Below are 45,633 nucleotides of genomic sequence, written 5' to 3' on the forward strand. Positions count from 1 at the left end.
GGGTCTGGGCGGGCGCCGGCTCGGGGCGAAGCGCCGCGGCCGGACGGGCTGCGACCGGCGCCGCGGCCGGGCGGCTCTCGGCCCGCGTCTGGACCGGGCGGCCCAGCGCCACGCTGTCGACGAAGCGGTCGCATTCCGCCTGGAACAGCGGGTCGATGCGGCGGGCGGGGCCGATGGCGATCACCCGCTTGCCGTGGCGGCGCAGGCTGCGGACCAGCGGCAGCAGCGCGGCATTGCCGGTCACCAGCACCACGGTGTCGATGCCGCGATCGAGCAGCGCCATCTCCATGGCGTCGACCACGAGGCGCAGCGAGGCGGCAACTCGGCCCGGCTCGGTCTCGGTGGTCTGCACCTGGTCGAAGCCGTGGCGGTGGGCGACGCCGCGCAGATCGGACAGCTCCGCCCAATCGGCATAGGCGATGCGGCGGGCCGGGCGGCAGACGGTGCCGAGCGCGCCGAGGATGCGGGCAAGGTCCTCCGGCTCGTCGCCGGGCAGCGACGCGACGTCGAGGAAGACCGCAGCCACCGGCAACGCCGAGGTGTCCTGGGCAGGCAGAGTCTCGTCGGTCATGGCGGCTTCTTACTCCCGACCGCGGGTCGACGCCAAGAGGGGCAAGGACAAGTTTTAGCCAAGTTTTAGGATGGTGGGGCGTTCAAGCCACACGGCCGGAGAGCCGGGCCAGCGACCGCTCCCGGCCGATCCGCGGCAAGAGGCCGCGCAGCTCCGGGCCGTGGTCGCGGCCGGTCAGGGCCAGACGCAGGGTCAGGAACAGGGGCTTGCCCTTGACCCCGGTGCGCTCGCGCACCGCCGCGGTCCACTCGCCCCAGGTGGCATCGCCCCAAGGCTCTGGCGGCAGCAGCTCGGCCGCGGCGGACAGCAGCGCCGCATCGGCAACGACCGGCGTGACCGGCCCGGTGACGACCCGCCACCAATCGACCGCGTCCTCCAACCGCTGCAGGTTCGGGCGCAGCACCGCCCAGGCAGACTCGTCGACGGCGCCGAGGCCGAGCGCCGCCAGCCGGTCGCGCACCGCGGCATAGGGCATCTCGTGCAGGATCCGGCCGTTGAGCCGCTCGAGCTCGGCCGGATCGAAGCGCGGGATGGTGCGGGAGAACTTGGCGAAGTCGAACTCGGCGACGAGTTGGTCGAGCGAGAGCCGCGGCTCGACCGGGTCGGAGGTGCCGAGCTTGGCCAGCAGGCTGGTCACTGCCATCGGCTCGATCCCCTGCTCCCGCAGGCTCCGCAGCGATAGGCTGCCCAGCCGTTTGGACAGGCCGTGGCCCTCGGCATCGGCGATCAGCGAGGTGTGGGCATAGGCCGGCGGCGCGGCCCCCAGCGCCTCGGCGAGCTGAATGTGCATGGCGGTGTTGGCGACATGATCCTCGCCGCGCACCACCAGGGTGATGCCCATGTCGATGTCGTCGACCACCGAGCCGATATGATAGAGCGCCCGCCCGTCCTCGCGCACCAGCACCGGGTCGGAAATGTCGCGGCCGTTGAAATGGACCCGGCCGCGGACCTTGTCGTCCCATTCGATCGGCGCATCCGCCATCTTGAAGCGCCAGTGCGGCCGATGCCCCTCGGCTTCGAGCCGGGCGCGGTCGGCGTCGGTCAGGGCCAGCGCGGCGCGGTCGTAGAGCGGCGGCAGGCCGCGGGCCAGCAGGCTCTTGCGCTTGAGCTCCAGCTCCTCCGCCGTCTCGTAGCAGGGATAGAGCCGGCCGGCCGCCTTCAGCCGATCCTGCGCCGCCCGGTAGCGGTCGGTGCGGTCGGACTGGCGGGCGAAGCCGTCCCAGTCGAGGCCGAGCCAGCGCAGATCCTGCTCGATCGCCGCGGCGAATTCGGGACTGCCCCGCTCGGTATCGGTGTCGTCGAGCCGCAGCAGGAAGCGGCCGCCCGAGGCGCGGGCGGCGAGCCAGCAGACCAGCGCGGTGCGGACATTGCCGACATGCAGCAGGCCGGTCGGGCTAGGGGCGAAGCGGGTGACGATCGGGTCGGTCATGGGCGGGGACATAGCACGATCCGCCCGGCAACGGAAAAGGCCCGGAAACCCGGGCCTTTCCATTGCGGACGGAGGGTCAGGACGGAGGACAGCAGCGTCACTCGTCGCCGTCGCCGCCATCCTCCGTCCCGCCAGCGGTCATCATGCGGTCGGAGACGAGGCCGGCATTGGCCCGGATCTTGGCCTCGATCGCCTTCGCCGTCTCAGGGTTGTCGCGCAGGAACAGCTTGGCGTTTTCGCGGCCCTGGCCGATACGCTGGCCGTCATAGGAGAACCAGGCGCCAGACTTCTCCACCACCCCGGCCTGGACGCCGAGGTCGAGCAGCTCGCCGGTCTTCGACACGCCCTCGCCATACATGATGTCGAATTCGACGGCGCGGAACGGCGGCGCCATCTTGTTCTTCACCACCTTCACCCGGGTCTGGTTGCCGGTGACGGTCTCGCGGTCCTTGATCGCGCCGATGCGGCGGATGTCGAGCCGGATCGAGGAGTAGAACTTCAGCGCGTTGCCGCCCGTCGTCGTCTCTGGGTTGCCGAACATCACGCCGATCTTCAGACGGATCTGGTTGATGAAGATGACAAGGCAGTTGGACCGCGCGATCGAGCCGGTGAGCTTGCGCATCGCCTGGCTCATCAGCCGGGCCTGCAGGCCGGGCTGATTGTCACCCATCTCGCCCTCGAGCTCGGCCCGAGGCACCAGCGCCGCCACCGAATCGACCACCACCACGTCGATCGCGCCGGAGCGGACCAGCGTGTCGGTGATTTCAAGCGCCTGCTCGCCGGCATCGGGCTGCGAGATCAGCAGCTCGTCGATGTTGACGCCGAGCTTGCGGGCATAGGTCGGGTCGAGCGCATGCTCCGCGTCGACATAGGCACAGGTGCCGCCGGCCTTCTGCGCCTCGGCCACTGCATGCAGCGCCAGCGTGGTCTTGCCGGAGCTCTCCGGCCCGTAGATCTCGACGATCCGGCCCTTCGGCAGGCCGCCGATGCCGAGCGCGATGTCGAGGCCGAGCGACCCGGTCGAGATCACTTCCGCCTCGATCTGGGGCCGCGCTCCGAGCTTCATCACCGAGCCCTTGCCGAAGGCCCGTTCGATCTGGGTCAGGGCGGCTTCCAGCGCCTTGGTCTTGTCCATCGGGGCTTTATCCACAACACGGAGAGTCGGGATCGACATCACCTGTCCTTTCCAGTTGCATGGCGCCATACGCCGCGTCAATGCAGCTCTTGTACACGTTTTGTTCACATCAAGCAAGAGCGGCTGTTCCACGGCCCTTCCGCGGTCGCACTTGGCAAGCAGGATCAATCCGCTTCGGGCTAACACCAGGGCCGGGAGAACGAATCGATGCCGAAGGACGCCACGCTCGACCGCCACCTCGCCCGCATCCAGCGAGTGATCGACCACATCGCCGCCCATCTCGACGATCCGATCGACCTGGAGCGGTTGGCGGATGTGGCCTGCTTCTCGCCCTACCACTTCCACCGGGCCTACCGGTACCTGCTGGGCGAGACGGTGGCCGAGACGGTGCGCCGGCTGCGCCTGCACCGCGCCGCCGGGACGCTGCTGGACAGCGAGACGGCGGTGGCGCGCATCGCCCGCCAGGCGGGCTACGGCAGCGCCGCCGCCTTCAGCCGCGCCTTCGCCGCGCGCTACGGCCGTCCACCGGGCGCCTATCGCGGCACGCGCCGATCGTTCCCCTTCGACTCACCCGAAGGAGAAGCCATCATGCCCGACGTGACCTACCGCACCCTGGCGCCGATCCGAGTCGCCGCCATCCGCCATACCGGCCCCTACATGGAGATCGGCCGCGCGTTCGACCGCCTTATGGCCTGGGCCCGCGCCCGCCAGCTGCTGCGCCCCGGCGCGCGCAGCCTAGGCGTCTATTACGACGACCCGGCCGCGGTGCCGCCCGACGCGCTGCGCTCCGATGCCTGCCTGGAGGTGCCGGAGGGCATCGCGGGAGAAGGCGACGTCGCCATCCTGACCGTCGCCGGCGGGCCGCATGCGGTGCTGCGGCACACCGGCCCGTATGCCGAGCTGGAGCGGTCCTACGCCTGGCTGTACCGCACCTGGCTGCCGACCAGCGGCGCCGAACCGGCCGAGGCGCCGATCTTCGAGGAATACCTCAACGACCCGCGCAGCACCCCGGCCGCGGAGCTGGTCACCGACATCCACCTGCCGATCCGGGCGATCCCGTGAGGGCAAAGCTGAGCGCATAGGGCCGGACCGAGGAAGGGATCCGGCCCTGGACAATGCGGATCCGCTACAGGACGAAATCCGATGCCGAAAGGGTCCTTGCGCTGGTTTCGACGGCGATGGTGAAGTCGGCCACCCGGTCACCATTGACATCACCGGCAACGATCAGCGCGCCCCCCTCAGCGAAGTATCGCAGTTGCCCGGCCGCACCGGAGAAGCCGGCGGTGCCGACGAACCGGAAGGCTTGGTCGCCCCCTGCAGCGGTATTGGCATCGATCTCCGACAGGTCGATCTGATCGCGCTCCCAGAGGAAATCCACGATCCGGTCGCGTGCGGCCGCGCTGACACCGCTGTCGGCAACGTCCAGATACAGGAAAGTATCCGCACCGGATCCCCCGGCCAACACGTCGGCGCCCGTTCCCCCTTCCAGCAGATCATTCCCGCTGCCGCCGGAGAGCAGATCGCTGCCGGCGCCACCGGAGAGCCAGTTGCCGCTTCCGTCCCCGGTCAGGAAATCGTTGAAATCCGATCCGATCAGACCGGTGATCTGATACAGCCTGTCACCCTGCGCGTCGCCTGCGCCCAGGACGCCGGTCGCGAGATTGATCGACACCGCGGCTGCCGATCCGGAATAGGACGCCGCATTGAACCCGGCCCCGCCAAAAAGCGAATCCGCGCCGGCCCCTCCTTCCAGCACATCATTCCCGGCGCCGCCGGCGATATAGTCCGAGCCGGCGCCACCGGAAAGCCAGTTGTCACCGGCATTCCCGACAAGGGAGTCGTTGAAGCCCGACCCGAACAGATCGGTGATCTGGTACAGCTTGTCACCCTTCGCGTCACCACCACCCAAGACGCCGGTGGCGATGTTGATCGATACCGCTGATGCCGATTCGGCATAGGACGCCGCGTTGGATCCGGCCCCGCCGTAAAGCAGGTCCGCGCCGGCGCCTCCTTCCAGCACATCATTCCCATCGCCCCCGGCCAGCAGGTCGCTGCCGGCACCGCCCGAGAGCCAATTGCTGCCCGCGTCTCCGGTGAGAAAGTCGTTGAAGTCCGACCCGATCAGATCCGTGATCTGGTACAGCTTGTCGCCTTCGGCATCGCCCGCTCCCAAGACACCGGTTGCGAGATTGACCGCGACCGCGGACGCCGACCCGGCATAGGACGCCGTGTTGAATCCGGCTCCGCCATAAAGCGTGTCCGCGCCGGCGCCGCCCTCGAGCACATCGTTTCCGGCCTCGCCCAACAACGTGTCGACGCCTGCCCCCCCCTCTAACAGGTCATTTCCGTTGCCGCCGGCGAGCAAATCATTGCCGGCGCCGCCGAAGAGCCAGTTGTTGCCAGCGTTGCCGGTCAGGAAGTCGTTGAAATTCGATCCGATCAGATCCGTGATGTCGTACAGCTTATCGCCCTGGGCATCGCCAGCGCCCAGGATCCGGGTCGCAAGGTTGATCGCGACCGCAGACGACGATTCGCTATAAGACGCCACATTGAACCCGCCCCCGCCATAGAGGGTGTCCGCGCCCGCGCCACCATTGAGCACATCATCTCCGCTCTCGCCCAACAGCGTGTCGGCCCCCGCACCCCCTCTCAGCACATCGTCCCCGTTGCCGCCGGCGAGCAGATCGGCGCCCGCGCCGCCGCCGAGCCAGTTGTTGCCGGCATCTCCGGTCAGGAAGTCGTTGAAATCCGATCCGATCAGATCCGAGATCTGATACAATCTATCACCCTGCGCGTCGCCGGCGCCCAAGACGCCGGTCGCGAGGTTGACTGCGACCGCGGACGACGATCGGCTATACGATGCCGCATTGACCCCGGCCCCGCCATAAAGCGCGTCCGCACCGGAGCCTCCGCTCAAAAGGTCATCGCCCGCATTTCCCATGAGGATGTCGTCGCCGGCTTCCCCGTAGAGATAATTGTCGGCTTGGTTTCCGATCAGCGTGTCGGCGAAATCGGATCCGACCACATCGGTGATCCGGCTCAGCGAATCACCATCCGCATCGCCATAGGCACCCCGGCCCTGGACGAGATCAACGGAGACGCCACGGGCCGATCCGACATAAGAGGCGATATTGTTTCCGCCGCCGCCGTCGAGGATGTCAGCCCCCGCGCCGCCGTTCAGCAGATCGTCGCCGTCACCGCCCGAAAGCCGGTCGTTGCCGTCCAGGCCATACAGCCAGTTCTCACCGCCACCGCCGGTCAGCGTGTCGTTCCAGTCGCTGCCTTCGAGATCCTCGATCCCGGTCAGCGTGTCGCCCTGCGCCTCGCCCCCGGCAGCCGTGCGGCTGGCGAGGTTGACGGTCACGCCTGCGGCAGAAGTGTAATAGGAGGCGAGGTCAAAACCATCGCCGCCATCCAGGACGTCGGCGCCGGCGCCGCCGATCAGCAGGTCATTGCCACCGAGCCCGGACAGACGGTCGTCGCCGTCCAGGCCATCCAGCCGATTGTCGCCCGCATCACCGGTCAGCACATCGTTGAGTTTTGTTCCCGCCACCATGCGGCACCCCTCTATGGATAGAAGATAAATAATTTTCGGAAAATTATCGGGAACTGGACAGATTCTGTCGTGACGGCCCCTCCGGAATAGGACAGGAAGCTTGAGGTAAAAGGAAGATTAGCGCAAGAGCGCGCTGCGCAGTGCCTGCCGGGCGGCGTTTTCCCGGCAGGCGACGACAGAGAGCGCAGGCAGCTGATCAGAACGGATAGACGTCGCCGGTCGGCAGCCGATCCACGGCCAGGGGCAGCGTGGCGTTGGGCTTGCAGGTCACCGCCCGCTGCCAGCTCGGCGCTGCGGCGGTCGCGTAGGAGCCTTCGGGCTGCGGGCCCGGGACTTCCGCCGAGACCGGATTCGGGCCGGTCGGAACGCCGATCACCTCGAAGGACGGCACGCGCTGCGGCTGCTCGCCGGCCGCCACCGGAGCGGCGGCAAAGGGGATGTAGGTGTCGTCCGACTGCGCCTCGACGGACGGCCCTTCTGCCGTGCGCCGTGCGGCGCGGCGGTCGCGCGCCGAGGACACCGGGGCCATTGCCACGATCGGGCCCGGCAGCCGGGCTGCCGCGGCGGGCGGAACAGTGTAGGGCTGCCCCGGCCCGGCCGCGACGGGCAGCGCAGCGCCCTGGGCCGCCGGCGTCAGCGGAACCGGCTGCCCCGGCGCTGCCGCTTCGGCCGGATAGCAGTTCGGCACCGGCAGGCACTGGAAGGTCGCGCCCTTGCGGCCGTCGACCACGTCCTCGGCCTTAAACACGGCCAGCCGGTTGAGCTGGGCGCATTGCGCGTTGGCGTAGATGGCGGCCTGATCCGCACTGTTGATGAAGCCCGCATAGTCGACGCGGGTCTCCTTCGGAGTCACCGGATCGATCCCGCAGCCCGAGACGGCGAGAAGAGCGGCGAAAAGCGCAGCGCCACGAAGCATCGAATATCCTCGATCTAAAAGCCCCTCGACGCCACCCTAGCACGAGCAGTGGGGCGGAGACGAGAACGGCGCCTTTCGGCGCCGCATCGGTCAATCGTCGCGGTGGGTCCGCTCCAGCCGCTCGTGGCGCTCCTGCGCCTCGAGGCTCAGCGTCGCGGTCGGCCGAGCCTCGAGCCGCTTGACGCCGATCGGCTCGCCCGTCTCCTCGCAGAGCCCGTAGGTGCCGTCCTCGATCCGGCGCATCGCCGCGTCGATCTTGGAGAGGAGCTTGCGCTCACGGTCGCGGGTCCTGAGCTCGAGCGAGCGGTCGGTCTCGGCGGAGGCCCGGTCGGTCAGATCCGGCTCCTGGATGCCGCCGTCCTGCAGGCTGTTCAGGGTCGCATTGGATTCGGCGAGGAGGTCGGCCCGCCACTTCAGAAGCTTGCGCCGGAAATATTCCAGCATCATCGGATTCATGAAATCCTCATCATCCGACGGCCGATAATCCGGGGGCAGAAGCATCGCTGTCATCGCAACAACCACTCACTGTCTGACGTGCCGGCCTTCTTCCGAGCCTGAGCGGCGCGGAGTATAGGGAGACGCAAGAACGGAAACAATCGAAACGATGCACGGATCGAGTTTTGCAACTCACTGATTTTGTTGGCTTTAACGACCACGCAACACCCATTGTTCCCGAACGCCGCTTCGTTTCGCGGCATCGGGGTGTCGCAGCGCGCCTCGGCATGGGCCGATCGGCACAATGCGGCATGCGGCGCCCTGATAGCGCCGAACGGGGCGGGAACGCAAGGGGATCAGAGTGTGGCGAGGCTCGGACCGGCCATGCACGGAGCGAAGAGCAGCGGCATGGGTAGAGGGACGCTATCGCGCCAGACGGATGGACCGACACGGGAAGATCACCAGGGCGCAGCCGACCGGGAACAGCACCTCATCGACGCCGACGCCGATGATCCGCGTCGCATATCAGCACGGCATCCGCTTACGACAACCGCCGCCCTCCGCCTGTAACGCGGGAACGCTGGTTTTGACGAAGCACAGCGTCCGCTATCTTGGAAAAACCTGTTCTCCCGCGTGATTCCGGGCCGAGAGCCAACCGCCAGGAGCTGATCATGAACACCTCCCCCGCCGTCGTCCTTCCGATCGTGCTGGCCGCCCTTCTCCCCCCGGCCGGCGCGGCCCGCGCCAATGATTCGACGGCGGAGCTGGCGGCCGGCGGCCTCGTGCTGACGAAGACCGACGATATCGAGATGCGGTCCGAGGATCTCTACGTCTCGGCCAAAGAGATCCGAGTCACCTACCGCTTCTTCAACCGGTCGGCGCAGGACAGGACCGTGACGGTCGCCTTCCCGATGCCGGACGTCACTCTCGATTTCATCGACGGCCTGACCGCCGTCCCGCACCCCGGCACGGAGAACTTCCTCGACTTCTCGACCAAGGCCGACGGCAAGCCGGTGAGGACCGACGTCGAGGTCAAGGCCTTCGGCAACGGGGTCGACCAGACGGCGCTGCTGCGCAGGCTGGGCGTGCCGCTGTATCCGGACGCCGACTATGACGGGCTGACCGCACTGCCGAGGGCGCAACGGGACGAGCTGATCAAGCTCGGCCTCGCCGCCGTCAACGAGTTCGACGCCGGCAAGGGCTGGGAGCAGCACGTGGTCCCGAGCTGGACGCTCAAGACCACCTATCACTTCCAGCAGACCTTCCCCGCCGGCCGCGAGGTGTTGATCGAGCACCGCTACACGCCCGGCACCGGCGAGAGCGTCGGATCTGTCATCGGCTCCTCCTATGCCGCCGGCAGCACTGAATACGCGGACGACCTGCGGACCTACTGCATCGACCAGAGCTTCCTCGCCGCGGTCAGGCGGGCACAGGCCAAAGCCGGCAAGGACGGCATGCCGTTCAGCGAGCAGCGCATCTCCTATATCCTGACGACCGGGGCCAACTGGGCGGCACCGATCGGGGACTTCCGGCTGGTGGTCGACAAGGGCGAGGCCCGGAACCTCGTCAGCTTCTGCGCCGAGGGGGTGAAGAAGATCTCGCCGACACAGTTCGAGGTGCGGAAGACCAACTTCACGCCCGGCCAGGACATCGACGTCCTGATCCTGCGGCCGATCGAGACCCGGTAAGGGCCGACGGTCCTAGAGCCGCCACAGCGCGTCCCGGCGTTCGAGCAGCTTCCGCCGCTGTTCGGCCGGCAGCCTGGGCATGATCTCGAGCACCGTCGACTGGACCACCCCGCGCAGCTCGTTCGATTTTTCGCGCAGCGCCGCGAATGCCGCCGCCGCCCGGTCCGGATCGTAAGGCTGGGCCGACAGCGCCTCGTTCGCCGCGGCGCGCAGCTGGCGCAGCTCGTCCCAGATCGCCTTGCCTTCGGCCCGGCGCCGATCGAGCAACTGCCCCAGCGCGGCACGGTCGGGCTCCGGCAGCGTCGCGACGGCTTCGGCCAGCGCCGACTGGCCGGACCGCGAATCCCAGCGCCACCACGTGGTGCCGATCACGCCCAGCAACAGGAGGTTGAGCGCCAGCGAGGCGACGAAGGCCCAGCGCCAGGAACGTGCGGTCACGGCGTTCCTCCGAAGGGCGACACGTCGTCGGCCATGGCGAAGCCCACGATCGACCAGTCATCCTCGCCGGTCTGCGCCGTCGGAACCATGGCGCCGAGCCAGACGCCCACCACCAGCGCCGCGGCGAAGGCCACCGCCGGCCGCCAGGACAGGATCTCCGCGATCCAGCGGCGCGGCCGCGGCGCGGCATCGAGGATGCGGCCGAGCAACGCCGCCGAAGGCGGGGCCACCCGCAGGTCGTTCAGGGCCACGACCAGCGCCCGGGCGTCGGCCATGGCGGATCGCGCCTCCGCCGACGCCGCCAGCAGCGCCTCCGCCCCGTCCCGCTCCGGCGCCGGCCAGCGGTCGATCACCGGACCGTGCCGGTCGAGCAGATCGAGGAACCGATCGAGCGTCATCTCGGCCATGTCACACATCTCCCATCAGATCGGCCCGCTCCGCCGCCAGCGCCTGGCGGAGGGCGCGCCGGCCGCGCGCCAGGAGCGATTCCACCGCTTCGACCCCGACCCCGAGCGCCTCGCCGATCTCGCGATTGCCCTGGCCCTCATAGTGGCTGAGCAGGATGGCCGCGCGCTGCCGCTCGGGCAGCTGGGCCAGCGCCTCGGCCACCCGGCGCGAGACCCGGGCGCGCTGCAACCCGGCCTCGGCGCCGGCGGCGGGGTCCGGCGGCTCCGGCACCGCGTCGAGCGCGACCGAAGGCTGCCGCCGCAGCCTATCGATCGCCCGGTTGTAGGTGACGCGGGTGAGCCAGGTCGAGACCGTCGCGCTGCCGTCGGGCCGCCAGCGCCCGGCCTCCTTCCACAGGGCCAGGAACGCGTCCTGGGCCACGTCCTCGGCATCGGCGCGGCTGCCCAGCATGCGCTGGGCGAAGGCGAGCAGGCGCCCGAGATGCCGGTCGACCAGGCGGCGGCAGGCGGCGGCGTCTCCCGCCGCCACCGCCGCCACCAGGGCATCGTCGCTCTCGGCCACGCGTCAGTTGCGGTGGGACTTGAGGTCATCGATCGACAGAACACCCGTCTTGCCGGTGTCGCGGCGGTCGAAGCGGGCCAGAGCCGGCGCCTCGTACTCGGCCGCAGTCACCTTGCCGTCCTTGTCGGCGTCGAGCTTGTCGAAACGCTGTTCCAGGCGGGGACGGATCTTCGCGATCATGGCGTCGACATACTGCGCCTTGGTCAGCGCCCCGTCACCTGCCGTGTCGAGTTCCTTGAACCGCGCCTCGGACCAGGCCTGGACCTCCGCCCGCTCGATCTTGCCGTCCTTGTTGGTGTCGAGCTGGCGGAAGAAGCCGCCGCGCCAACCACCATCGGGCGTGCCCTGGGTGGCTGCCATCGCTGTCCCGGCGACAAGGGCGACCAGCGCGGAACCGACAATCCACTTCGTCTTCATGATGCTCTCGACATTGCGCACCGCCGTGGGTGCCCTATGTCCCCTTCACGCCGCAGGGCGCAGCTTCCGTCGCCGGCCACGTTCGCGGATGCTTGCGCCGCCGCCGGTCTTGGCCCACCTCTTGCTGAGATGCCTGCAACACGAGCAGATCCGCAACCGGGCGAAGCCATGGCCGAATTCACCTTCCTGGAACGCGACGTCCTGCGCCTGACCGGCGAGGACCGTGCTGCCTTCCTGCAGGGGCTGGTCTCCAACGACATGCGGAAGGTGGCGCCCGAGCGCGCCGTCTTCGCCGCCTTCCTGACGCCGCAAGGCAAGTATCTGCACGACTTCCACGTGGTCGCGCTGGGTGACGCCTGGCTGATCGACTGCGAGGCCGGGCGCGGCGCCGATCTGCTGCGGCGGCTGCGCCTATATAAGCTGCGCTCCAAGGTCGAGCTGGCCGAGGCGACCGCCGACTGGGCGGTGGCCGCGATTCCGGGCGAGGCCGGGCGGGCCGCGCTCGCCCTGCCGGACGAACCTGGAGCCGCGGGGCCCCTGGCCGACGGCGTGGCCCATGTCGATGCCCGGCTGGCGGCGCTGGGCGCCCGGGCGCTGCTGCCGAAGGCGACCGCCAAGACCACCCTGGAGGGCCTTGGCCTGGCCGAAGCCGGCCCGGAGGCCTGGGACCGGCTGCGCCTGTCCTTGGGCGTGCCGGACGGCAGCCGCGACCTGGTGCCGGAGAAGACGGTGCTGCTGGAGGCGAATTACGATTCGCTGAACGCCATCTCCTGGGACAAGGGCTGCTACATGGGCCAGGAGCTGACAGCGCGCACCCGCTATCGCGGCCTGGTGAAGAAACGCTTGGCGCCGGTGGTTCTGGACGGCCCGGCGCCCGAGCCCGGCACGCCGATCCTGCGCGACGGCCGCGAGGCCGGAGAGCTGCGGTCGAGCCGCGACGGCATCGGCCTGGCGCTGCTGCGGCTGGAGGCGCTGGAGGGCGATTCGGGGCAGCTGCTGGCCGGGGACACGCCGGTCAGGCCGGCGACGCCGGCCGGGAAGGCGGCCTGACCGTCCGGCGGGCTGGCGACTTATCCGGCGGCATGGTTTCCTACTCCTGAAGCGCGGCGCATTCTCGCCGCGAGGGGGAGGCTTCCATGCGCATCTTCGCTGTCATCGGCCTGCTGCTGTGGGCCGCCACCGCCGGCGCTGCTGAGCCGGCGCTCGACCTGACCATCGGCGGCGACAGCCGTCATTTCACCCGCGACCAGCTTCTGGCCCGGCCCGACGCCGCCACGATCGAGGTCAAGAAGGACGCCATCTACGGCCGCGCGATGACCTATCGCGCGGTGCCGCTGGCGGCGCTGATCGAGGGGCTGACGCCGCCGCCTGACACCGTCATCGAGGCGGTGGCGACGGACGGCTACGCCGCGCAGCTGCCGGTCGACCTGGTCGTCAACACCGACCCGAAGGCCGTCATCGCCTGGGTGGCGGTCGAGCCGGCGGATGCCTCCTGGCCCGCCCTGCCGGGGAAGACGGTGAGCGCGGGCCCGTTCTACCTGGTCTGGACCGGCGATCAGGCCGCCACGGTGCGCAGCGAGCAATGGCCCTACCAGATGGCCCGGCTGACGACCCAGCCCTCGCCCGCCACGCGCTGGCCCGAGCTCGCGGTCGACCCGGCCCTGCCAGCCGCCGACCCGATCCGCAGTGGCCAGACGCTGTTCGTCACCCAGTGCCTGGTCTGCCACAAGCTGAACGGCGCCGGATCGGCCGAGGTGGGTCCTGATCTGAACCGGCCGATGAATCCGACCGAGTACCTGTCGCCTGCGGCGCTGCACGCGCTGATCCGCGACCCGGCCTCGGTGCGCGACTGGCCGGACCGCAAGATGCAGGGCTTCACGCCGGAGCAGATGAGCGACCGCGAGATCGAGCAGGTCATCGCCTATCTCCGGCACATGGCAGGGCGGAAGGCGCTGTAGGCATGCCCCTTCCCCGGTTCCGCCGGGACCGGATCTGCTCTAGGGTCGCTCCAGCCCCCGATTCCAGAGGACATTTTTCCCGTGAGCACGCTCGATCAGGTCCTGTCGGCCGTCGATGCCGGCCTCGACTCCAGCCTCGACCGGCTGATGGCATTCCTGCGCCAGCCCAGCATCTCGACCGACCCCGCCTATATGGACCAGTGCCGCGCCGCCGCTGAATGGCTGGCCGCCAGCCTGGGCGAGATCGGCTTCGCGGCCGAGGTGCGGCCGACGCCCGGCCACCCGATGGTGGTCGGCCATGCCCCCGGAGGGGCCGGGCCGTCAGTGCTGTTCTATGGCCACTATGATGTACAGCCGGTCGATCCGCTGGAGCTGTGGGACCACCCGCCCTTCGAGCCGCGGATCGAGACCGGCGCCGACGGCGTGACTCGCATCCGTGCCCGCGGCGCCTCGGACGACAAGGGCCAGCTCCTGACCTTCCTCGAGGCGTGTCGCGCCTGGAAGGCGGTCACCGGCGCGCTGCCCCTGCCGATCACCGTGTTCTGCGAGGGCGAGGAGGAATCCGGCAGCCCCAGTCTGATCCCGTTCCTGGAGGCGAACCGGCAGGAGCTGTCGAAGGATCTCGCGCTGGTCTGCGACACCGGCATGTGGGACCCGAAGACCCCGGCGATCACCACCAGCCTGCGCGGCATGGTCTATGAGCAGGTGACGGTCACCGCAGCCAATCGCGACCTGCATTCCGGCATGTTCGGCGGTTCGGCCCGCAACCCGATCCATGTCCTGACGAAGATCCTGGCGGCGCTGCACGACGAGGATGGCCGCATCGCCATTCCCGGCTTCTACGACGGCGTGCCCGAGACCCCGACCCAGCTGAAGGCGCAGTGGCAGGTGATGGGCTTCGACGAGGCCGCGTTCCTGGGCCAGATCGGGCTGTCGGTCCCGGCCGGGGAGCGCGACCGCACGGCGCTGGAGCGGCTGTGGGCGCGGCCGACCTGCGACGTCAACGGCGTCTGGGGCGGCTATACCGGCGAGGGCAGCAAGACGGTGATCCCCTCCAAGGCCCATGCGAAGGTGTCGTTCCGCCTCGTCGGCGAGCAGGATCCGATCAAGATCCGCGATGCCTTCTACGCCTTCGTGCGGGCGCGGCTGCCGGCGGACTGCACGGCGGAGTTCCATTCGGAGAAGGGCAGCCCGGCGTTGGCGCTGCCGATCGACAGCCCGGCCCTGACCCGCGCCCGGGCCGCGCTGCAGGACGAATGGAGTCGGCCGGCCGCTTTGGCCGGCTGCGGCGGGTCGATCCCGGTGGTCGGCGCCTTCAAGCGCCTGCTGGGCATGGATTCGCTGCTGGTCGGCTTCGCGCTGGACGACGACCGGGTGCACAGCCCGAACGAGAAATACGACCTGACCAGCTTCCACAAGGGCATCCGCTCCTGGGCACGGATCCTGGCAGCGCTGGCGGAGAAGTGAACCCGCTGCATCACCCGAGGTGGAAACTGGCCATGACGGCGATGCGCCCACGGTCGCTCGGGTGACGGTCGCCGCCACGGCGCATGTGGCGCAGCCGGCGCAGCTCGGGCACGCCGCGGCTGCGCAGGTGATCGAGCATGGCGGCGTGGCTGGAGGGCACGGTGATCGTCATCGGCCCCGCCGGCGCGAGAGCTGAGAGCGCCGCGACCAGGGCCGCCGCGGTCTCCTGATTCTCGGCCAGGACCGGGCCGATCCGGTCCGGATGGCGCAGCCCGTAGCCGACCACCCGCCCGTCGCGGCGGCAGACCACGCCGTCGGGATGCTCGCGGAACAGCTCGGTGAGCCCGGTCGCGCGGTCGGCGCCGAACACCGCGGCGTCATAGGCGACGACAGCGGGGAGGTCGCCCGCCGCTATTGATGCGAGGCCGGGCACTGGCGGAGCCTCCACCGGCCCCGGCGCCTCCAGCACCACCGAGGCGTCGACGTCGACGAAGCCGAGCTTCTCGTAGAGCGGCGCGCCGGAGGGCGAGGCGTCGAGCAGGATCACGCGGTCGGCCGGCACCGGGGCCAGCGCCGCCTCGACGATGCGGCGGCCGAAGCCGCGCCCCTGCGCCGCCGGATCGGTGCCGACGATGCCGAGATAGGCCACCCGGCCGTAATCGACCACCGCCGCCCCGGCGCACAATGCGCCGTCGGCCTCCAGCACATGGATCGCGGCATTGGGCATGCGGGAGAGCCGCGCCACGACCGGCCCGAAGCGCGGGTTTCCGAAGGCCGCGCCGAGAAGCGCCGCGAGCTCCCCCGCCTCCTCCGGCCGCATCCGCCGGCAGATCGGGCCGTCCGTCATGCGACAGCCACCAATACGGCGCCGGCGCCGATCAGCGCCACGCCGAGCCAGCCCAGTCCGGACAGGTTTTCGCCCAGGAAGATCGCTCCGAACACCGCCACCAGCACGACGCTGAGCTTGTCGATCGGCGCCACCTGCCCCGCCTGGCCGAGCTTCAGCGCCCGGAAGTAGCAGAGCCAGGAGGCCCCGGTGGCTAGGCCGGACAGCACCAGGAAGGCCCAGGTGCGGCTGGAGATCGACGACGCCGGCTGGAACTGCCCGGTGGCGGCGACGATGCCGCCGATCGCCAGCAGGATGACGACGGTGCGGATGAAGGTGGCGAGGTCGGAGTTGATCGCCTCGACCCCGACCTTGGCGAAGATCGCGGTCAGCGCGGCGAAGGCGGCGGAGAGCAAGGCCCAGAGCTGCCAGGACGAAAGGAGGCCGGATTTCATGCGGGTCGACTCGCTGAAGGAGCACGATGCCAGCTTGGCCCCGATTTCGAGCGGAGCGGAAGGGGCCGCGATGACGCCCTGCCATGTGGCGTCCCGCGCGATGCTTGCGGTCCCGGTCTCCACCGTCTACTTTTCAAAGCATGGACTTTGACAATAATCCTTCCCGGGAGCCGGCGACGGCAGCCGAGCGGTTGCTCCTGCTGCTGAAGACACGCGGCAGCCAGAGCGCGGCAGCGCTCGGGGCCGCGCTCGGCACCACCGGGGAGGCGGCACGGCAACAACTGGTCAAGCTGGCCGAGGCCGGGCTGGTGGAATCGGCGCCGCAGCGCGCCGGGGTCGGCCGTCCGGTCCAGCTCTGGTCCCTCACCGCCGCCGGCCACGCCCGGTTCCCCGACGGCCATGCCGAGATGGTGGCCGGACTGATCGCCGGCATCCGGCGCGAGCTGGGCGAGGCGGCACTCGACCGGCTGATCGCCGCGCGCGAGGCCGAGACCACCGCCCGCTACGGCGATGCCGTGGCCGGTGCGGCGACGCTGCGCGACCGGGTCGCGACCCTGGCTGGCCTTCGCACGCGCGAGGGCTACATGGCTGGGTGGGAGGAAGACGAAAACGGCTTCCTTCTAGTCGAGAATCATTGTCCGATCTGCGCCGCGGCGGCGGCCTGCCAGGGCTTCTGCCGCTCCGAGCTCGACTTGTTCCGCCGCGTGCTCGGGCCCGAGGCCCGGGTGGAGCGGACGGAGCACATCCAGGCGGGGGCGCGCCGTTGCGCCTACCGTATCCTTCCGCAACCAAGCCGATCAGAAAGTGAGCACGACCATGGCGTTTGAACTCCCTTCGCTGCCCTATTCGCACAACGCTCTCGCCGAGCGCGGGATGTGCCAGGAGACGCTGGAGCTGCATCACGGCAAGCACCACCAGGCCTATGTCACGGCGCTGAACGGCTTCGTCGAGAAGGACGATTCGCTGAAGGGCAAGTCGCTCGACGAGATCGTCACCTTCGCCTACGGCAAGGACAACCTGGCGCCGGTGTTCAACAATGCCGGCCAGCACTGGAACCATATCCTGTTCTGGCAGAACCTGTCGCCAAACGGCGGTGGCATCCCCGGCGCGCTGGAGAAGAAGCTGACCGAGGATCTCGGCGGCGTGCAGGCCTTCAAGGACGCGTTCAAGGCGGCCGCCATCGGCCAGTTCGGCTCCGGCTGGGCTTGGCTGGTGCTGGCCAAGGACGGCAAGCTGAAGATCACCAAGACCCCGAACGGCTCGAACCCGCTCGCTACCGGTGAGGGCAAGGTGCTGCTCGGCCTCGACGTGTGGGAACACAGTTATTATCTGGACTTCCGCAACCGCCGTCCGGACTACGCCCAGAACTTCCTCGACAAGCTCGCCAATTACGAGTTCGCCGAGGCCCAGCTGAAGGCCGCCTGACGCCGAACCCGCCCGCCGGTCCGGCCGACCGGCGGGCGGCTCCTACCGATGGCCGTCAGGAACCGACCTTGGTCGCGCGCACCTCGCTTCGTCTAAACCCGGACCCGCAGCACCCGCCGGCAGTCTCCCGCACCCGCTTCGCCGAGGCGCTGTCGCGCCTGACCGCGACCGTCTGCGTGGTCGGGGCCACCGATGAGCAGGGCATCCGGCACGGGCGTACGGCCACGGCGGTGATGTCGCTGTCGGCCGAGCCGCCGACCATGCTGGTCTCGATCGACCGCACCAGCGCCATGGCCGGGGTGATCGAAGCGACCGAGGGCTTCTCCGTCGCCATGCTGGCCGAGGACCAGTCCGAGGTCGCCGACGCCTTCGCCGGCAAGCTGCCGATCCCCCGCTCGGAACGCTTCTCCCGCGGCACCTGGTCCGCCTGGCCGTCCGGCCGGCCGAAGCTGGAGGGCGCGGTCGCCGTGGTCGACTGTCACCTGATCGGCCTGACCGAGGTGACGACCCATACCCTGTTCGTCGGCCTCGTCACCGAGGTCGAAACCCGCGACGCCTCCCCCCTGCTCTGGAGTCTGCGCCGCTACGCCGGCGTCGCGGCACGCCGGGCCGCCGGGCCCGACGAGGACTGAGCAGACTTCGGCCCAGCCCGTTCTCTCAGTGCTCGTGCCCGTGGTCGCCATCCCCCGGCAGGTCGAGCTTGAACGCCTCCTTCAGTTCCGCGATCTGCCCCGGTGACAGTAGCCGCGGATTGAGCCCGCGCAGGAGCAGGTGCAGCTTCGCCGTCTCCTCCAGCTCCTCGGTGGCGTAGACAGCGGCCTCCAGGCTCTCGCCCGCCACCACCGGGCCGTGATTGGCCAGCAGCACCGAGGAGTAGCGACCGGCGAGGCCGCGGATGGCGTCGGCCACGGCCGGGTCGCCCGGCCGATAGTACGGCACCAGCGCCGTCGCCCCGACCCGCATCAGGTAATAGGCGGTCAGCGGCGGCAGCACCGCCTTGGGATCGATGCCCGGCAGCATCGACACCGCGACCGAATGGGTCGAGTGCAGATGCACGATGGCGCGGGCCGAGCCGCGCGTCTCGTAGAGGGCGCCGTGCAGCGGGATCTCCTTGGTCGGCTTGTCGCCGAACAGGAGTTGGCCCTCGGCGTCGAGCCGGGACAGCCGCGCCGGGTCGAGGAAGCCGAGCGAGGCGTTGGTGGGCGTCACCAGCCAGCCGCCGTCATCCAGCCGCACGCTGATGTTGCCGGAGGAGCCGGGCGTCAGCCCGCGCTCGAACAGCGAGCGGCCGAAGCGGCAGATGTCCTCGCGCAGCTTGGTCTCGTCCATGTGTCCTTCCTTCATTGTCCTGCCTGATCAGGCCGTGGCGCCGGCGATGAGCTCGAAGCCGAGATCGACGACGGTTGGCGGCTCACGGCCGCAGACCAGCCGCGCCCCGACCTCCCCCATCTGCACCCGCGGCGAGCGGATGGTGGAGAGCGGCTGCGGCAGCGCCTGGGCCAGATCGAGCCCGTTGAAGCCGAACAGCGCCACCTGATCCGGGACGGCGATGCCGCGGGCAAGGCACAGGAAACAGCCGCCCATCGCCATGTCGTCGTTGGAGAAATAGACCGCGTCGAACCGCTCGCCACGGTCGAGGATTCGGGCCAGCCCCTCCCGCCCCGAGGCGGCGGAAGAGCGGCCTGGGAGCAGCTCAGTCGCGACCAGGGCCGCCGGGCTCTCCGACAGCGCCTCGCGGAAGCCCTCGAACCGCTTCGCGGCACGCCGGTCGTGGCCGAGATCGTGGCCGACATAGGCGAGGCGGCGATAGCCGCGCTCAACCAGATGGCGGGCGCTGGCCCGGCCGACGGCGCGGTTCGACAGGCCGACGACGATGTCAAGCCCAGTGCCGTCGAGATCCATCAGTTCCGCCACCCGGATCCCGGCATTGGCAAGCATGGCCCGGCCGCGGTCGGTGTGCTCCAGCCCGGTGACGATCAGCCCGGCCGGGCGCCAGGCCAGCATCGCCTCGATCAGCCCCTCCTCCCGCTCCGGGTCGTAATCCGTGACGCCGACGACCGGCCGGAACCCGGCCGCGTCGAGCACGCCTTCCACCCCGCGCAGCACGTCGGGAAAGACGATGTTCGCGAGCGACGGGATGATTACCCCGACCAGATTCGAACCGGCGGAGGACAGTGTGCCGGCCAGGCGGTTCGGCACGTAGCCGAGGCGCCTCACGATCTCCAGCACACGGTCGCGTGTCTCGGAGGCCACCGGCCCGCCGCGCAGCACCCGCGACGCGGTGATCTTGCTGACCCCGGCGGCGCGCGCGACATCCGCCAGCGTGATGCCCCTGGGATCGGGCCTTCTCGTGCGCGCCATCAGGACCCTCTGCGTCGACTCGGTCCCCCATCATCCCCGCATCCCGGGTGCGAGCGGAAGGCCCTCGCACCGCCCGGCTCCGACCGCTTCGCAGCCTCGCGCTTGACGCCGCTTACGGCTTCGCCCATGAGTAGTGGTACCGATATCATCTTGACGTCGCGAAATCCAAACTTTTGGGCTGATCGGCTGCGATCCGGGAATGATACCGGTGTCAGTTGCCCTCACGGGCGAGCCGAGGGAGGAAGGATGAGCGCCGAAGCCATGCCGTTGCCGCGCGAAGCGGCGGGAGCGATCGAGAAGCGGGTCTACCGCAAGGTGTTCTGGCGCATCGTGCCGTTCCTGATGCTGTGCTACGTGGTCGCCTATCTCGATCGCGTGAATGTCGGCTTCGCCAAGCTGCAGATGTCGCAGGACCTCGGCTTCAGCGAGGCGGTGTTCGGCCTGGGCGCCGGCATCTTCTTCGTCGGCTACTTCCTGTTCGAAGTGCCGAGCAACGTCATCCTGCACCGGGTCGGCGCCCGGGTCTGGATCGCCCGGATCATGATCACCTGGGGCGTGGTCTCGGCCGCCTTCATGTTCGTACCCTCGGCGCCGTGGTTCTACGCCCTGCGCTTCCTACTGGGCCTGGCCGAGGCAGGCTTCTATCCCGGCATCATCCTGTACCTGACCTACTGGTACCCATCGCATCGCCGGGCCAGGATCATTGCCGTCTTCATGGCCGCGATCCCGGTCTCCGGCATCTTCGGCAATCCGCTGTCGGGCTGGATCATGGACGCTTTCCACGAGGCGCATGGCCTGGCCGGCTGGCAGTGGATGTTCCTGATCGAGGCGATCCCGGCCGTGCTGATCGGCCTCGCCGTTCTGTTCGTGCTGGACAACAGCGTCCGCGAGGCCAAGTGGCTGACCGAGGAGGAGAAGGCGGTGATCGAGCGCGAGATCGCAGCCGATGCCAAGGGCAAGGACAGCCCCACCTCGCTCGGGGCCGTGTTCCGCGACGGCCGGGTCTGGCTGTCCTGCTTCATCTATTTCGCTTTCGTCAGCGGCCAGTACGGCCTGACCTTCTGGATGCCGACCCTGGTCAAAGCAACCGGCGTTACCGGCAACCTCAACATCGGCCTGATCAGCGCTATCCCCTTCCTGTGCGCCGTCGTCGCCATGATCCTGTTCGGGCAGAGCGCCGACCGGCGTCGCGAGCGCCGCTGGCACTTGGTGATCCCGGCCAGCATGGGCGCGGTCGGCTTCGTCGTCGCGGCGACCGCGAGCGACACCGCGGTCGCGATCGCTTTCCTGTCGCTGGCCGCGGCCGGCGTCCTGACCTGCGCGCCCCTGTTCTGGTCGCTGCCCACCGCCTTCCTGCACGGCGCCGCCGCGGCGGCCGGCATCGCCATGATCAACTCGATCGGCAACCTGGCCGGATTCGCCAGCCCCTATGCCATTGGCCTGTTGAAGGACCTGACCGGCAGCACCGAATTCGGCATGTATATGCTGGCGGCCATGCTGGTGCTGGGCGCCGCCGCCGTCCTGACCACCCCCGCGAAGCTCGTCAACCGCTAGGATCCGGACGAGGAGAATCGAAATGACGAAACCGCTTGGCCGCGCCGCCGTGATCGGGCTGGGCTCGATGGGTCTGGGCATGGCTCTGTCGCTGCGCCGGGCCGGATTCGAGGTCGCCGGCTGCGACCTCTCCGCCGCCGCGGTCGAGCGCCTGGTCGCCGCCGGCGGCACCGGCGCCGCCACCCCGGCCGAGGCCGCTGCGGGCGCCGATATCGTGGTCTCTGTCGTGGTCAACGCGGCTCAGACCGAATCGGTGCTGTTCGGCGAGACCGGTTGCGCCGCCGCGATGCCGGAGGGCGCGGTTTTCGTCTCCGCCGCCACCATGGCGCCGGAGGCGGCGCGAAGCCTGGCCGAGCGGCTGGAGGCGACCGGCCGGCACTATCTCGACGCCCCGATCAGCGGCGGCGCCCAGCGCGCGGCCGAGGGCGCGCTGACCATTCTCGCCTCCGGCAGCGCGGCCGCCTTCGCCGCGGCCCGGCCCGCGCTCGACGCCATGGCGGCGAAGCTGTACGAGCTCGGCGACAAGCCGGGCATCGGCGCCGCCTTCAAGATGGTGAACCAGCTGCTGGCCGGGGTGCACATCGCCGCCGCCTGCGAGGCGATCGCCTTCGCCGCCCGGCAAGGCCTGGACATCCGCAAGGTCTACGAGGTGATCACCGCCTCGGCCGGCAATTCCTGGATGTTCGAGAATCGCATCCCGCATGTGCTGGACGGCGACTATGCGCCGCGCAGCGCGGTCGACATCTTCACCAAGGATCTCGGTATCGTCATGGACATGGCGCGCAGCGGGAAGTTCCCGGTGCCGGTGGCCGGCGCCGCCCTGCAGATGTTCCTGATGACCGCCGCCGCCGGCATGGGCCGGGACGACGACGCCTCGGTCGCCCGGCTCTACGCCCAGATCGCCGGCCTCGACCTGCCCGGCGCGAAGAAGGAGGGTTAGACCGATGCCGCGCTTCGCCGCCAATCTGAGCCTGATGTTCACCGAGTGGGACTTCCTCGACCGCTTCGACGCGGCGGCCGGGGCGGGCTTCACCGCGGTCGAATACCTGTTCCCCTACGAGCATCCGCCCGAGGCGATCGCCGAGCGGCTGTCGCGCAACGGCCTGACCCAGGCGCTATTCAATCTGCCGCCGGGCGACTGGGCCAAGGGCGAGCGCGGCCTGGCGGCCCTGCCCGAACGGGCGGGGGAGTTCCGCGCCTCGGTCGCCACCGCCCTCACCTATGCCGAGGCCACCGGCGTCGGCCGCGTGCACATGATGAGCGGGAATGCCGATCCCGCCGATCCACAGGCGCAGCGGGCCTGGCGCGACGCGGTGTCCTACGCCGCTGAGGCCTTCGCCGCCAAGGGCGTCGACGTCCTGCTGGAGCCGCTGAACACCCGCGACATGCCGGGTTACTTCCTGGGCGACTTCAACCGGGCCGCGGCGCTGATCCAGGAGCTGGGCCTGCCGAACCTGAAGCTGCAGTTCGACTGCTATCACCGGCAGATCCTGCATGGCGACGTGACCATGGCGCTGCGCGCGCTGCTGCCGATCACCGGCCATGTCCAGATCGCCAGCGTGCCGGGGCGGCACGAGCCGGATATCGAGGAGCTGAACTATCCGTTCTTGTTCCAGGAGCTGGAGCGGCTGGGCTATGCCGGTTTCATCGGCTGCGAGTACCGGCCCCGCGCCGGCACCCTCGAAGGCCTGGGCTGGTTCGCGCCCTATGCCGGCCGTCGCGAAGGATGAGGAGGAGACGATGACCCTCGTGCTCGGCTGCGTCGCCGACGACTACACCGGCGCCTCCGACCTGGCGAACACCCTGTCCAAGGCGGGCCTGCGCACGGTCCAGACCATCGGCGTGCCGCACGATGACCTGGATCTCCCTGAGGTCGATGCCGTGGTGGTGGCGCTGAAGAGCCGGTCGATCGCAGCGGCCGAGGCGGTGGAGCGCAGCCTGGCCGCGGCACGCTGGCTGCGCGGCCGCGGCGCCGGCCATGTGCTGTTCAAGATCTGCTCGACCTTCGATTCGACCGACGCCGGCAATATCGGGCCGGTGACCGATGCGCTGCGGGCCGAGATCGGCGCCGGGCCGGCCCTGGTCACCCCCGCCTTCCCGGAGACCGGGCGGACGGTCTATCTCGGCCATCTCTTCGTCGGCACCGTGCCGCTGCATGAGAGTCCGCTGAAGGACCATCCGCTGAATCCGATGCGGGATTCGAACCTGGTCCGTGTTCTGAGCCGGCAGAGCAAGGCGCCGGTCGCCCTGCTGCCGCTGGCCACGGTCGAGGCCGGGCCACAGACGGTGCGGACCTATCTCCGCCAGCTCGCGACCGAAGGCGCCGGGGCAGTCATCGCCGACGCGGTGCTGGACCGGCACCTGGAAACGCTGGGCGTGGTGGCGCTGGACCAGCCGGTCTCGACGGGTGCCTCTGGCCTCGGCCTCGGCATCGCCCGGGCGCTGGTCGCCGCCGGCCGGATCACGGCCAAGGGCGCCGGCGAAGCGCCGGCTCCGACCGGCGGCCCGGCCGCGATCCTGGCCGGAAGCTGCTCGCAGGCGACCCTGGGCCAGATCGCGGCGGCGGAGCGGACCATGCCGACGCTGCGGCTCGACCCCGAAGCGCTGGCCACCGATCCCGGCGAGGTCGGACGCACCCTCGCCTGGGCTGTGCGGCAGATGACAGAGGGGCCGGTGCTGATCGCCAGCAGCGCGCCGCCGGAGCAGGTGACGGCGGTGCAGCAGAAGCTCGGCCGCGAGGCCGCCGGCCATGCGATCGAACAGGCGATGGCACGGATCGCCGCCGGCCTGGTGGAGGCCGGCGTGCGCCGCCTGGTGGTGGCGGGCGGTGAGACCTCAGGCGCCGTCGTCGACACGCTGGCCTTGCCCGCCTTCCGCATCGGCGCCGAGATCGCGCCGGGCGTGCCGGTGCTCTATACCGTCGGCCGCGAGCCCGCGATGGTGCTGGCGCTGAAGTCGGGCAATTTCGGCGGCCCGGATTTCTTCGCCCAAGCGCTCGAGGCGATGCCGTAAGGCGCCGCCTCAGAGAATCACCGGCTCCGGCTCCAGCGCCACGCCGTAGGTGGCGCGGACGTCGCTCTGGATCTGTCGGGCCAGGTCGAGGATCTCGGCCCCGGTGGCGCCGCCGCGGTTGACCAGGACCAGCGCCTGCCGGTCGTGCACCGCGGCGCGGCCGACCGCCCGCCCCTTCCAGCCGCAGCGGTCGATCAGCCAGCCGGCGGCCAGCTTCACCCGGCCGTCCGGTTGCGGATAGCCGACGATGCCGGGGAAGGATGCGGCCAGATCCTGGTACTGTGCCGCCGGCACGATCGGGTTCTTGAAGAAGCTGCCGGCATTGCCGATCACCGCGGGGTCGGGCAGCTTCTGCCGCCGCACCGTAACCACCGCCTCGAAGATCTCCGCCGCCGCCACATCCGTCCGGTCGCCGAACACCCGCGCCAGGTCGGGATAGGTCGTCACCGGCGCCCAGGGCCGCGGCAGACGCAGGGTGACGGCGGTGACGATCCAGCGGTCCGGCTCGCGCTTGAACAGGCTATCTCGATAGCTGAACCGGCAGGCCGCCCGGTCCAGCGTGACGAAGGCGCCGGTCGCGATGTCGAAAGCGCGCAGGCTCTCGAACCGCTCCTCCAGCTCCACCCCGTAGGCGCCGATATTCTGGATCGGCGCGGCGCCGACCGTGCCCGGGATCAGCGCCAGGTTCTCCAGCCCCGGCTGGCCCCGGACGATGGTCCAGGCGACCAGATCGTGCCAGACCTCGCCCGCCCCGGCCTCGACCAGCACCGCCGCGCCGTCGCCGATCAGCCTCTTGCCGGGGATGCGCATCAGCAGGGTCAGCCCTTCGAAATCGCCGGTCAGCACGACATTGCTGCCGCCGCCCAGGAGCCGCCGCGGCAGCCCGGCGAAGCGCGGATCCGCCAGCACCGCCGGCAGCTCAGCCGCGTCGCGGATCTCCACCGCATAGCGGCTGCGCGCGGCGATGCCGAAGCTGTTGGCGGATTGCAGGGGATGGTCGGTCAGGACTTGGTGCATAGGGACCGGCTGAAGCCACGACTGTGATGGCAATCTGATAGCACAATGCTCTGAATTTGATGTCATCATGCCACCACCTTCGGAACCATTGAGCGTCAGCCAGCGGCGCTTGCGTCACTCATTTTGTAGCTACGAATTTTCCCGTTCTGGACTTTATTGTAGATACGATATTATCTATGTATATCTGGGATGAGGCCAAGGCCATCAACAATCTCGCGAAGCACGGCGTGGCCTTCGAGGCCGTCTACGACTTCGATTGGGACACGGCGTATCTGGTGGAGGACAGCCGCTTCGATTACGGCGAACAGCGGTCTATCGCCTTCGGCCTGATCGGCGAGGACCTCCATGTCCTGGTCTACACAGTGCGGGACGATCTGGTCCGCGTCATCAGCTTGCGCCGGGCGAACAGGCGGGAAAGGACGCTCTATGGCAAAGCACAGAGTCCGTGATCTGACGGACGCCGAGGACGCGGCGATCCAGCGCGGCATCGACGCGGACCCCGATACGGTCGAGCTCACCGAAGAAATGGTGGTGCGCATGCGCCCGGCAGCCGAGGCGGCTCCGGAGATCGTCGCCGCCTACCGCCGGACCCGCGGGCCGCAGAAGGCGCCGACCAAGCAGCTTGTGTCCCTGCGGCTGGATCGGGAGGTGTTGGAGCGATTCCGGGCCAAAGGTCCCGGTTGGCAGCGCCTGATCAATGATGCGTTGCGCAAGGCGGTCGGGCTCTGACCGATACGCGGCCCCTCACACGATCTCCTCGACGAGTTTGGCGATCAGTGCCTGGACGAAGGTGTCGCGGCTCTCCGCGGTGAGGACGAAGGCGCCGATGCCACCGATCACCGACTGCCGGTAGTAATTCTCCAGCCAATCGTATTCGTCGAGGATGACGAGGGCGTTGACCGTGAGCCCGGCCTTCTCCGCCGCGTCGCGGGCGACGGCGGGGTCCGGCCCGGCGTTGGAGAAGCCGTTCGAGACGATGTCGACGGTCCGGCGCGGACCATCGAAGCCGTTACCCTCGAACAGTTCCAGCGAGTCGAGCACGGCACTGCCGATCGCGGTCGACCCCGCCTCCGCCCCCGCCGGCGCCGCCAGCACCGCCTCGGCAAAGGCATCGGCATCAGCCGCGCTGGAAAGGCGGCGCCAGGGCAGCAGCACCTTCAGGCTGTGCGGGCCGTCGAAGCGGGCCAACGTCACCGCGATGCCGCCGAGCGGGCCGGCGGCGATCGCCGCCTTCACCTTGTCGTCGTGGAAGGCGGCGGCATGGCCGCGGAGCTGGAAGTCGAGCGCGCCCGTGGTGATGCTGGCCGAGGCGTCGACCAACAGCACCAGCTCGAGATCGACCGCCTGCTCTGCCGGCGCCTCGGGGGGCGTCGGTGCGGGAGCTTGTGTCTGGGCCGCGGCCAGGAGCGGCCGGGCCAGCAGGGTGCCTGCCAGCCAGCCGGCGAAATGCCGCCGCTTCATGGCGCCAGCGTCGTCAGAAAATCGTCGGCATCGCGCCAGAAGGCGCTGCGGATGTCGTCGCGTTCCATCAGGATCTCGTGCAGGGCGTCCGGATAGGCAATGACCCTGCAATGGGGCATCTGTCGGGCAACCCGGTGGGATGCGACATTGTCGACCAGCCTCTCGCGCCCGGCCAGCAGCATCAGCACCGGCACACGGATTCGGGGCGCCGCCCGCTTGATCGCCCCTGCCGAGCGGAAGGCCGCGGCCAGCCAGCCCCAGGTGACGCCGGAGACGCGGTACTCCGGATGGTCGCGGAACCAGTCGGCATGGATGCGGTTGCGCACCGGATCGCTGGACAGGAGCCGCCGCGGGTTGAGCATGCGGTCGCCGTCATAGGCCCCCTCGCCCGGCGCGTAGCGGCGGCCATTCCCTAAGGCGGCGGCCATGGGGGAGAGCAGCCGTGCCGCCTGCCGGGCATAGGCCACGGCGATCGGCGCCACCATCGGCGCGGTCAGGATCGCGCCGGCCGCCAGATCCGGCCGGACCGCCAGCAGGCGCAGGGCCATATGCCCGCCCATGGAATGGCCGAGCAGAATCAGCGGCCCCTCCCCCGCCGGCCGTACCACCCGGTCGGCAATCAGCGCCGCATCGTGCACCAGCGGGTCGAAGCTGTCGTAATGGCCGGTCTCGTCCCCCGCCGGAGTACGGGAGGACAGGCCCTGGCCGCGCCAGTCGAAGCCGAAAACGCGAAAACCGCGGGCGACGAACTCGCCCGCGGTCTCGCGGTACTTCTCGATGAACTCGCTGCGGCCGTTCAGGATCAGGACGGTGCCGCGCACCCGACCTTCCGGCTCCGACCACACAGCCCAGCGCAGCCGCGCCCCGTCCGGCGTCGTCAGGACATCGGTGCGGAGCGCGGCGGCGAGATCCATCCGCCTACTCGGCCTTGACCTCGGAGCGCAGCGCCGCCTGGGCCGCGGCCAGGCGGGCGATCGGCACGCGGTAAGGCGAGCAGGAGACGTAGTCGAGCCCGACCGATTCGCAGAAATGGATCGAGGCCGGGTCGCCACCATGCTCGCCGCAGATGCCGAGCTTGATGCCGCTGCGGGTCTTGCGGCCGCGCTCTGCCGCCAGCGACACCAACTCGCCCACCCCGTCACGGTCGAGAGTGACGAAGGGATCCTGCTCCAGGATCCCGGCGCGGGTGTAGTCCGGCAGGAAGGTGCCGGCATCGTCGCGGCTGATGCCGAAGGTGGTCTGGGTCAGGTCGTTGGTGCCGAAGGAGAAGAACTCCGCCGTCTCCGCCAGCTCATGCGCCCGCAGCGCGGCGCGCGGCAGCTCGATCATGGTGCCGACCAGGAAGTCGAGCTTGATCTCCTTCTCCTTCTCCACCGCGGTGGCCACCGCCACGATCGCAGCCTTGAGGATGTCGAGCTCCTTCTTCGAGAAGGCGAGCGGGATCATGATCTCCGGCGTCACCGTCTCGCCGGTCGCGGCCTTGACCTCGGCCACCGCCTCGAAGATCGCCCGCGCCTGCATCTCGTAGATCTCCGGGAAGGAGATGCCGAGGCGGCAGCCGCGATGGCCGAGCATCGGGTTGGTCTCGTGCAGCTGCGCCGTGCGGTGCCGCACCCGGCCGAGATCGACCCCGGCGGTCCGGGCGACCTCCTCCAGATCCTCCTCGGTCCGCGGCAGGAACTCGTGCAGCGGCGGGTCGAGCAGCCGGATGGTCACCGGCAGGCCGGCCATGATGGTGAACAGCTCGACGAAGTCCTGCCGCTGCATCGGCAGGATCTCGGCCAACGCCACCTTCCGCGCCTCCACCGATTCGGCCACGATCATGCGGCGCACGGCGGTGATGCGGTCGGCTTCGAAAAACATGTGCTCGGTCCGGCACAGGCCGATGCCCTCGGCGCCGAACTTGCGCGCGGTGCGGGCGTCGAGCGGGGTCTCGGCATTGGTGCGGATCTTCATCCGCCGCACCTCGTCGGCCCAGCCCATCAGCATGGCGAAGTCGCCCGACAGCTCGGGCTGCACCGTCGGCACCTCGCCCTTCATCACCTCGCCGGCGGCACCGTCGATGGTAATGACATCACCGGCCTTGAGCGTGACACTGCCGACCGAGACGGTCTTCGCCTTCGGGTCGATGCGCAGCTCACCGGCGCCGGAGACGCAGGCCCGGCCCATGCCGCGGGCGACCACGGCCGCGTGGCTGGTCATGCCGCCGCGGGTGGTCAGGATACCGGCGGCGGCATGCATGCCGTGGATGTCCTCGGGGCTGGTCTCCTCGCGCACCAGAATGACCTTCTCGCCCATCTGGGCCAGGGTCTCGGCCTCGTCCGCCGTCAGCACGATCTTGCCGGAGGCGGCGCCGGGCGAGGCCGGCAAGCCGCGGGCGATGACCTCGCGCCTGGCCTTCGGGTCGAGAGTCGGGTGCAGCAGCTGGTCGAGCGCCTGCGGCTCGACCCGGCGCACCGCCTCCCGCTTGTCGATCAGCCCGTCATTCGCCAGCTCGACCGCGATGCGCAGCGCCGCGGCGGCGGTGCGCTTGCCGTTGCGGGTCTGCAGGATGTAGAGGCGGCCTTGCTGGACCGTGAACTCGATGTCCTGCATGTCGCGGTAGTGCTGTTCCAGCTTCTCGCGGACATCGCAGAGCTGCCGGTAAGTCTCCGGCATGGTCTCTTCCATCGACGGCAGGTCGCTGCCCGACGCCTCGCGCGCCACCTTGCTCAGGGTCTGCGGCGTGCGGATGCCGGCGACCACGTCCTCGCCCTGGGCATTGACCAAGTACTCGCCATAGAAGGCGTCTTCGCCGGTCGACGGATTGCGGGTGAAGGCGACGCCGGTGGCACAGTCGTCGCCCATGTTGCCGAACACCATGGCCTGGACGGTGACCGCGGTGCCCCAGCTCGACGGGATGTCGTGCAGCCGGCGATAGGTGATGGCGCGCTGGTTCATCCAGGAGCCGAACACCGCGCCGATCGCGCCCCAGATCTGGTCCTGCGGATCCTGCGGGAAGGGTTTGCCGAGATCGGTCTCGACCACGCCCTTGTACCGGTCGACCAGGGTCTTCAGGTCCTCGGCCGTCAGCTCGGTGTCGAGTGCCACGCCGCGGTCGCGCTTGATGCCCTCGAGCTCGTCCTCGAAGCGGTAGTGCTCCACCCCCAGCACAACGTCGCCGTACATCTGGATGAAGCGGCGGTAGCTGTCATAGGCGAAGCGCTCGTCGCCGGTGCGGGCGGCAAGGCCCAGCACGGTCTCGTCATTCAGGCCGAGATTGAGCACCGTGTCCATCATGCCCGGCATGGAGGCGCGGGCACCGGAGCGGACCGAGACCAGCAGCGGGTTGGCCTGGTCGCCGAACCTGGCGCCGACCAGGCCTTCGATCTGGGCCAGCGCCGCCTGCACCTGGTCCTTCAGATCGTCGGGATAGGTCCGGCCATGGTCGTAGAAATAGGTGCAGACCTCGGTGGTGATGGTGAAGCCGGGCGGCACCGGCAGCCCCAGGACGCTCATCTCGGCGAGGTTGGCCCCCTTGCCGCCGAGGAGGTTGCGCATCTCGGCGCGGCCATCGGCCTTGCCGTTCCCGAAGCCGTAGACCCATTTGGTCATTTCGTTCTTTTCTCCGCCTTGGCGTTCGTGGGAGACGTTGGTCCGATCTTAGACCGGAAACGGCGGAAGCGGTACGCCGGCCCCGGACCGGGCGTGCAGGCCGGCGACGGATAGTCGGCGACGTCAGGGGCCCACGCGGTCGGAATCATCGTACCTCCGCCTAGATCCAGCGCAGCGGGAACAACGGTTTGATCCCTGTGCGTGTTCCGTGTCTTGCACCGCAGCGGGACGATGAAGTCAAGCGCAGAAAAAACCGCGGAATTCCTCAGAGTTTTATCAGTTTGCAATGCAACATGGACGACGATGAAACTGCTAAGGGCGAAGATGAAAATCTGCGCGCATTTGATAAGCGAGCATAGCGAACAATGAGTGTTCGAGGGCTCCGGCGCGTGCATGCCGATGCCGTCTCATCCGTGAAGAAACACGAACGAATCTGTCTCATGCGCGCGGCCGGACCACAATTCACCCGATCGTGGTACCGTTTTCGGCCGCGCGACTGAGATGGAGCTGCGACGCTGAGGCAGGACCGGGTTCGCGAGTGCAAACCCGATCTCTCCATTACCCCTCGACCCGCGAGAAGTCGGCGACGGCGTCCATCGAGTGCGCCAGATCCTCGAGCAGTGCCAGACGGTTGCGGCGCAGCCCCTCGTCCGGGTCGTTGACCAGCACCGCATCGAAGAAGGCGTCGACATCCTGTCGCCAGCCGGCCAGCGTGGTCACCGCCCCGCCGAAGTCGCCGGCCGCCAGGGCCGAGCGCAGAGGCTGCGCATCCGCCTCCAGCCGCTCGAACAGCGCCCGCTCCTGCGCCATGGCGAAGCGGGCGGGATCGACCTCGCCGAAGGCGTCGACCCCGTCCTTCTTGCGCTCGATCCGGACGATGTTGGCAGCACGACGATAGGCCACCAGAAGATTCGCGCCGTCCTCGGTGTGCAGGAACGCATCCAGGGCCTCCACCCGGCCCAGGAGGCGGAGCAGGTCGTCTTCGCCGCTGACAGCGAAGACAGCGTCGATCAGGTCGTGGCGCACGCCCTTCTCGCGCATCGCCACCTTCAGCCGGTCGGCGATGAAGGACAGCAGCTCCTCCACCACCGTGACCTGGTCGCGCAGCGGCGTCGCCGGCGGGCGGCCACCCTGGACCGTCTCGGGGATACGATCGCCCGCGTCGCGCGACTGCTCCATGCGTGCGTAACCCGCAGCCGCCCCGCTCTCATACAGCCGATGGGCGGTGGCGAAGGCCTCGCGCAGCGGCAGGGCGGCGCGATTCTCGACGATCAGCCGGATCACGCCGAGGGCGGCGCGCCGCAGCGCGTAAGGGTCGCGGCTGCCGGTCGGCTTCTCGTCGATGGCGAAGAAGCCGGCCAGGGTGTCGAGCTTGTCGGCCAGCGCCACGGCGATCGAGACCGGCGCGGTCGGGCAGCGGTCGCTCGGGCCCAGCGGCTTGTAGTGGTCGGCAATCGCCTCGGCGACCTCCGCCGGCTCGCCCTGGGCCAGCGCATAGTAGCGGCCCATCAGGCCCTGCAGCTCCGGGAACTCGCCGACCATGCCGGTGGTCAGATCGGCCTTGGCCAGCCGCGCCGCGCGCTCCGCCCGGGCCGGGTCCGCGCCGAGCTTCGACGCCAGCCAAGCGGCCAGCGCCGCCAGGCGCTCGACCTTCTGCGCCACGCTGCCGAGCTTGGCATGGAAGATGATCGGCTCCAGGTCCCGGACGCGGCTCTCCAGCGGGGTCTTGCGGTCCTGGTCCCAGAAGAACCTGGCGTCGGACAGGCGGGCGCGCAGCACCCGCTCGTTGCCTGCGACGACGGTGGTGCCGCCGTCCTTGGTCTCGGTGTTGGCGACCACGGCGAAGCGCGCCGCCAGCTTCCCGTCCGCCCCCTCCAGGGCGAAGTAGCGCTGATGCGTCCGCATCGAGGTGACCAGCACCTCCTCCGGCACCTCCATGAAGGCCTCGTCGATGCGGCCGAGATGGGTCACCGGCCATTCGACCAGCCCCGCCACCTCCTCCAGCAGGCCAGGGTCGTCGCGCAGCACGAGGCCCGCGGCCTTCGCCTGGGTCTCGACCTGCGCCCTGATCAGCGCCTTCCGCTCCTCGCGGTCGAGCACGACATAGGCGTCGCCCAGCTTCGCCTGGTAGTCGGCGAAGCCGGTCACCGTGATCCGCCCGGGCGCCAGGAAGCGGTGGCCGACCGTCGAGTCGATCGCGGCCCTTGCCCCCTCGCCCGAGCCGTCGATGTCGGGCTTGTGCAGGTCGTAGCGGAACGGCACCAGCTTGCCATCGAACAGCGCCAGCACGTGGTGCAGCGGGCGCACCCAGCGCACCACCTCCTCCGCCGCGCGCATCGACTTGGGCCAGGGCAGGCCGAGGATCGCCTTGCGGATCACCTCCGGCAGCAGCTCCGCGGTCGGGCCGCCCGGGATGGTCAGGCTGGCGAACCAGATCTTGCCCTTGGGCGTGTCGCGTTGCTCGCACTGGTCGAGCGTCAGCCCGGTCGACTTCAGGAAACCGTCGATCGCCTGCTGGGGTGCGTCGACCCGCGGGCCCTTGCGTTCCTCGACCACGTCGGGGCGGGCCGCCGGCAGCCCGTCGACCACCAAGGCGAGGCGCCGCGGCGTGACCAAGGCCTCGGCGCGGTCGAAGCTGAGCCCAGCCGCCTTCAGCGCGTCGGTGACCAGCGACTTCAGATCCTCCGCCGCCCGCGCCTGCATGCGGGCCGGGATCTCCTCGGAGAAGAGTTCGAGCAGGAATTCGGCCATGTCAGGCGGCGTCCAGCCAGAGTCGGCAGCAGGCCCGGGCGAGGTCGCGCACGCGGCCGATATAAGCGGCGCGCTCGACCACGGAGATCACGCCGCGGGCGTCGAGCAGGTTAAAGGTGTGGCCGGCCTTCAGGCACTGGTCATAAGCCGGCAGCGCCAGGCGGCGATCCAAGAGGGACCGGCACTCGCGCTCCGCATCCTCGAAATGGCGCAGCAGGACGGCGGTGTCGGCGTGCTCGAAGTTATAGGCCGAGTATTCGCGCTCGGCCCGCAGGAACACGTCGCCGTAACGCTTGGCGCCTGGCGTCTGCGGATCATTGAACGGCAGGTCGTAGACGCTCTTCACGTCCAGGAGATACATCGCCAGCCGCTCCAGCCCGTAGGTCAGCTCGACCGGCACCGGGTCGCATTCGATGCCGCCGACCTGCTGGAAATAGGTGTACTGGGTCACCTCCATGCCGTCGCACCAGACCTCCCAGCCGAGACCCCAGGCGCCGAGCGTCGGGTTCTCCCAGTCGTCCTCGACGAAGCGGATGTCGTGGAGTTCCGGGTCGATGCCGAGGGCATAGAGGCTCTGCAGATACAGGTCCTGCGAATCCGCCGGCGCCGGCTTCATCAGCACCTGAAACTGGTAATAGTGCTGCAGCCGGTTCGGGTTCTCGCCGTAGCGCCCGTCCTTCGGCCGGCGCGAGGGCTGGACATAGGCGCAGTTCCACACCCGATCGGGGCCGAGCGAGCGCAGCGTCGTCGCCGGATGCGAGGTGCCGGCACCGACCTCCATGTCGTAGGGCTGCAGGATCACGCATCCCTGGGCGGCCCAGAAACTCTGCAGCCGTAGGATGATCTCCTGGAAACTCTTCGGGGGTGGGGCGACCGTCGGCATGTCTCGGGCTGGCGCTGAAGGAAGGCCGCGCACCATAGGGCGCCAGACGTGAGGCTTCAAGCGGGGGAGCGCCGAACCGGCGCTTCCACTCCTATCTCTCGCAGCGATGCCCGAGGCCGTCGGCGTGGTAGGCGCCGCACCGGGGGCAGCGGACCAGGTCCTCGGCCCCCTTCACGGCCGGCCGGGACCGGTGCTGCTGCGACAGCGCATCACGCCGGGCGGCCGCCTCGCGGGCCATGCCGACGCGGCGGAGCATGCCCATCAGCCAGAGCACGCCGACCACCAGAGCGACCGCGACGAAGATCTTGCCGAGCATAGGCGTCCTTACAGCCCGTAGCGGGACCAGAGCAGCCGATCCTCCACTGCGCCAACGGCGCTGTCCATGGCGGCGGCGGCCAGGCTGTCGGCCCGGGTCAGGCGGCGCAGCCAGCCGGTCGGCTGCTGCACAAGCTTCAGCCGCACCTTCGGCCCGAACTTGGCGCGCAGCACGGCATGGGCATGGCCGATGCCATCGACGAGGCCGAGCGCCCGGCCCCTAGCCCCGGTCCAGAACTCGCCGTTGAACAATGTGGCATCGTCCGCCGTCAGCCGCCCGCCGCGGCGGGCGCGGATATGGGCGATGAAGGCGGCGTGGATCTCGCGCTGCAGCTCCTCCAGCTTGGCCACGTCCTCCGGCTTCTCGGGCTGGAACGGATCGAGGATCGCCTTGCGCGTGCCGGCCGTGTGCACCCGGCGCTCAACCCCGACGCGCGCGATCGCGTCCTGGAAGCCGAAGCCCGCGGAAACCACGCCGATCGAGCCGATGATCGAGGCGTCGTCGACCCAGATCTCGTCGGCGGCGCAGGCCAGCCAATAGCCGCCCGAGGCGGCGACGTCCTCGACGAAGGCGTAGACCGGCACCTTCTTCTCGTCCGCCAGGTCGCGGATGCGGCGTGCGATCAGCGAGGACTGCACCGGCGACCCGCCGGGGGAGTTGACCAGCAGCGCCACTGCGGCCAGGCGCTTGGCGCTAAAGGCGGCGGCGATCGGGCGGGCCAGCTTCTCCATCGACAGGCCCTGGACCAGGAAGCCGCGCCCGCCGCCGATCACGCCGCGCAGCGCCAGCACGGTCACCAGCGGTGTGTCGCCGCGGCCGAGGAAGGAAAGTCGGGACAGAAGGCCCATGGATGCGCTCTCGATCGGTTGCCGTCGGCAGGATATGGCCCGCCGCAGCGCGATTGCAAAAGGCCCTGCTTCAAAGATGGAGCGGCGTCGCGTCGCGCAGCACCGCCTGCGCCGCTGTCGTGAAGCTTCCGTCGGCTTCATGCAGCACCAGCCCGGCCGCGAGCACGGCGGGCGATCGGCCGCCCCGCCGCGCCTGCACCAGCACCCGCCGCGCCGCCTCCCCGGCCCTGGGCCAGAGCGGGAACAGGGTCAGCGAGCCGAAGGCGGGCCGCAGCGCGGCGCAGATCTCGTCGATCCGGTCGGCACGGTGGATCAGGGTCAGCCAGCCGCGCGGCTTCAGCGCCCGCGCCGCGGCGGCGACCCAGCCCGCGAGATCGAGCCCGCCCTCGACATTCGCCGCGGCCTTGACCGGATGGCCAGAGGCGCGGCCGCGGCCCGGCGGCAGGAAGGGCGGGTTCATCATCGCCCGGTCGAAGGGCGCGCCCGGGACCGGATCGGCGACGCTGCCCTCGACGATCGCGGCGCGGCCAGCCAGCCCGTTCAGCTCGAGATTGTCGCGCGCCAGCGACGCCAGGCCGGGGTCGCGCTCGACCCCGGTGACCGAGACCTCCGGACAACGCGCGGCGAGGCAGAGCAGCGCCGCGCCGACGCCGCAGCCGAGATCGACCACGCGCTCGCCGGGTCCGGCCGGCACCGCGGCGGCCAGCAGCACCGGGTCGATCGCGGCGCGGTAACCGTCGCGCGGCTGCAGCAGGCGGACCCGCCCGCCGAGCAGCCGGTCCTCGCCGGCCGGGGCAGTTCCCGCCTGCCCCTCAGGCATCGGGCAGGCTTTCCCCCGCGGAGAGCAGAACGTAGCGCGCTCTGGTCCAGTCCTCGGCCGCCACCATCAAGCGGCGCGGCAAGATGCCCAGGCTTCCTTCCAGCACCGATGTGTGCATATCAAGGATGATGCTTTCGATCCGCGCATCCGCCAGCAGCGCCGTCAGAAAGGACAGCCGGACCGGGTCATTGGTTCGCAGAAGCTCTTTCACGGGGCCGATTTCTCGTCTATGCAGCGCACACACGGGTCATGGTGACACAATCCGGTCCGGATCGCCGCATCTGCTGCAGGCCGGAGCCGGAGATCGGAAGTCGATGTTGAGGAGCCGGGCTTGACCGCCAGTCTTGGAGCGACGAGAGCCGAGTCCCCGCCGCCGGAGCCGGCCGCCGACGCCGGCGCCCTCGACCGCCTGACCGCCCTCGTCGCCGGGGATCTGGAAGCGGTCAATACCCTGATCCTGGAGCGGATGCAGAGCTCGGTCGAGCTGATCCCGCAGCTCGCCGGCTATCTCATCGCCTCTGGCGGCAAGCGCATCCGGCCGGTCCTGACCCTCGCCTCGGCCCGGCTCTGCGGCCATCCCGGCCGCCGCCACATCGGCCTCGCCGCCGCGGTCGAGTTCATCCACACCGCCACCCTCTTGCACGACGACGTGGTCGACGAGAGCGACCTGCGCCGCGGCCAGGCCTCGGCCAACGTCGTGTTCGGCAACCAGGCCAGCGTGCTGGTCGGCGACTTCCTGTTCTCCCGCGCCTTCCAGGTGATGGTCGAGGACGGGTCGATCGACACGCTGCGCATCCTGGCCAATGCCTCGGCCGTGATCGCCGAGGGCGAGGTGCTGCAGCTTTCGGCGGCGCACGACACGGTGACCAGCCGCGACACCTATCTCCGGATCATCCGCGCCAAGACGGCGGAGCTGTTCGCCGCGGCCTGCGAGATCGGCGCCGTGGTCGCCGACCGAAGCCCGGCCGAATGCGCCGCCATGCGCGACTTCGGCACGGAGCTGGGCATCGCCTTCCAGATCGTCGACGACGTGCTGGACTATTCCGCCCGCCAGGCCCGCCTGGGCAAGACCATCGGCGATGATTTCCGCGAGGGCAAGATCACCCTGCCGGTGATCCTGGCGGTGGAGCGCGGCGGCGAGGAGGAGCGCGGCTTCTGGCGCCAGACGCTGGAGGAGGGCCAGCAGAGCGAGCAGGATCTCGACCACGCCGTGGCCCTGCTGCAGCGCCACGACGCGCTGGCCGACAGCATGGCGGCGGCACGCGCCCATGCCGAGAATGCCATCCGGGCGATTCGCCTCCTGCCTGTCTCGCCGATGCGCAAGGCTTTGGAGGACGTGGTCGAGTTCGTGGTCGAGCGGGATTTCTGACGGAACTGCGACACAGGCCTTGCAGCCCCCCGCCAGTCTCGCTATAAGCCCATCCGCCGGTGCGACGGAGTGTAGCTCAGCCTGGTAGAGCGCTACGTTCGGGACGTAGAAGCCGGAGGTTCGAATCCTCTCACTCCGACCATTTCCAAACCGGTTCCACGGCGCCTTCCCGAGGCGCCGTTTTCGTTTGTGCTCTCCGACCATGGAAAAGAAGCCGGCCCGGTTGCGGTGCGGGCCGGCCTTGAAGTGGAGCAATGGAGTCAGTCCGGCGAAGCCTTCGCCGGCCACCCCGACCGGGTCGAGGCGGTAGTCGGAGTGTCCGCGATCCGGGACCGGCCCGACACCCCCATTTGGGAGGGCGTGCATGATTTCGGACGCCCTTACCGCCGTCTCCGCCACTCCACCCGATCCTGCCGCGTCGCCTCGGCCACCTTGCCGGCGGCATCGCGCAGCCAGGCCGGCTTGCGCGCCTCGAGATCAGCGGCGATGGCGCGGGCGCGCGAGCGGCGGGCGGAGTGGAGATTGGCCAGCTCCGCCCCCATCGCGGTGAGGAGGCGGCGCGCTGGGCCGTGATCGGCCAGGGCCGGGAAGTCGAGCTTGCGGCTGTTCGGTGCCAGGCGGCGGACGACGATGCCCTTGCGCGCCTTGAGCCAGGGGTCGGGAACGCGGAACCTGCCGGAGGCGATCTCGGCGAAGCGGATCTTGCGGTCGCCGCCCCGGACCAGCGACCAGGCGGATGGCAGCAGCGGCTTGGCCTCGCGCGCCACCGGTCCGCCATGCCAGTCGGCGATGGCGACCCAGCGCGGCCGGCCGAGGCTGCCGATCCCCGCCGTCCGCCGGGCGGTGACGACGGCGAGATCCGGATCGGGCATCGCCGCGGCCAGCGCCTCGCGACAGCCGCGCGGCGGCGATTCGCGCGGCAGGTCCTCCAGCTCCGCCCAGAACCGCTCGCGCCTCTCGTCGCTCGCCACCACCAGGTCGCGCAGCCACAGGTGCCGGCGTTCCAGCACGAAGGCGCCGGGCGCCCGCAGCCCTTCGACATAGCCGCCGAGGATCGCGGCGCAGACCTCGTCGGCCGAGACCGAGCGGTCGCGGCTGCGCGCCAGGAGGGCGCTGGCGGCGAGGCGGACGAGGTCCAGCGCATAGGGCGTCTCCGCCGCCTCGTCGAAGTCGTTGACGCCCCAGACCAGCCGCCCCTCGGCGTCGCGCCACAGTCCGAAATTGCCGATATGGGCGTCGCCGACCGCGACCACCCGCGGCGCGTCCATCAGGCCCGGGCACAGCTCATGTGCGGTTTCGGCCCAGCGGAAGCAGGTGGCGCGCAGGAAGAGGAAATCGCTGTCCTCCATCTTCCGGTGCTTCCGGTCGAGATCGGCCTGGACGAGCTGCCGGCCGAGCTGGTCCTCGAGCCAGAACTCGTAGCGCTTGACCGACGCGGTGATGGACCCCATGGAGACCCCGGCGCTGCACCGCGGCCATCATAACCGGCCGCGGCTCGCCGTCCACCGCTGCGCAGGGCTTCGCTGCAGGCTCAGCGTGGCAGGGTCTCCACCGCCTCCACCACCAGAGGGTTCAACTCGGTGTTCTTCGCCGCTACCTTGGCGCGGATCTGCTCCTTCATGCGCGGCTCCCAGAAGTCCTGGATATGCTTGCGCACCCCGGCCACCGCCTCCTCCTTCGGATAGGCGGCGAAGAAGCCGGCGATCTGGTTCGCCATGCGGGTGATCTTGTCGGCGCTCATGCCTCGACCTTGGCTGGAAGCAGTGGGGAGAAATCGGTGTAGGCGGTCATCGCGTCGCCGCGGGCGAAGGCGACCAGGGTGACCCCGGCCGCCTTGGCCGTGTCGATGGCCAGCGTCGTCGGCGCCGAGATCGCGATCACGATCGGGATGCCGGCCGCCGCCGCCTTCTGCACCATCTCGAAGCTGCATCGGCTGGTGATGACGCAGAAGCCCTGCCCGGCGTCGATGCCGGCCCGGGCCAGGGCGCCGACCAGCTTGTCGAGCGCGTTGTGCCGGCCGACATCCTCGCGCACCAGCCGGATCCGGCCGTCGCGATCGGCCCAGGCGGCGGCATGGACGGCGCCGGTGCGGCTGCGGATGTCCTGGAACGCGTCCAGGTCGTGCAGCGCCCGGCGGATCGCCGCCCGCTCCACCTCGATCGGCTTCGGGGCGCGGCGCTTGCGGCCGTGCAGGGTGTCGAGGTCGCTGGTGCCGCAGATGCCGCAGCCGGTCCGGCCGGTGATGTTCCGCACCTTTTGCAGCATCTGGGCGAAATGGGCACCGCGCAGCGCCATCCGCACCTCGACGCCACGTTCCTCGTCGGCAATGACCGCCTCGATCGTCAGATCCGCTGGCGCCTCGGCCAAGCCTTCGGTCAGGCTGAAGCCGAGGGCGAAGTCCTCGAGGTCGGCCGGCGACGCCATCATCACGGCATAGGACAGGCCGTTGTAGACCAGCGCCACCGGCACCTCGGCCGCGACCACCTCCTCCACCGGCTCGGCCCGGTCGTCCCGGGTCAGCCGCCGGGCCGGCAGGCGCAGATCGGTCGCCGGGAGTTTGGTGGGGGGCAGGGCCATGCTACTCCGCCGCCTCCTGCGGCTGCTCGATCCGGATCGTCTTCTCGCGCAGCTCGCGATAGGCGATCTGCCAGTCGGAGAGGTGGTTCACCCGCCGCACCTGCACCGCCGTCACCTTGTATTCCGGGCAGTTCGTGGCCCAGTCGGAATAGTCGGTGGTGACCACGTTGGCGCCGGTCTCGGCATGGTGGAAAGTGGTGTAGACGACGCCTGGCTGCATCCGGTCGGAGATCCTGGCCCGCAGACTGGTCTCGCCCGACCGGCTGGCCAGCGCCACCCAGTCGCCGTCGCGGATGCCGCGGTTCTCGGCATCGGACGGGTGGATCTCCAGCACGTCCTCGTCGTGCCAGGCGACGTTGTCGGTGCGCCGGGTCTGAGCGCCGACATTGTACTGGCTGAGGATGCGGCCGGTGGTCAGCACCAGCGGGAAGCGCGGGCCCGTGCGCTCCTCGGTCGGCACGAACTCGGTGATCATGAACCGGCCCGAGCCGCGCACGAAGCGGTCGATATGCATGATCGGCGTGCCCTCGGGCGCCGCGTCGTTGCACGGCCACTGCACCGAGCCGAGTTCGTCCAGCCGCTGATAGGAGACACCCTTGAAGGTGGGCGTGGTCCGGGCGATCTCGTCCATGATCTCGCTCGGGTGGCTGTAGCGCATCGGATAGCCCAGCGCCTCGGACAGCATCATCGTCGCCTCCCAGTCGGCATAGCCGGCCTTGGGCGGGATGGCGCGCCGGACGCGGCTGATCCGCCGCTCGGCATTGGTGAAGGTGCCATCCTTCTCGAGGAAGGAGGAGCCGGGCAGGAAGATATGGGCGTAGCTGGCGGTCTCGTTCAGGAACAGGTCCTGGACGATGACGCATTCCATCGCCGCTAGGCCGGCGGTGACGTGCTTCACGTCGGGGTCGGACTGGGCGATGTCCTCGCCCTGGATGTAGATGCCCTTATAGGTGCCCTCGACCGCGGCATCGAGCATGTTCGGGATGCGCAGCCCCGGCTCGGAGGACAGCGGCACGCCCCACATCTCCTCGAAGATCTGCCGCGTCGCGTCGTCGGAGACGTGACGATAGCCCGAGAATTCGTGCGGGAAGGACCCCATGTCGCAGGAGCCCTGGACGTTGTTCTGGCCACGCAGCGGGTTCACCCCGACGCCGCGCCGGCCGATGTTGCCGGTCAGCATGGCCAGGTTGGCCATGCCCATGACCATGGTCGACCCCTGGCTGTGCTCGGTGACGCCGAGGCCGTAATAGATCGCGCCGTTGCCGCCGGTGGCGTAGAGCCGCGCCGCCGCTCGCACCTCGGCCGCCGGCACGCCGGTGATCTCCTCCACCGCCTCCGGCGCATGGCGCGGATCGGCGATGAAGGCGGCCCAGCGCGAGAACTCCTCGAGATCGCAGCGCTCGCGGATGTAGTCGTCCGCCGCCAGCCCCTCGGTCACGATCACATGCGCCAGAGCGTTGACGATCGCGACATTGGTGCCGGGCTTGAGCTGCAGATGGTAATCGGCCTTGACGTGAGCCGACTTCACCAGGTCGATGCGGCGCGGATCGACTACGATCAGCCGGGCGCCCTCTCGCAGCCGGCGCTTCATCCGGCTGGCGAAGACCGGATGCGCATCGGTCGGGTTGGCGCCGATCACCACGATCACGTCGGATTCGTCGACGCTGTCGAAATCCTGGGTGCCGGCCGAGGTGCCAAAGGTGGTCTTCAGGCCGTAGCCGGTCGGCGAGTGGCAGACCCGGGCGCAGGTGTCGACATTGTTGTTGCCGAAAGCCGCCCGGATCATCTTCTGGACGAGGAACGTCTCCTCGTTGGTGCAGCGCGAGGAGGTGATGCCGCCGATCGCGTCGCGGCCATAGGTGGCCTGGATCCGCTTCAGCTCGGAGGCGGCATAGGCGATCGCCTCCTCCCACGACACCTCGCGCCAGGGATCGGTGATCTTCTTCCGGATCATCGGCTTGGTGATCCGGTCCCGGTGGGTGGCGTAGCCCCAGGCGAAGCGGCCCTTGACGCAGCTGTGGCCGTGATTGGCCTTGCCGTCCTTGTACGGCGTCATCCGCACCACCTCGGTGCCCTGCATCTCGGCCTTGAAGGCGCAGCCGACGCCGCAATAGGCGCAGGTGGTCACCACCGAATGCTCCGGCTGCCCGGCCTCGATGATGCTGTTCTCCATCAGCGTCGCGGTTGGGCAGGCCTGGACGCAGGCGCCGCAGGAGACGCATTCGCTGTCCTTGAAGCCGTCATCCTGGCCGGCCGAGACGACGGAGGCGAAGCCGCGCCCGTCGATGGTCAGGGCGAAGGTGCCCTGCACCTCCTCACAGGCCCGGACGCAGCGCGAGCAGACGATGCACTTGGTCGGGTCGAAGGTGAAGTACGGGTTGGAGGTGTCCTTCTCGCCGACCAGGTGGTTGGCGCCGTCATAGCCGTAGCGCACCTCGCGCAGCCCGACGACGCCGGCCATGTCCTGCAGCTCGCAATCGCCGTTGGCGGCGCAGGTCAGGCAGTCCAGCGGATGGTCGGAGATGTACAGCTCCATCACGTTCCGGCGCAGCTTCGCCAGCTTCGGCGACTGCGTCCGCACCTTCATCCCGGGCTCGACCGGCGTGGTGCAGGAGGCCGGCGTGCCGCGCCGTCCCTCGATCTCGACGACGCAGAGGCGGCAGGAGCCGAAGGCTTCCAGGCTGTCGGTCGCGCACAGCTTCGGGATCGCGGTCTCGACCTCCGCCGCCGCGCGCATCACCGAGGTGCCGGCCGGCACGGTCACGGTCTGGCCATCGACCTCCAGCGTCACCAGGATCGGCGAGGTCCGCGCCGGGGTCCCGAAATCCTGTTCCTTCACGAGAGCCATTCGATGGCCTCCTTACTCCGCCGCCTGCGCCGGGGCGGGCGCGTGGTCGAAATCCTCGGGGAAATGGGTCAGGGCGCTGAGCACCGGATAGGGGGTGAGGCCGCCGAGGGCGCAGAGCGAGCCGTCGAGCATGGTCTCGCAGAGGTCCTCGAGCAGCGTCAGGTTGCGGCCGAGCTCGTGCCCGCCGGTATCCCGGTTGGCGATGATCTTGTCGATCACCTCGGCGCCGCGGGTCGAGCCGATGCGGCAGGGCGTGCACTTGCCGCAGCTTTCGACGGCGCAGAACTCCATGGCGAAGCGGGCCTGGACGGCGAGGTCGACGCGGTCGTCGAACACCACAACCCCGCCATGGCCGAGCATGCCCTTCTTCGCCGCCATCGCCTCGTAGTCGAGCGGCGTGTCGAGCAGGCTCTCGGGGAAATAGGCGCCAAGCGGGCCGCCGACCTGCACCGCGCGTAACGGCCGGCCGCTGGCGGTGCCGCCGCCGAACTCCTCGATCAGCTGGCGCAGGGTCAGGCCGAAGGCGACCTCGACCAGCCCGCCGCGTTTGACATTCCCAGCGAGTTGCAGCGGCTGGGTGCCGCGCGACCGGCCGGTGCCGTAATCGGCGTAGAAGGCGGCGCCCTTGTCGAGGATGATCGGCACCGAGGTCAGCGACAGCACGTTGTTGATCACGGTCGGGCGGCCGAACAGGCCTTCGATCGCCGGCAGGGGCGGCTTCGGCCGGACCATGCCGCGCTTGCCCTCCAGGCTCTCCAGCAGCGAGGTCTCCTCGCCGCAGATATAGGCGCCGGCGCCGACCCGGACCTCGAGGTCGAAGCGCTTGCCGCTGTCGAGCACGCTGGGACCGAGCAGGCGGCGCTGATAGGCGATGTCGATCGCCGCGTTCATCGCCGCCACCGCTGCTGGGTATTCCGAGCGGATGTAGATGAAGCCCTTGGTGGCGCCGGTGGCGATGCCGGCGATGATCATGCCCTCGATCAGGAGGAAGGGGTCGCCCTCCATGATCATGCGGTCGGCGAAGGTGCCGCTGTCGCCCTCGTCGGCGTTGCAGACGACGTATTTGCGGTCGGCCTCGGCCTGCAGCACGGTGCGCCACTTGATGCCGGTCGGGAAACCGGCGCCGCCGCGGCCGCGCAGGCCGGATGCCGTGACCGTCTCGACGATCGCGGCCGGCTCCATGGCGAGCGCGTTGCGCAGGCCCTTCAGCCCGTCATGCGCCTCGTAGTCGTCGAGCGACAGCGGGTCGGTGATGCCGCAGCGGGCGAAGGTCAGGCGCTGCTGCCGGGCGAGATAGGGGATCTCCTCCGGCCGGCCCTGGCGCAGCGGGTGGTCGCCGTCCTCGGCGAAGCCGGCGGCGAACAGGCCGGGCACGTCTTCCGGCGCGACCGGGCCGTAGCCGATGCGGCCATCCCGGGTCTCGACCTCGACGAAGGGCTCCAGCCAGAGCAGGCCGCGCGAGCCGTTGCGGACGAGCTGCAGCTCGATGCCGCGGGCGGCAGCCTCGGCCTGGATCGCGCGGGCGACGTCGTCGGCACCGACCGAAATTGCGGAAGCGTCACGGGGGACGAAGACCTTCACGGCGTCGCCTCCCCCCAGCCTTCCATCTTGTCGACGATGCGGTCCAGCCGCCGGGCGTCGACCCGCCCGACCAGCTCGCCGTCGGCCATGGCCGAGGGGGCGCAGGCGCAATTGCCGAGGCAGTAGACCGGCTCGACCGTGATCCGCCCGTCCGCCGTGGTCTCGTGCAGGCCGATATCGAGCCGCCGCCGCAGATGCTCGGCCAGGTCGCGCGCGCCCATCGACTGGCAGGCCTCGGCCTGGCACAGCTTCAACACATGGCGGCCCGCCGGCTCGCGCCGGAAATCGTGATAGAAGGTGATGACCCCGTGCACCTCGGCGCGGGACAGGTTCAGCGCGTCGGCGAGCAGCGGCACCGCCTCGCGCGGCACATGGCCGAAGATCGACTGCAGGTCGTGCAGGATGGGCAACAAGGGCCCTTCGGTCGCACCGTGCGATGCGATCACGTCACGCGCCAACTCGGCGTCCCAGCCCCGGCGTTCGGGCATCCGTTCCACTCCCTTTTCGGGTTCGTTGGACCGGGCGGCCCCGTGGTTGCCTCCCGATAAAATTTAGGATGGCCGGGGACGTATACCAGATTCAAATACAAAGCCCGGATGGATCGATAAACAGGATTTATTAACTGGCATTGACTGTCCTGCCCTCCCCGGCCAGCGCAGTCTTCACAAACATCGCTCAGCAGACGCGTCATCGCGAGGCGCGCAGCGCCGTGGCGATCCAGATGCCGGTGCCGCTGGATTGCCACGCCCTTCGGGCTCGCAATGACGATTCATGGTCGGGACACCAGTCTCGGCGAACGGCACTCAACTGCTGTCCAGCTTCGCGGGCCTGGATGGCGGGCGGCCGTCTTCGGGCGCGTCCGGCTGTTCAGGCCAGCCGTGTCCTGCCTTGAGATCAGCGGCGACGGTCGTGCCGTCACCGGCCGAGCCGGCGTTGTCGTTGGCCCCGGCGACATC

Annotated in this window: 45 protein-coding genes and 1 tRNA gene; 16 read left to right on the forward strand and 30 right to left on the reverse strand. The window is 69.6% G+C overall.

Annotation, left to right across the window (positions count from 1 at the left end; genetic code table 11):
- The 3 genes from KXR53_RS33020 to recA form a co-directional block, all read right to left on the reverse strand.
- Nucleotides 1-571, reverse strand: a 571-nt coding sequence (locus KXR53_RS33020) for an NYN domain-containing protein (protein WP_437379876.1), incomplete at its 3' end; no start/stop codon positions are given.
- A gap of 82 nt (nt 572-653) precedes the next feature.
- Nucleotides 654-2,012, reverse strand: a complete 1,359-nt coding sequence (gltX, locus tag KXR53_RS33025; protein ID WP_437379877.1) for a glutamate--tRNA ligase — start codon at nt 2,010-2,012, stop codon at nt 654-656.
- Nucleotides 2,013-2,097: 85 nt separating this feature from the next.
- Nucleotides 2,098-3,174, reverse strand: a complete 1,077-nt coding sequence (gene recA, locus KXR53_RS33030; protein WP_437379878.1) for a recombinase RecA — start codon at nt 3,172-3,174, stop codon at nt 2,098-2,100.
- A gap of 168 nt (nt 3,175-3,342) precedes the next feature.
- Here recA and KXR53_RS33035 point away from each other — a divergent pair, with 168 nt between their 5' ends.
- Nucleotides 3,343-4,197: an AraC family transcriptional regulator gene (locus KXR53_RS33035; protein ID WP_437379879.1), complete on the forward strand. Its 855-nt coding sequence runs from the start codon at nt 3,343-3,345 to the stop codon at nt 4,195-4,197.
- Between the two features lie 64 nt (nt 4,198-4,261).
- Here KXR53_RS33035 and KXR53_RS33040 read toward each other — a convergent pair whose 3' ends face one another.
- From KXR53_RS33040 to dksA, 3 genes are all read right to left on the reverse strand, one after another.
- Nucleotides 4,262-6,691: a calcium-binding protein gene (locus tag KXR53_RS33040; RefSeq protein WP_437379880.1), complete on the reverse strand. Its 2,430-nt coding sequence runs from the start codon at nt 6,689-6,691 to the stop codon at nt 4,262-4,264.
- A 196-nt stretch (nt 6,692-6,887) separates the two neighbouring features.
- The gene (locus KXR53_RS33045) at nt 6,888-7,607 is read right to left on the reverse strand and encodes a hypothetical protein (RefSeq protein WP_437379881.1); all 720 of its coding nucleotides are present in this window, start codon (nt 7,605-7,607) and stop codon (nt 6,888-6,890) included.
- Nucleotides 7,608-7,697: 90 nt separating this feature from the next.
- Nucleotides 7,698-8,117 carry an RNA polymerase-binding protein DksA gene (gene dksA, locus KXR53_RS33050; RefSeq protein WP_437379882.1) on the reverse strand — a complete coding sequence of 140 codons (420 nt, stop codon included), beginning with the start codon at nt 8,115-8,117 and terminating at the stop codon, nt 7,698-7,700.
- A 596-nt stretch (nt 8,118-8,713) separates the two neighbouring features.
- Here dksA and KXR53_RS33055 point away from each other — a divergent pair.
- Nucleotides 8,714-9,730 carry a DUF4424 domain-containing protein gene (locus tag KXR53_RS33055; RefSeq protein WP_437379883.1) on the forward strand — a complete coding sequence of 339 codons (1,017 nt, stop codon included), beginning with the start codon at nt 8,714-8,716 and terminating at the stop codon, nt 9,728-9,730.
- 12 nt (nt 9,731-9,742) lie between these two features.
- On the opposite strand, the gene KXR53_RS33060 is transcribed toward KXR53_RS33055, so the two are convergent.
- Genes KXR53_RS33060 through KXR53_RS33075 form a run of 4 tightly spaced genes read right to left on the reverse strand, consistent with a single transcriptional unit; the run spans nt 9,743 to nt 11,554 of the window.
- Nucleotides 9,743-10,168, reverse strand: a complete 426-nt coding sequence (locus tag KXR53_RS33060) for a periplasmic heavy metal sensor (protein ID WP_437379884.1) — start codon at nt 10,166-10,168, stop codon at nt 9,743-9,745.
- Nucleotides 10,165-10,575, reverse strand: coding sequence for a hypothetical protein (locus tag KXR53_RS33065; RefSeq protein ID WP_437379885.1), 411 nt, complete (start codon nt 10,573-10,575; stop codon nt 10,165-10,167). The genes KXR53_RS33060 and KXR53_RS33065 overlap by 4 nt, the downstream gene beginning before the upstream one ends.
- A gap of 1 nt (nt 10,576) precedes the next feature.
- Nucleotides 10,577-11,137 (reverse strand): RNA polymerase sigma factor, encoded by a 561-nt coding sequence (locus tag KXR53_RS33070; RefSeq protein ID WP_437379886.1) that lies wholly within the window; start codon nt 11,135-11,137, stop codon nt 10,577-10,579.
- 3 nt (nt 11,138-11,140) lie between these two features.
- Nucleotides 11,141-11,554, reverse strand: coding sequence for an EF-hand domain-containing protein (locus KXR53_RS33075; protein ID WP_437379887.1), 414 nt, complete (start codon nt 11,552-11,554; stop codon nt 11,141-11,143).
- Nucleotides 11,555-11,722: 168 nt separating this feature from the next.
- On the opposite strand from KXR53_RS33075, the gene ygfZ reads away from it, so the two are divergent.
- From ygfZ to KXR53_RS33090, 3 genes are all read left to right on the forward strand, one after another.
- Nucleotides 11,723-12,604, forward strand: a complete 882-nt coding sequence (ygfZ, locus tag KXR53_RS33080; RefSeq protein WP_437379888.1) for a CAF17-like 4Fe-4S cluster assembly/insertion protein YgfZ — start codon at nt 11,723-11,725, stop codon at nt 12,602-12,604.
- Nucleotides 12,605-12,690: 86 nt separating this feature from the next.
- Nucleotides 12,691-13,512: a c-type cytochrome gene (locus KXR53_RS33085; protein ID WP_437379889.1), complete on the forward strand. Its 822-nt coding sequence runs from the start codon at nt 12,691-12,693 to the stop codon at nt 13,510-13,512.
- An 81-nt stretch (nt 13,513-13,593) separates the two neighbouring features.
- Entirely contained in the window at nt 13,594-14,979 is a 1,386-nt protein-coding gene (locus KXR53_RS33090) for a M20/M25/M40 family metallo-hydrolase (protein WP_437379890.1), read from the forward strand.
- 10 nt (nt 14,980-14,989) lie between these two features.
- Here the strand turns inward: KXR53_RS33090 and KXR53_RS33095 are convergent, their stop codons facing one another.
- Together KXR53_RS33095 and KXR53_RS33100 are read right to left on the reverse strand one after the other, a co-directional pair.
- Nucleotides 14,990-15,826, reverse strand: a complete 837-nt coding sequence (locus KXR53_RS33095) for a GNAT family N-acetyltransferase (RefSeq protein WP_437379891.1) — start codon at nt 15,824-15,826, stop codon at nt 14,990-14,992.
- Complete coding sequence (locus KXR53_RS33100) at nt 15,823-16,260, reverse strand: EamA family transporter (RefSeq protein WP_437379892.1); 438 nt, start codon at nt 16,258-16,260, stop codon at nt 15,823-15,825. Before KXR53_RS33100 ends, KXR53_RS33095 begins: the two co-directional genes overlap by 4 nt.
- 191 nt (nt 16,261-16,451) lie before the next feature.
- On the opposite strand from KXR53_RS33100, the gene KXR53_RS33105 reads away from it, so the two are divergent.
- The 3 genes from KXR53_RS33105 (at nt 16,452) to KXR53_RS33115 (ending at nt 18,317) form a co-directional block, all read left to right on the forward strand.
- Nucleotides 16,452-17,087 (forward strand): helix-turn-helix transcriptional regulator, encoded by a 636-nt coding sequence (locus KXR53_RS33105; protein WP_437379893.1) that lies wholly within the window; start codon nt 16,452-16,454, stop codon nt 17,085-17,087.
- Entirely contained in the window at nt 17,077-17,685 is a 609-nt protein-coding gene (locus KXR53_RS33110) for a superoxide dismutase (protein ID WP_437379894.1), read from the forward strand. The genes KXR53_RS33105 and KXR53_RS33110 overlap by 11 nt, the downstream gene beginning before the upstream one ends.
- Before the next feature lie 68 nt (nt 17,686-17,753).
- Nucleotides 17,754-18,317 (forward strand): flavin reductase family protein, encoded by a 564-nt coding sequence (locus KXR53_RS33115; RefSeq protein WP_437379895.1) that lies wholly within the window; start codon nt 17,754-17,756, stop codon nt 18,315-18,317.
- 25 nt (nt 18,318-18,342) lie between these two features.
- On the opposite strand, the gene otnC is transcribed toward KXR53_RS33115, so the two are convergent.
- Nucleotides 18,343-19,014 carry a 3-oxo-tetronate 4-phosphate decarboxylase gene (gene otnC, locus KXR53_RS33120; protein WP_437379896.1) on the reverse strand — a complete coding sequence of 224 codons (672 nt, stop codon included), beginning with the start codon at nt 19,012-19,014 and terminating at the stop codon, nt 18,343-18,345.
- Between the two features lie 27 nt (nt 19,015-19,041).
- A complete protein-coding gene (locus tag KXR53_RS33125; RefSeq protein WP_437379897.1) occupies nt 19,042-20,046 on the reverse strand; it encodes a LacI family DNA-binding transcriptional regulator in 1,005 nt (334 codons plus the stop codon).
- Between the two features lie 246 nt (nt 20,047-20,292).
- Between KXR53_RS33125 and KXR53_RS33130 the strand changes: the two genes are divergently transcribed.
- The 4 genes from KXR53_RS33130 to otnK are packed head-to-tail and all read left to right on the forward strand — an operon-like array spanning nt 20,293 to nt 24,612.
- Nucleotides 20,293-21,600 carry an MFS transporter gene (locus KXR53_RS33130; protein ID WP_437379898.1) on the forward strand — a complete coding sequence of 436 codons (1,308 nt, stop codon included), beginning with the start codon at nt 20,293-20,295 and terminating at the stop codon, nt 21,598-21,600.
- 22 nt (nt 21,601-21,622) lie between these two features.
- Nucleotides 21,623-22,540, forward strand: coding sequence for an L-threonate dehydrogenase (gene ltnD, locus KXR53_RS33135; protein WP_437379899.1), 918 nt, complete (start codon nt 21,623-21,625; stop codon nt 22,538-22,540).
- Nucleotides 22,541-22,544: 4 nt separating this feature from the next.
- Nucleotides 22,545-23,330, forward strand: coding sequence for a 2-oxo-tetronate isomerase (gene otnI, locus KXR53_RS33140; protein WP_437379900.1), 786 nt, complete (start codon nt 22,545-22,547; stop codon nt 23,328-23,330).
- 10 nt (nt 23,331-23,340) lie between these two features.
- Entirely contained in the window at nt 23,341-24,612 is a 1,272-nt protein-coding gene (otnK, locus tag KXR53_RS33145) for a 3-oxo-tetronate kinase (protein WP_437379901.1), read from the forward strand.
- A gap of 9 nt (nt 24,613-24,621) precedes the next feature.
- Here the strand turns inward: otnK and murB are convergent, their stop codons facing one another.
- On the reverse strand, nt 24,622-25,629 hold the full coding sequence (gene murB, locus KXR53_RS33150; protein WP_437379902.1) for a UDP-N-acetylmuramate dehydrogenase: 1,008 nt from the start codon (nt 25,627-25,629) through the stop codon (nt 24,622-24,624).
- 176 nt (nt 25,630-25,805) lie between these two features.
- Here murB and KXR53_RS33155 point away from each other — a divergent pair, with 176 nt between their 5' ends.
- Both KXR53_RS33155 and KXR53_RS33160 read left to right on the forward strand, forming a co-directional pair.
- On the forward strand, nt 25,806-26,078 hold the full coding sequence (locus KXR53_RS33155; protein ID WP_437379903.1) for a BrnT family toxin: 273 nt from the start codon (nt 25,806-25,808) through the stop codon (nt 26,076-26,078).
- On the forward strand, nt 26,056-26,358 hold the full coding sequence (locus tag KXR53_RS33160) for a BrnA antitoxin family protein (protein WP_437379904.1): 303 nt from the start codon (nt 26,056-26,058) through the stop codon (nt 26,356-26,358). Before KXR53_RS33155 ends, KXR53_RS33160 begins: the two co-directional genes overlap by 23 nt.
- A gap of 15 nt (nt 26,359-26,373) precedes the next feature.
- On the opposite strand, the gene KXR53_RS33165 is transcribed toward KXR53_RS33160, so the two are convergent.
- The 9 genes from KXR53_RS33165 to KXR53_RS33205 all read right to left on the reverse strand — a co-directional run bounded on the left by KXR53_RS33165 (nt 26,374) and on the right by KXR53_RS33205 (nt 36,513).
- Entirely contained in the window at nt 26,374-27,090 is a 717-nt protein-coding gene (locus KXR53_RS33165; RefSeq protein ID WP_437379905.1) for a DUF1194 domain-containing protein, read from the reverse strand.
- Complete coding sequence (locus KXR53_RS33170) at nt 27,087-28,004, reverse strand: alpha/beta fold hydrolase (protein ID WP_437379906.1); 918 nt, start codon at nt 28,002-28,004, stop codon at nt 27,087-27,089. Before KXR53_RS33170 ends, KXR53_RS33165 begins: the two co-directional genes overlap by 4 nt.
- Before the next feature lie 4 nt (nt 28,005-28,008).
- Nucleotides 28,009-30,684, reverse strand: a complete 2,676-nt coding sequence (gene ppdK / locus KXR53_RS33175; RefSeq protein ID WP_437379907.1) for a pyruvate, phosphate dikinase — start codon at nt 30,682-30,684, stop codon at nt 28,009-28,011.
- A gap of 558 nt (nt 30,685-31,242) precedes the next feature.
- Entirely contained in the window at nt 31,243-33,435 is a 2,193-nt protein-coding gene (gene glyS, locus KXR53_RS33180) for a glycine--tRNA ligase subunit beta (RefSeq protein ID WP_437379908.1), read from the reverse strand.
- Nucleotide 33,436: 1 nt separating this feature from the next.
- Complete coding sequence (locus KXR53_RS33185) at nt 33,437-34,318, reverse strand: glycine--tRNA ligase subunit alpha (RefSeq protein WP_437379909.1); 882 nt, start codon at nt 34,316-34,318, stop codon at nt 33,437-33,439.
- A gap of 91 nt (nt 34,319-34,409) precedes the next feature.
- Nucleotides 34,410-34,634, reverse strand: a complete 225-nt coding sequence (locus KXR53_RS33190) for a hypothetical protein (protein ID WP_437379910.1) — start codon at nt 34,632-34,634, stop codon at nt 34,410-34,412.
- Nucleotides 34,635-34,642: 8 nt separating this feature from the next.
- Complete coding sequence (locus KXR53_RS33195) at nt 34,643-35,482, reverse strand: S49 family peptidase (RefSeq protein ID WP_437379911.1); 840 nt, start codon at nt 35,480-35,482, stop codon at nt 34,643-34,645.
- A gap of 70 nt (nt 35,483-35,552) precedes the next feature.
- Nucleotides 35,553-36,302 carry a tRNA1(Val) (adenine(37)-N6)-methyltransferase gene (locus KXR53_RS33200; protein ID WP_437379912.1) on the reverse strand — a complete coding sequence of 250 codons (750 nt, stop codon included), beginning with the start codon at nt 36,300-36,302 and terminating at the stop codon, nt 35,553-35,555.
- Nucleotides 36,295-36,513 (reverse strand): putative signal transducing protein, encoded by a 219-nt coding sequence (locus KXR53_RS33205; RefSeq protein WP_026870354.1) that lies wholly within the window; start codon nt 36,511-36,513, stop codon nt 36,295-36,297. Before KXR53_RS33205 ends, KXR53_RS33200 begins: the two co-directional genes overlap by 8 nt.
- A 120-nt stretch (nt 36,514-36,633) precedes the next feature.
- On the opposite strand from KXR53_RS33205, the gene KXR53_RS33210 reads away from it, so the two are divergent.
- A complete protein-coding gene (locus KXR53_RS33210; protein ID WP_437379913.1) occupies nt 36,634-37,671 on the forward strand; it encodes a polyprenyl synthetase family protein in 1,038 nt (345 codons plus the stop codon).
- Between the two features lie 65 nt (nt 37,672-37,736).
- Nucleotides 37,737-37,813, forward strand: a tRNA-Pro gene (locus KXR53_RS33215).
- A gap of 238 nt (nt 37,814-38,051) precedes the next feature.
- Here the strand turns inward: KXR53_RS33215 and KXR53_RS33220 are convergent.
- The 6 genes from KXR53_RS33220 to KXR53_RS33245 form a co-directional block, all read right to left on the reverse strand.
- Nucleotides 38,052-39,122: a DUF2252 family protein gene (locus tag KXR53_RS33220; protein ID WP_437379914.1), complete on the reverse strand. Its 1,071-nt coding sequence runs from the start codon at nt 39,120-39,122 to the stop codon at nt 38,052-38,054.
- Nucleotides 39,123-39,202: 80 nt separating this feature from the next.
- Complete coding sequence (locus KXR53_RS33225) at nt 39,203-39,412, reverse strand: formate dehydrogenase subunit delta (RefSeq protein WP_437379915.1); 210 nt, start codon at nt 39,410-39,412, stop codon at nt 39,203-39,205.
- On the reverse strand, nt 39,409-40,248 hold the full coding sequence (gene fdhD, locus KXR53_RS33230; protein WP_437379916.1) for a formate dehydrogenase accessory sulfurtransferase FdhD: 840 nt from the start codon (nt 40,246-40,248) through the stop codon (nt 39,409-39,411). The genes KXR53_RS33225 and fdhD overlap by 4 nt, the downstream gene beginning before the upstream one ends.
- Before the next feature lies 1 nt (nt 40,249).
- Nucleotides 40,250-43,096 carry a formate dehydrogenase subunit alpha gene (gene fdhF, locus KXR53_RS33235; RefSeq protein WP_437379917.1) on the reverse strand — a complete coding sequence of 949 codons (2,847 nt, stop codon included), beginning with the start codon at nt 43,094-43,096 and terminating at the stop codon, nt 40,250-40,252.
- A 12-nt stretch (nt 43,097-43,108) separates the two neighbouring features.
- Complete coding sequence (locus KXR53_RS33240; protein WP_437379918.1) at nt 43,109-44,677, reverse strand: formate dehydrogenase beta subunit; 1,569 nt, start codon at nt 44,675-44,677, stop codon at nt 43,109-43,111.
- Complete coding sequence (locus KXR53_RS33245; RefSeq protein ID WP_437379919.1) at nt 44,674-45,165, reverse strand: formate dehydrogenase subunit gamma; 492 nt, start codon at nt 45,163-45,165, stop codon at nt 44,674-44,676. The genes KXR53_RS33240 and KXR53_RS33245 overlap by 4 nt, the downstream gene beginning before the upstream one ends.
- Nucleotides 45,166-45,633: the final 468 nt, after the last annotated feature.

The sequence above is a fragment of the Inquilinus limosus genome (genome assembly GCF_051487185.1).
GTDB lineage: Bacteria > Pseudomonadota > Alphaproteobacteria > DSM-16000 > Inquilinaceae > Inquilinus > Inquilinus limosus_F.

Excerpts from the sequence above, each read along its gene's own strand:
- gltX (WP_437379877.1), bottom strand. The coding sequence starts at position 2,012 with ATGTCCCCGCCCATGACCGACCCGATCGTCACCCGCTTCGCCCCTAGC.
- recA (WP_437379878.1), bottom strand. The coding sequence starts at position 3,174 with ATGTCGATCCCGACTCTCCGTGTTGTGGATAAAGCCCCGATGGACAAG.
- KXR53_RS33035 (WP_437379879.1), top strand. The coding sequence starts at position 3,343 with ATGCCGAAGGACGCCACGCTCGACCGCCACCTCGCCCGCATCCAGCGA.
- KXR53_RS33040 (WP_437379880.1), bottom strand. The coding sequence starts at position 6,691 with ATGGTGGCGGGAACAAAACTCAACGATGTGCTGACCGGTGATGCGGGC.
- KXR53_RS33045 (WP_437379881.1), bottom strand. The coding sequence starts at position 7,607 with ATGCTTCGTGGCGCTGCGCTTTTCGCCGCTCTTCTCGCCGTCTCGGGC.
- dksA (WP_437379882.1), bottom strand. The coding sequence starts at position 8,117 with ATGACAGCGATGCTTCTGCCCCCGGATTATCGGCCGTCGGATGATGAG.
- KXR53_RS33055 (WP_437379883.1), top strand. The coding sequence starts at position 8,714 with ATGAACACCTCCCCCGCCGTCGTCCTTCCGATCGTGCTGGCCGCCCTT.
- KXR53_RS33065 (WP_437379885.1), bottom strand. The coding sequence starts at position 10,575 with ATGGCCGAGATGACGCTCGATCGGTTCCTCGATCTGCTCGACCGGCAC.
- KXR53_RS33075 (WP_437379887.1), bottom strand. The coding sequence starts at position 11,554 with ATGAAGACGAAGTGGATTGTCGGTTCCGCGCTGGTCGCCCTTGTCGCC.
- ygfZ (WP_437379888.1), top strand. The coding sequence starts at position 11,723 with ATGGCCGAATTCACCTTCCTGGAACGCGACGTCCTGCGCCTGACCGGC.
- KXR53_RS33085 (WP_437379889.1), top strand. The coding sequence starts at position 12,691 with ATGCGCATCTTCGCTGTCATCGGCCTGCTGCTGTGGGCCGCCACCGCC.
- KXR53_RS33095 (WP_437379891.1), bottom strand. The coding sequence starts at position 15,826 with ATGACGGACGGCCCGATCTGCCGGCGGATGCGGCCGGAGGAGGCGGGG.
- KXR53_RS33100 (WP_437379892.1), bottom strand. The coding sequence starts at position 16,260 with ATGAAATCCGGCCTCCTTTCGTCCTGGCAGCTCTGGGCCTTGCTCTCC.
- KXR53_RS33110 (WP_437379894.1), top strand. The coding sequence starts at position 17,077 with ATGGCGTTTGAACTCCCTTCGCTGCCCTATTCGCACAACGCTCTCGCC.
- otnC (WP_437379896.1), bottom strand. The coding sequence starts at position 19,014 with ATGGACGAGACCAAGCTGCGCGAGGACATCTGCCGCTTCGGCCGCTCG.
- KXR53_RS33125 (WP_437379897.1), bottom strand. The coding sequence starts at position 20,046 with ATGGCGCGCACGAGAAGGCCCGATCCCAGGGGCATCACGCTGGCGGAT.
- KXR53_RS33130 (WP_437379898.1), top strand. The coding sequence starts at position 20,293 with ATGAGCGCCGAAGCCATGCCGTTGCCGCGCGAAGCGGCGGGAGCGATC.
- ltnD (WP_437379899.1), top strand. The coding sequence starts at position 21,623 with ATGACGAAACCGCTTGGCCGCGCCGCCGTGATCGGGCTGGGCTCGATG.
- otnI (WP_437379900.1), top strand. The coding sequence starts at position 22,545 with ATGCCGCGCTTCGCCGCCAATCTGAGCCTGATGTTCACCGAGTGGGAC.
- otnK (WP_437379901.1), top strand. The coding sequence starts at position 23,341 with ATGACCCTCGTGCTCGGCTGCGTCGCCGACGACTACACCGGCGCCTCC.
- murB (WP_437379902.1), bottom strand. The coding sequence starts at position 25,629 with ATGCACCAAGTCCTGACCGACCATCCCCTGCAATCCGCCAACAGCTTC.
- KXR53_RS33155 (WP_437379903.1), top strand. The coding sequence starts at position 25,806 with ATGTATATCTGGGATGAGGCCAAGGCCATCAACAATCTCGCGAAGCAC.
- KXR53_RS33160 (WP_437379904.1), top strand. The coding sequence starts at position 26,056 with ATGGCAAAGCACAGAGTCCGTGATCTGACGGACGCCGAGGACGCGGCG.
- KXR53_RS33165 (WP_437379905.1), bottom strand. The coding sequence starts at position 27,090 with ATGAAGCGGCGGCATTTCGCCGGCTGGCTGGCAGGCACCCTGCTGGCC.
- KXR53_RS33170 (WP_437379906.1), bottom strand. The coding sequence starts at position 28,004 with ATGGATCTCGCCGCCGCGCTCCGCACCGATGTCCTGACGACGCCGGAC.
- ppdK (WP_437379907.1), bottom strand. The coding sequence starts at position 30,684 with ATGACCAAATGGGTCTACGGCTTCGGGAACGGCAAGGCCGATGGCCGC.
- glyS (WP_437379908.1), bottom strand. The coding sequence starts at position 33,435 with ATGGCCGAATTCCTGCTCGAACTCTTCTCCGAGGAGATCCCGGCCCGC.
- KXR53_RS33185 (WP_437379909.1), bottom strand. The coding sequence starts at position 34,318 with ATGCCGACGGTCGCCCCACCCCCGAAGAGTTTCCAGGAGATCATCCTA.
- KXR53_RS33190 (WP_437379910.1), bottom strand. The coding sequence starts at position 34,634 with ATGCTCGGCAAGATCTTCGTCGCGGTCGCTCTGGTGGTCGGCGTGCTC.
- KXR53_RS33195 (WP_437379911.1), bottom strand. The coding sequence starts at position 35,482 with ATGGGCCTTCTGTCCCGACTTTCCTTCCTCGGCCGCGGCGACACACCG.
- KXR53_RS33200 (WP_437379912.1), bottom strand. The coding sequence starts at position 36,302 with ATGCCTGAGGGGCAGGCGGGAACTGCCCCGGCCGGCGAGGACCGGCTG.
- KXR53_RS33220 (WP_437379914.1), bottom strand. The coding sequence starts at position 39,122 with ATGGGGTCCATCACCGCGTCGGTCAAGCGCTACGAGTTCTGGCTCGAG.
- KXR53_RS33225 (WP_437379915.1), bottom strand. The coding sequence starts at position 39,412 with ATGAGCGCCGACAAGATCACCCGCATGGCGAACCAGATCGCCGGCTTC.
- fdhD (WP_437379916.1), bottom strand. The coding sequence starts at position 40,248 with ATGGCCCTGCCCCCCACCAAACTCCCGGCGACCGATCTGCGCCTGCCG.
- fdhF (WP_437379917.1), bottom strand. The coding sequence starts at position 43,096 with ATGGCTCTCGTGAAGGAACAGGATTTCGGGACCCCGGCGCGGACCTCG.
- KXR53_RS33245 (WP_437379919.1), bottom strand. The coding sequence starts at position 45,165 with ATGCCCGAACGCCGGGGCTGGGACGCCGAGTTGGCGCGTGACGTGATC.